The organism is Sulfuriflexus sp. (assembly GCF_032250955.1).
GTDB lineage: Bacteria > Pseudomonadota > Gammaproteobacteria > AKS1 > AKS1 > Sulfuriflexus.
On the sequence record NZ_JAVVES010000005.1, the window covers coordinates 1 to 57,671 of the forward strand.

Annotated in this window: 46 protein-coding genes and 1 riboswitch (1 of these 47 running past the window's edge); of the genes, 33 read left to right on the forward strand and 13 right to left on the reverse strand. The window is 52.2% G+C overall.

The window, feature by feature from the left end; genetic code table 11:
- Window positions 1–205 precede the first annotated feature (205 nt).
- Window positions 206–423: riboswitch (cobalamin riboswitch) on the forward strand.
- A 70-nt stretch (window positions 424–493) separates the two neighbouring features.
- The 5 genes from RQ738_RS01355 to RQ738_RS01375 all read left to right on the forward strand — a co-directional run bounded on the left by RQ738_RS01355 (window position 494) and on the right by RQ738_RS01375 (window position 7,787).
- Window positions 494–3,367 (forward strand): ribonucleoside-diphosphate reductase subunit alpha, encoded by a 2,874-nt coding sequence (locus tag RQ738_RS01355; protein ID WP_409929510.1) that lies wholly within the window; start codon window positions 494–496, stop codon window positions 3,365–3,367.
- A gap of 15 nt (window positions 3,368–3,382) precedes the next feature.
- Window positions 3,383–4,501: a ribonucleotide-diphosphate reductase subunit beta gene (locus RQ738_RS01360; RefSeq protein ID WP_314161583.1), complete on the forward strand. Its 1,119-nt coding sequence runs from the start codon at window positions 3,383–3,385 to the stop codon at window positions 4,499–4,501.
- Window positions 4,502–4,751: 250 nt separating this feature from the next.
- Entirely contained in the window at window positions 4,752–6,203 is a 1,452-nt protein-coding gene (locus RQ738_RS01365) for a TrkH family potassium uptake protein (protein WP_314161584.1), read from the forward strand.
- A gap of 136 nt (window positions 6,204–6,339) precedes the next feature.
- Window positions 6,340–7,113: a zinc-dependent peptidase gene (locus RQ738_RS01370; RefSeq protein WP_314161585.1), complete on the forward strand. Its 774-nt coding sequence runs from the start codon at window positions 6,340–6,342 to the stop codon at window positions 7,111–7,113.
- Window positions 7,110–7,787, forward strand: coding sequence for a hypothetical protein (locus tag RQ738_RS01375; protein WP_314161586.1), 678 nt, complete (start codon window positions 7,110–7,112; stop codon window positions 7,785–7,787). The genes RQ738_RS01370 and RQ738_RS01375 overlap by 4 nt, the downstream gene beginning before the upstream one ends.
- A 255-nt stretch (window positions 7,788–8,042) precedes the next feature.
- Here RQ738_RS01375 and RQ738_RS01380 read toward each other — a convergent pair whose 3' ends face one another.
- Window positions 8,043–8,237 (reverse strand): hypothetical protein, encoded by a 195-nt coding sequence (locus tag RQ738_RS01380; protein WP_314161587.1) that lies wholly within the window; start codon window positions 8,235–8,237, stop codon window positions 8,043–8,045.
- Window positions 8,238–8,559: 322 nt separating this feature from the next.
- Here RQ738_RS01380 and RQ738_RS01385 point away from each other — a divergent pair, with 322 nt between their 5' ends.
- Window positions 8,560–9,867, forward strand: a complete 1,308-nt coding sequence (locus tag RQ738_RS01385; RefSeq protein ID WP_314161588.1) for a putative PEP-binding protein — start codon at window positions 8,560–8,562, stop codon at window positions 9,865–9,867.
- Between the two features lie 8 nt (window positions 9,868–9,875).
- Here the strand turns inward: RQ738_RS01385 and RQ738_RS01390 are convergent, their stop codons facing one another.
- The 3 genes from RQ738_RS01390 to RQ738_RS01400 form a co-directional block, all read right to left on the reverse strand.
- On the reverse strand, window positions 9,876–10,454 hold the full coding sequence (locus tag RQ738_RS01390; RefSeq protein ID WP_314161589.1) for a CDP-alcohol phosphatidyltransferase family protein: 579 nt from the start codon (window positions 10,452–10,454) through the stop codon (window positions 9,876–9,878).
- A 127-nt stretch (window positions 10,455–10,581) separates the two neighbouring features.
- Window positions 10,582–11,289 carry a DUF3581 domain-containing protein gene (locus RQ738_RS01395; protein WP_314161590.1) on the reverse strand — a complete coding sequence of 236 codons (708 nt, stop codon included), beginning with the start codon at window positions 11,287–11,289 and terminating at the stop codon, window positions 10,582–10,584.
- Window positions 11,290–11,395: 106 nt separating this feature from the next.
- Window positions 11,396–12,064, reverse strand: coding sequence for a VTT domain-containing protein (locus tag RQ738_RS01400; protein WP_314161591.1), 669 nt, complete (start codon window positions 12,062–12,064; stop codon window positions 11,396–11,398).
- A gap of 328 nt (window positions 12,065–12,392) precedes the next feature.
- Here RQ738_RS01400 and gnd point away from each other — a divergent pair, with 328 nt between their 5' ends.
- The 4 genes from gnd to RQ738_RS01420 all read left to right on the forward strand — a co-directional run bounded on the left by gnd (window position 12,393) and on the right by RQ738_RS01420 (window position 15,866).
- Complete coding sequence (gene gnd, locus RQ738_RS01405; protein WP_314161592.1) at window positions 12,393–13,307, forward strand: phosphogluconate dehydrogenase (NAD(+)-dependent, decarboxylating); 915 nt, start codon at window positions 12,393–12,395, stop codon at window positions 13,305–13,307.
- Between the two features lie 14 nt (window positions 13,308–13,321).
- On the forward strand, window positions 13,322–14,821 hold the full coding sequence (gene zwf, locus RQ738_RS01410; RefSeq protein WP_314161593.1) for a glucose-6-phosphate dehydrogenase: 1,500 nt from the start codon (window positions 13,322–13,324) through the stop codon (window positions 14,819–14,821).
- 1 nt (window position 14,822) lies between these two features.
- Window positions 14,823–15,482: a 6-phosphogluconolactonase gene (gene pgl, locus RQ738_RS01415; protein ID WP_314161594.1), complete on the forward strand. Its 660-nt coding sequence runs from the start codon at window positions 14,823–14,825 to the stop codon at window positions 15,480–15,482.
- Window positions 15,483–15,662: 180 nt separating this feature from the next.
- On the forward strand, window positions 15,663–15,866 hold the full coding sequence (locus RQ738_RS01420; RefSeq protein WP_314161595.1) for an SAP domain-containing protein: 204 nt from the start codon (window positions 15,663–15,665) through the stop codon (window positions 15,864–15,866).
- Here RQ738_RS01420 and glgA read toward each other — a convergent pair.
- Both glgA and glgB read right to left on the reverse strand, forming a co-directional pair.
- Entirely contained in the window at window positions 15,863–17,326 is a 1,464-nt protein-coding gene (gene glgA / locus RQ738_RS01425) for a glycogen synthase GlgA (RefSeq protein ID WP_314161596.1), read from the reverse strand. The genes RQ738_RS01420 and glgA overlap by 4 nt on opposite strands.
- Complete coding sequence (glgB, locus tag RQ738_RS01430; protein WP_314161597.1) at window positions 17,323–19,536, reverse strand: 1,4-alpha-glucan branching protein GlgB; 2,214 nt, start codon at window positions 19,534–19,536, stop codon at window positions 17,323–17,325. Before glgB ends, glgA begins: the two co-directional genes overlap by 4 nt.
- A 497-nt stretch (window positions 19,537–20,033) precedes the next feature.
- Between glgB and glgC the strand changes: the two genes are divergently transcribed.
- The 4 genes from glgC to RQ738_RS01450 are packed head-to-tail and all read left to right on the forward strand — an operon-like array spanning window position 20,034 to window position 26,970.
- Window positions 20,034–21,302, forward strand: coding sequence for a glucose-1-phosphate adenylyltransferase (gene glgC / locus RQ738_RS01435; protein WP_314161598.1), 1,269 nt, complete (start codon window positions 20,034–20,036; stop codon window positions 21,300–21,302).
- Entirely contained in the window at window positions 21,292–23,001 is a 1,710-nt protein-coding gene (locus tag RQ738_RS01440) for a glycoside hydrolase family 57 protein (protein WP_314161599.1), read from the forward strand. Before glgC ends, RQ738_RS01440 begins: the two co-directional genes overlap by 11 nt.
- Before the next feature lie 2 nt (window positions 23,002–23,003).
- Window positions 23,004–24,497, forward strand: a complete 1,494-nt coding sequence (gene malQ / locus RQ738_RS01445; RefSeq protein ID WP_314161600.1) for a 4-alpha-glucanotransferase — start codon at window positions 23,004–23,006, stop codon at window positions 24,495–24,497.
- Window positions 24,498–24,543: 46 nt separating this feature from the next.
- Window positions 24,544–26,970, forward strand: a complete 2,427-nt coding sequence (locus tag RQ738_RS01450) for a glycogen/starch/alpha-glucan phosphorylase (protein WP_314161601.1) — start codon at window positions 24,544–24,546, stop codon at window positions 26,968–26,970.
- 12 nt (window positions 26,971–26,982) lie between these two features.
- Here RQ738_RS01450 and RQ738_RS01455 read toward each other — a convergent pair whose 3' ends face one another.
- On the reverse strand, window positions 26,983–28,620 hold the full coding sequence (locus RQ738_RS01455) for an alpha-D-glucose phosphate-specific phosphoglucomutase (protein ID WP_314161602.1): 1,638 nt from the start codon (window positions 28,618–28,620) through the stop codon (window positions 26,983–26,985).
- Between the two features lie 303 nt (window positions 28,621–28,923).
- On the opposite strand from RQ738_RS01455, the gene pgi reads away from it, so the two are divergent.
- The 3 genes from pgi (at window position 28,924) to RQ738_RS01470 (ending at window position 32,463) form a co-directional block, all read left to right on the forward strand.
- A complete protein-coding gene (gene pgi / locus RQ738_RS01460) occupies window positions 28,924–30,585 on the forward strand; it encodes a glucose-6-phosphate isomerase (protein ID WP_314161603.1) in 1,662 nt (553 codons plus the stop codon).
- A gap of 9 nt (window positions 30,586–30,594) precedes the next feature.
- Complete coding sequence (gene glk, locus RQ738_RS01465) at window positions 30,595–31,602, forward strand: glucokinase (protein WP_314161604.1); 1,008 nt, start codon at window positions 30,595–30,597, stop codon at window positions 31,600–31,602.
- A 333-nt stretch (window positions 31,603–31,935) separates the two neighbouring features.
- A complete protein-coding gene (locus RQ738_RS01470) occupies window positions 31,936–32,463 on the forward strand; it encodes an Hsp20/alpha crystallin family protein (RefSeq protein ID WP_314161605.1) in 528 nt (175 codons plus the stop codon).
- 51 nt (window positions 32,464–32,514) lie between these two features.
- Here the strand turns inward: RQ738_RS01470 and RQ738_RS01475 are convergent, their stop codons facing one another.
- The 3 genes from RQ738_RS01475 to RQ738_RS01485 form a co-directional block, all read right to left on the reverse strand.
- On the reverse strand, window positions 32,515–32,877 hold the full coding sequence (locus RQ738_RS01475) for a TusE/DsrC/DsvC family sulfur relay protein (protein WP_314161606.1): 363 nt from the start codon (window positions 32,875–32,877) through the stop codon (window positions 32,515–32,517).
- 407 nt (window positions 32,878–33,284) lie between these two features.
- Complete coding sequence (locus RQ738_RS01480) at window positions 33,285–33,875, reverse strand: MarR family transcriptional regulator (RefSeq protein ID WP_314161607.1); 591 nt, start codon at window positions 33,873–33,875, stop codon at window positions 33,285–33,287.
- Window positions 33,872–34,309, reverse strand: coding sequence for a chemotaxis protein CheW (locus RQ738_RS01485; RefSeq protein WP_314161608.1), 438 nt, complete (start codon window positions 34,307–34,309; stop codon window positions 33,872–33,874). Before RQ738_RS01485 ends, RQ738_RS01480 begins: the two co-directional genes overlap by 4 nt.
- A 199-nt stretch (window positions 34,310–34,508) precedes the next feature.
- On the opposite strand from RQ738_RS01485, the gene ectA reads away from it, so the two are divergent.
- The 5 genes from ectA to RQ738_RS01510 all read left to right on the forward strand — a co-directional run bounded on the left by ectA (window position 34,509) and on the right by RQ738_RS01510 (window position 38,670).
- Window positions 34,509–34,997 (forward strand): diaminobutyrate acetyltransferase, encoded by a 489-nt coding sequence (gene ectA, locus RQ738_RS01490; protein WP_314161609.1) that lies wholly within the window; start codon window positions 34,509–34,511, stop codon window positions 34,995–34,997.
- 60 nt (window positions 34,998–35,057) lie between these two features.
- Window positions 35,058–36,365 carry a diaminobutyrate--2-oxoglutarate transaminase gene (gene ectB / locus RQ738_RS01495; RefSeq protein ID WP_314161610.1) on the forward strand — a complete coding sequence of 436 codons (1,308 nt, stop codon included), beginning with the start codon at window positions 35,058–35,060 and terminating at the stop codon, window positions 36,363–36,365.
- A 52-nt stretch (window positions 36,366–36,417) separates the two neighbouring features.
- Window positions 36,418–36,822, forward strand: coding sequence for an ectoine synthase (locus tag RQ738_RS01500; protein WP_314161611.1), 405 nt, complete (start codon window positions 36,418–36,420; stop codon window positions 36,820–36,822).
- 81 nt (window positions 36,823–36,903) lie between these two features.
- Window positions 36,904–37,227 (forward strand): TraR/DksA family transcriptional regulator, encoded by a 324-nt coding sequence (locus tag RQ738_RS01505; protein ID WP_314161612.1) that lies wholly within the window; start codon window positions 36,904–36,906, stop codon window positions 37,225–37,227.
- Window positions 37,228–38,670, forward strand: a complete 1,443-nt coding sequence (locus RQ738_RS01510; RefSeq protein ID WP_314161613.1) for an aspartate kinase — start codon at window positions 37,228–37,230, stop codon at window positions 38,668–38,670.
- Window positions 38,671–38,674: 4 nt separating this feature from the next.
- Here RQ738_RS01510 and RQ738_RS01515 read toward each other — a convergent pair whose 3' ends face one another.
- Entirely contained in the window at window positions 38,675–39,196 is a 522-nt protein-coding gene (locus tag RQ738_RS01515) for a GNAT family N-acetyltransferase (protein ID WP_314161614.1), read from the reverse strand.
- Between the two features lie 190 nt (window positions 39,197–39,386).
- On the opposite strand from RQ738_RS01515, the gene RQ738_RS01520 reads away from it, so the two are divergent.
- The 5 genes from RQ738_RS01520 to RQ738_RS01540 all read left to right on the forward strand — a co-directional run bounded on the left by RQ738_RS01520 (window position 39,387) and on the right by RQ738_RS01540 (window position 47,575).
- Window positions 39,387–41,162 (forward strand): SulP family inorganic anion transporter, encoded by a 1,776-nt coding sequence (locus tag RQ738_RS01520; protein WP_314161615.1) that lies wholly within the window; start codon window positions 39,387–39,389, stop codon window positions 41,160–41,162.
- Between the two features lie 15 nt (window positions 41,163–41,177).
- Window positions 41,178–41,864: a response regulator transcription factor gene (locus tag RQ738_RS01525; protein ID WP_314161616.1), complete on the forward strand. Its 687-nt coding sequence runs from the start codon at window positions 41,178–41,180 to the stop codon at window positions 41,862–41,864.
- On the forward strand, window positions 41,848–43,110 hold the full coding sequence (locus RQ738_RS01530; RefSeq protein WP_314161617.1) for a HAMP domain-containing sensor histidine kinase: 1,263 nt from the start codon (window positions 41,848–41,850) through the stop codon (window positions 43,108–43,110). The genes RQ738_RS01525 and RQ738_RS01530 overlap by 17 nt, the downstream gene beginning before the upstream one ends.
- 275 nt (window positions 43,111–43,385) lie before the next feature.
- Window positions 43,386–46,286, forward strand: coding sequence for a PEP/pyruvate-binding domain-containing protein (locus RQ738_RS01535; RefSeq protein ID WP_314161618.1), 2,901 nt, complete (start codon window positions 43,386–43,388; stop codon window positions 46,284–46,286).
- Between the two features lie 5 nt (window positions 46,287–46,291).
- Window positions 46,292–47,575 carry a serine hydrolase gene (locus RQ738_RS01540; protein ID WP_314161619.1) on the forward strand — a complete coding sequence of 428 codons (1,284 nt, stop codon included), beginning with the start codon at window positions 46,292–46,294 and terminating at the stop codon, window positions 47,573–47,575.
- On the opposite strand, the gene RQ738_RS01545 is transcribed toward RQ738_RS01540, so the two are convergent.
- Window positions 47,507–48,442: a serine hydrolase gene (locus RQ738_RS01545; protein ID WP_314161620.1), complete on the reverse strand. Its 936-nt coding sequence runs from the start codon at window positions 48,440–48,442 to the stop codon at window positions 47,507–47,509. The genes RQ738_RS01540 and RQ738_RS01545 overlap by 69 nt on opposite strands.
- A gap of 72 nt (window positions 48,443–48,514) precedes the next feature.
- On the opposite strand from RQ738_RS01545, the gene RQ738_RS01550 reads away from it, so the two are divergent.
- Both RQ738_RS01550 and RQ738_RS01555 read left to right on the forward strand, forming a co-directional pair.
- Entirely contained in the window at window positions 48,515–49,801 is a 1,287-nt protein-coding gene (locus tag RQ738_RS01550; RefSeq protein ID WP_314161621.1) for an Npt1/Npt2 family nucleotide transporter, read from the forward strand.
- 149 nt (window positions 49,802–49,950) lie between these two features.
- The gene (locus tag RQ738_RS01555) at window positions 49,951–50,952 is read left to right on the forward strand and encodes an Lpg1974 family pore-forming outer membrane protein (RefSeq protein ID WP_314161622.1); all 1,002 of its coding nucleotides are present in this window, start codon (window positions 49,951–49,953) and stop codon (window positions 50,950–50,952) included.
- 9 nt (window positions 50,953–50,961) lie between these two features.
- Here the strand turns inward: RQ738_RS01555 and RQ738_RS01560 are convergent, their stop codons facing one another.
- A complete protein-coding gene (locus tag RQ738_RS01560; protein ID WP_314161623.1) occupies window positions 50,962–51,933 on the reverse strand; it encodes a calcium/sodium antiporter in 972 nt (323 codons plus the stop codon).
- 443 nt (window positions 51,934–52,376) lie between these two features.
- On the opposite strand from RQ738_RS01560, the gene RQ738_RS01565 reads away from it, so the two are divergent.
- From RQ738_RS01565 to cas3f, 4 genes are all read left to right on the forward strand, one after another.
- Window positions 52,377–53,375: a helix-turn-helix transcriptional regulator gene (locus RQ738_RS01565; protein ID WP_314161624.1), complete on the forward strand. Its 999-nt coding sequence runs from the start codon at window positions 52,377–52,379 to the stop codon at window positions 53,373–53,375.
- 133 nt (window positions 53,376–53,508) lie between these two features.
- Window positions 53,509–53,655, forward strand: coding sequence for a hypothetical protein (locus RQ738_RS01570; RefSeq protein ID WP_314161625.1), 147 nt, complete (start codon window positions 53,509–53,511; stop codon window positions 53,653–53,655).
- 24 nt (window positions 53,656–53,679) lie between these two features.
- A complete protein-coding gene (gene cas1f / locus RQ738_RS01575; RefSeq protein ID WP_314161626.1) occupies window positions 53,680–54,642 on the forward strand; it encodes a type I-F CRISPR-associated endonuclease Cas1f in 963 nt (320 codons plus the stop codon).
- A gap of 103 nt (window positions 54,643–54,745) precedes the next feature.
- Window positions 54,746–57,671 carry the 5' portion of a type I-F CRISPR-associated helicase Cas3f gene (cas3f, locus tag RQ738_RS01580; protein ID WP_314161627.1) on the forward strand. The gene runs 395 nt beyond the window's last position, so 2,926 of the gene's 3,321 nt are visible here — the first part of the coding sequence; it begins with the start codon at window positions 54,746–54,748; its stop codon lies off the right edge, out of view.

Consider the following 57,671-nt stretch of genomic DNA (forward strand, 5'->3'; position numbering starts at 1 on the left):
CTTCTCCCAACGGGAGAAGGGATAACGCCGATTAGAGGGGGATGATATTTCATGTGTTCATGCGCATCTATCAACCTGTTTACCCTATTTATCCGAAACTTACCGATTGTCAGGCTTATGTTAACGGGACAGCAGTGACACCAGGTATAAAATCACAGCCCATCGAATCACATCAACACAGTTGCCATTTTGTAATGCCTGGGATATGTTGTGCCTTACTTCCGGTACAAGCACTAGATATAGTGGTTGTGGAAACAGGGAACCCGGTGTGAATCCGGGACTGTCGCGCAGCGGTATTGGGGAACGAAAGCTACAGCGCATTGCGCAGGCACTGCTCAAACGAGTGGGAAGCCGTAGCCGTAGACTGGTCAATCTTGACCATGCCCCTGAGTCCGAATACCTGCCGGAGTGGTGAATCTGCCGCGGTTAGCCGTGCGGATTCGTTAACCGGGCCTCGCGTAAGGTCACAGGTTGAGCGCGCTGTTCCGGGCGAATGCCCACCGTTACTGCCCTCAATCCCTGTCCGCCCGCTGGCCCCTGGAATGATCAAACCACGAGGGCCAACATGCATACTAACGCGCCATTAGCAGCCACTTCGCAGACCACGACGCAAGTCGCCTGCCACCATCAATATGACGTGATCCGCCGTAACGGCGAGTTAACCCGCTTTGATGCGGGCAAGATCCACGTTGCTATCAGCAAGGCCTTTTTGGCCGTCGAGGGCAGCGCCGCCACCGATTCACGCCGTATCCGCGAAACGGCGGAACAACTCACTGATCAGGTGGCCGAGGGCCTGTTCCGTCGCTTGCCCGCGGGCGGTACGGTGCACATTGAAGATATCCAGGATCAGGTGGAACTGGCCCTGATGCGTAATGGTCAGCACAAGATTGCCCGCGCCTACGTGCTGTATCGTGAAGAGCACGCCCGCCAACGCCAGACTGATGAAGGTGATGCGGGAGAAGCGGCCCGTAGTCGTATCAACATCACCCTGACGGATGGCCGACAGCAAGCACTTGACGAAGCACAACTCAAAACCATCATCGCGGAGGCCTGTGCCGGCCTGGACGATGTGATGGGTGACATCATTTTGCATGAGACACTGCGCAATCTGTTTGACGGTATTTCGGAGCAGGATGTCGCCAGCGCCCTGGTGATGAGCGCGCGGACTCTAATTGAGCACGAACCCAACTATTCCTACGTATCGGCACGCTTGCTGTTAGACAGCTTGCGCCAGGAGGTGACTGCGTTTTTACACAATGGGCCACAGGGGCATGTGAACCAGAATGACATGGCGCAACGTTACCCGGAGTACTTTGCTGATTACATCAAGCGTGGGGTGGCGTTGGAGTTAATTGATCCCGAATTGTCACGCTACGACCTGAACCGGCTGGGGCAGGCCATCAAGCCGGAACAGGATTTGCAGTTCACCTACCTGGGTCTGCAAACATTGTATGATCGTTATTTTATTCACAGCGATAACCAGCGCCTTGAGTTGCCACAGGCCTTTTTCATGCGTGTTGCCATGGGTCTGGCGATCAACGAGGTTGACCGCGAGAGCCGCGCAATAGAGTTTTACGAATTGTTATCGTCGTTCGATTTCATGAGTTCCACACCGACGCTATTCAATTCCGGGACGTTGCGTCCACAGCTTTCATCCTGTTATCTCACCACTGTACCCGATGACCTGGATGGTATCTATAGCGCCATCAAGAACAACGCCTTGCTGTCCAAGTTTGCCGGCGGACTGGGCAATGACTGGACCCCGGTGCGAGGACTTGGCGCCCATATAAAGGGAACCAATGGGAAATCGCAAGGTGTAGTGCCATTTTTGAAAGTAGCTAACGATACTGCAGTGGCAGTCAACCAGGGCGGCAAGCGCAAAGGGGCAGTGTGCGCCTACCTGGAAACCTGGCATATCGATATCGAGGAATTCCTGGAACTGCGCAAGAATACGGGTGACGAACGGCGTCGCACCCATGATATGAACACGGCCAATTGGATACCCGACCTGTTTATGGAGCGCGTTGCGGAACAACAGCAGTGGACGCTGTTTTCTCCTAACGACACACCGGACCTGCACGAGTTGACAGGAGAAGCCTTCCGCCACCGATACGAGGCATATGAGGCTATGGCCGATTGTGGTGAAATCACGATATTCAAACGTCTTGATGCCGAAAAACTGTGGCGCAAGATGCTGGGGCAATTGTTTGAGACCGGTCATCCGTGGATCACCTTCAAGGATCCCTGCAACATTCGTTACACCAATCAACATATGGGCGTCGTGCACAGTTCAAATCTGTGTACGGAAATTACCCTGCACACTTCGGAAAAGGAAATCGCCGTGTGTAATCTAGGCTCGGTGAATCTGGCGGCCCATGTGTCGGCAGATGGCCTGGATATGGAAAAACTGGAACGCACCATCAGTACTGCCATGCGCATGTTAGATAACGTTATTGAATACAACTATTACGCCGTGCCAGAGGCGCGTAATGCCAATCTTCGTCATCGCCCGGTGGGGCTGGGGATAATGGGCTTTCAGGATGCCCTGTACAAACAGCAGCTTGCCTATGCCTCGGTAGAGGCGGTCGAGTTTGCCGACCGATCCATGGAGGCGGTTTCCTATTACAGCATTGCCGCTTCTTGTGACCTGGCGCAGGAGCGTGGTCGTTACTCCTGTTTTGACGGTTCGCTATGGAGTCAGGGAGTGTTGCCCCATGACTCGCTCGACAGGCTCAAGCAGGCACGCGGACGCTTTCTGGAAGTGGATGAAACCACCAGCCAGGATTGGGATACGTTGCGCAAGCGCGTGCAGCAGACAGGCATGCGTAACTCGAATTGCATGGCCATTGCACCGACCGCGACTATCTCCAATATCTGTGGTGTTTCACAGTCTATTGAGCCGACCTATCAAAACCTGTTCGTAAAATCCAACCTGTCCGGTGAGTTTACCGTGGTCAACACGTATCTGGTGGACGATCTGAAAAACGAGGGCCTGTGGGATGAGGTTATGGTCAATGACCTGAAATATTTTGACGGCTCGGTGCAGGCCATCGATCGTATTCCCGAAGTCATTAAGCAAAAATACGCGACAGCCTTCGAGATCGATTCACGTTGGCTGATCGAAGCGGCGTCACGGCGACAGAAATGGCTGGACCAGGCACAGTCTTTGAACCTCTACCTGGCCGAGGCCAATGGTAAGGCTCTGGACAATCTATATAAACTGGCCTGGTTGCGTGGTCTGAAAACCACTTATTACCTGCGCACCCTTGGCGCGACCCATATGGAGAAGACTTCTGCAAGTGCTGTTACCGCTGAGGCACCCATGGTCTGCTCCATTGATAATCCTGACTGCGAAGCCTGTCAATAATAAAAGGATTTCATCATGTTGAATTGGGATGACCCTTTAAAGAGCAACACGTTCGTCACGCAGCAAGACATCAAGCAGCCAGCGGTGCAGCAGCGGCTTGCTGAACCGGGGCAGGCTGACGACAACCGACTGGAGCCAATATGCGCAGATGACAAGCGCGTGGTTAATGGTATGGCGGATATCAACCAGCTGGCACCGTTCAAGTATCCGTGGGCATGGAAATATTTTCTCAATGCCAACAAAAATCACTGGACGCCACTGGATATCAATATGGCACAGGATGTCCAGGATTATCACCACAAACTGAACGAGGCCGAGCGTCATGTGTATGAAAATGTGCTTTCCTATCTGACCACTTCAGATATTCTGGCTATGCGCAATGTGGGACTGGCAGTGATGGACAAGATGAGTGCCCCGGAATTGCAGATATACCAGGCGCGACAGGTCTATGAAGAAGCCTTGCATACCTGGACTTACCAGCACTGTATTGAAACCATCGGTCTGGAACAGGGCGAAATCTATAACCGTTACCGCGTGGTGCCGGCGATCTATCAAAAAATCAAGATTGCCAATCAGCGCCTGAACTCTGTATTACGTCATGATATTGATCTGAATAATCGCGATGACCTGGGACAGTTTCTGATGTCCTATATATTTTTTGCGGCTGTCTTTGAGGGATGTTGGTTCTTCAATGGCTTCAGTCCGATATTCGCCCTGCAGCGTCGTGGCCTGATGAAAGGCACAGCAGAACAATTGCAATATATTATGCGTGATGAAGTCATGCATTGTGGTTTTGGTATACGCACTGTCAAACAGCTGATGATGGAAGAAGATATTTCGCCGGACGCCAATGACCTGCGTCAGATGTGGGATGAGGCAGAGGCCGCCGAACAGGCCTATGCCGATTATATCCTGCGAGAACCGATCCTTGGCTATAATGCTCAACATCATATTGAACAGTTCCGCTACATTGCCAATCGGCGTGCGCGCCAGCTGAATTTTGAAGAGCCTTTTCCCGGGGCACAGTGTGCGTTGACATGGCTGGATGAGCAGTCCAACATCCGTAAGGAGAAAAATTTTTTTGAAACGCGTGTTACCGAATATCAAACAGGGGGCGGTTTGAGCTGGGATTAACAGACGGCTAAGGAATAGCAAGTTTGTCAGCATAACCAGATGGCCTGGGCCGGACCGGTTTGTTACTGGCGGGATCCTGCCACGCATACCATATCTCGCGGCGTGGCAATCCTTGCGTATAGCAAAAGTCTATTTGTTGATGTGGCATGGCTGGTAGCCAGCATGAAGACGTGAAAAAGCCGCCTTAGTCATTCCTTTTTCCATACTAAAATTGTATGATTGGACGCAGTCTGCGGACCACCCATAAAAAATGCTTATTAAGAAATCGAACTTGTACCTTCTGGCTTTCCCAATTGCCCTGATGGGCGCCGTAGACATGTTGTTTGCCGGTATAGCCAGAGGATATGGTGATGAGCAGGTGCTTGCATTTTTTGAGCCGGGCCTGGCCTATTTAATCATCGCATCATTCTTTTTGCTGGCAGGCAAGGGCTTTGACCCTTCAAAAATAAGATATCGGGATACATTGTTTTTTGCCGTCATTACCTGGGTATTGATGGGATTGTTAGGGGCGGTTCCGGTGGCCTTTGTTACGCATGTCAGTGTAACCGATGCTGTATTCGAGTCCATCAGCGGACTGACAACGACTGGCGCAACAATCCTGACCGGGCTCGACCTGATGCCTGCATCCTTTCTCTTGTATCGACAATTTCTGCAATGGCTGGGCGGCCTGGGCATCGTTATCTTTGTGGTCGCTATCCTGCCGATGCTAAACGTGGGTGGAATGAAGCTCTTAAGGGCGGAGACACCGGGGCCGATGAAAGATGAAAAGCTTTCGCCCAGGATTGCGCATACAGCACATTACCTCTGGATCGTTTATGTATTGTTAACGATTATTTGCGCGCTCAGTTACTATCTTGCTGGCATGACGGCGTTCGACGCAATCGCTCATTCACTTACAACTATTTCCACTGGCGGGTTCTCGACGCATGATGCGAGTATGGGCTATTTTGACAGCTTCCTGGTGCTGCTGGTTGCCGATATATTCATGATCCTCGGCGCCATCAGTTTTGCCTTGCATTTCAAGGTATGGTCCAGGTTTCATCCTGCGGCTTACCTTCGAGATGAAGAGACCCGGGTTTTTATCATTATCATTGCCGTATTTTCCATAATAATATCAATTTCGTTAATAAATGCTTACCCGGAGATGGGAACATTATCCGCAGTCAGCAATGCCGTCTTTCACTTGATTTCATTCATAACCAGTACCGGCTATGGCGCTTCCGGCTTTACTGAATGGCCTGTTGCGCTAACCTTGTTGCTGGTTATTGCGGCCTATTTTGGAGGCTGTGCAGGCTCAACAGCCGGTGGCAACAAGATAATACGTAACATCATTACCGGAAAGTTGATCGGGCGTGAGATAAGACGTCTTATACACCCATCCGGTGTCTTTCATATAAAAATGAATAACCGATCGATGTCCAATGACATTATTGGCGCTACACTGGCATTTATGTTTATCTCGGCATTAACAACTGTGGTGTTCACTATTTTATTGATGTTTACGGGTCTCGATTTCTGGTCATCGTTAACCGCTGTAGCAGCCTGCATTAACGTATTAGGCCCTGCATTTGGAGAACTAGGGAGTAACTTTCAACCCGTTTCAGATGCCGGCACATGGATGCTTTCATTTGCAATGATCCTGGGAAGGCTTGAGTATTTCACACTACTGGCGCTGGTTCTTCCCGCCTTCTGGCGGAGATGACACCGGTCAGGAATTCCCGGTATTCTTCCCCGGACGCATCAATGATCAATACTGGTACAGAGTGTCGACAGTAATATTCCATACTGTAATGACCCCGTCTGGCGCAGGCTTGCCCGTAATCAATCCTGGTAACTGAATGTTTCAACTTATCCGTAACTGGCTGGACCGGCGCATTATCAAGCGTTCAACAATCACCCCTGCACAGTGGGCGGAGGCATTTGCCAACCTGCCATTGCTGGGCGGACTGACGAGGGCGGAGAGACAGCGTCTGCAGGAACTGGCTATTTTGTTTCTGCATCACAAGGTCTTCGAGGGCGCGCACGGTCTTGTGGTTAGCCAGGCAATGGCCTTAATCATTGCCCTGCAGGCCTGCCTGCCGGTATTAAAGCTGGGACTTGATGGCTATGATGGTTGGCGCGCGGTGATTGTTTACCCGGCCGGCTTTGCGCCACAACGCGTCGTGACGGATGAGTATGGCGTTGAGCATTTTGTGCAGTCCAGCCTGGCGGGCGAGTCCTGGTTGCGCGGGCCACTGGTACTGGCGTGGGATGAAAGCGAACGTGCCGGTATCATTGACGGTCATAACCTGGTCATTCATGAGTTCGCGCACAAACTCGATATGCAGAACGGGGTCGCCAATGGTTATCCGCCCCTGCATGCCGACATGGACTCAAGCGCCTGGGTCGAGGCCTTCAGCGCCGGTTTTGCCGACATCCAGCATAAATGCAGCCACGGCAAGGCCGTCGGTATCGATTGTTATGCCGCGACATCCCCGGCAGAATGCTTCGCAGTGTTGAGCGAGGTGTTCTTTGAAAAGCCTGCTGTCCTCCAGCGACACTATGCCGCGATCTATGAGCAAATGCGCCTGTATTATCGACAGGACCCGTTACTGAGACTGAGCCGTTTATGAGGCCCTGGATTTTACTCGATAGTGCCACTGTCCCCGGTGGCGGCGGGGAACTGCGCCTGTATCAACGTGGTGAAGAATTCTCGATCAAGATCGTTGGCCGCGGTGAATTGATGAACAGTCGCATGCACGGCTCCGAGGACGCACTTGCCGAACTGACCTGCGCCCGACTGGCGGCATGCCCGGCGCCGCGACTACTCATCGGTGGCCTGGGCATGGGCTTTACGCTGGCGGCGGCGCTGCAATATTTTCCTGAACAGACGGAGATTGTCGTCGCGGAACTGGTGCCGGCCGTGGTGACGTGGAACAAGGGCCCGCTGGGCACGCTTTCCGGTCAACCGCTCGCCAACCCACGGGTGAGCGTGCGCGCAATGGATGTTGCACGCATCCTTGAGACAGAAGAACAGGCCTTTGATGCTATCCTGCTGGACGTGGATAACGGCCCGGAGGGCCTGACGCGCAAGGAAAACGACTGGCTCTATAGCATGAACGGTTTGAATGCCGCTTATGCGGCATTGCGCCCGCAGGGGATCCTGGCGGTGTGGTCGGCGGGCCCGGATCAGAATTTCCAGCAGCGCCTGCACAAGGTCGGTTTTGCGGTCGAGGAGGTGCGCGTGCGTGCCCATGGCAAGAAGGGGGCGCGGCATATTATCTGGTTCGCCCGGCGTCCCGCCTAACCTGGTTACCCTTATATTTACTCCTTATATATAGACTAGACGTTTTCCCCAGCCGAAGCACCGGCTGTATCGTGAGCCGGCGTCTGACCGATATTGAAAGCTTTGCTACCGTGCTCCATGAAACGACAGCACGCACTTACACATCTAAAGGCAGCAGTGAGCAAACTTCGCGATAATATCAAATGACGATTTTGTGGCGTCAGCCATAATCATTTGATGCTCACGCTTGCGGGTATGATGATGTGCAGAGGTCCATCAGTGATGGGTTTTCATCCTCGCGGCTAACTGCTCCCTTATCTCGCGCAAACGTTTGCGGTAGGTCTCGTAATAACTCCTCGGCGTGGATGCGCTGTACGCACCATAATCGAAACCGTTTTTATGCACATAGTCCAGGAATTCTTTTTGCAGTTTTATCTGTACCTGAATGAGTTCGTTCGCCGGGTTATCCATGATCTTGTTCTCCTGTGATTGGCATCTGCAAAAGGCGGCCGGGCTGACTAAAGCGTTAACAGTCGGCAGGTCTGATATAAGACTTAATCTATACAATGAGTCGCAAAATGTCTGCCAGGTAGTATTACTATGATCAAAGGCTTTAAAGGAAATTTGTGCAGTCGGTAATACGGGGTAACGCCTATATTCATTATAAAACTGGTGGCTAAAGATTGAGTGCACTGGGCCCCTGTACGTGTTCGCAGATTTTTTTATGTTGACTTTACCGGCATGGGCACTGTCAAGCACGTTTTGCGGAGTCCTGGATAAATGGAATCAATCAATGGCATTACATGAGAACGATATCCGTGGTGTACCGTATTTCCCAGGGGTAGCAAGCGGCCGTCTGCAAAAGGGCGCGAGTGGTATGAATACGCAGAGCATTGTGCTGCTCTCGCAAGACGAGATAACCGCATACCCTGTCCTCCCGGCGGGCTTTATTGTTACTGAAGCCGCACCCTTTTCGCATACATTGATCGCCTTGCTTGGCCTCGGTGTGCCGACCGTATTGATCACTGCTCGACAGGCTGCAAGCCTCAAGCAAGGTGCGTTACTACAGATCGATGGTGCCAGCGGGAAGATCAGCGAAGGTATCGCTGAAGCCTCGCCGCCAGCTCCGCCTCGCCACCGAGATAACCGGCAGGACAAGACCGGCTCGCCGTTTCTGATGGCTGATGGTGTGGCAGTTAATTTGTGTGCCAGTGTGCGGCGGTTGACAGCTGTGAACCAGGCGGTAGCACAGGGGGCGACTTGCATCGGCCTGGTGCGCTCAGAATTCTTGTTGCCGATGAATGGCCGGCAGCCGAATCAGCCATTCTACCGCGAGACCTGCCGTGAGCTATGCGAGGCGGCCGCACCCTTGACGGTGACATTCCGGTTACTGGATCTGGCGACTGACAAAGTTCCCGGATGGGTGTCAAAATCAGCCATGACGAGCCAGGCTGTGGGCCTGCAGGGTGTGCGCCTCTACCATATAGATCCTGTCCGCACCGTGGTCGATGCACAGCTTGCCGCGCTCGCTGATTTGTCCGGTGAGTTTGTCTTCCGCTTGCTGGTGCCTTTTCTCGTCAGGCCGGAAGAGTACGCGTACTGGTTATCGGTTATCCGGCAACACTTACCCGATACTGTAGCGGTCGGCGCCATGGCCGAAACGCCTGCCGCTGTACTGGATATCGGGAGCTTACTCGAACAGGCGGATTTTGTCGCCATAGGCTGTAATGACCTGATGCAGGGTTTATTTTCCGCGGACCGGGACCAGCCTGCCTTACGGCACTATCTCGATCCGTATGCCCCTGTCCTGTACCGGCTTCTCCGCCAGGCAGCGGAACAGGCAGGTCGGTCATTGCCGCTTGTGCAGCTGTGCGGGGTGTTGTCGCAACTGCAGGGTGTCCTGCCTGTGTTGCTGGGCCTGGGATACCGTACATTTTCGGTAGATGCGCCGTTTATTCCCTATCTTGAGCAGGTTGTTGCAGCTAGCTCGCAGGCCGGGTGCGAGGCACTTGCTGGGCAGGTCTGTGCCGCAGCAAGCACGTACGAGGTGCTGGAGATACTGCAGCTACCGACGGACAGGCATCCACCATACCTGTCCTGAATGCGCATTTAGTCCTCTCGATGGTGCTTGAATGCATGCCAGACAGACTGCACATTGGCATGCGCATGTCGCATCACGAGTGTGATCGCGATTTCTTCAATGGCCGCGAGTGTCGCCACTATTGCCGCCACGTATAGCGGCCAGCGTGCCCAGTCAGAAAAGACGACAATATAAGCCAGTATGGATATAAACACGGCGGCCTTGACCGACCAGGTGTGATAGCTGGTCAGGGTTCTGAACTTGAGCAGGCCGACAATCACCGGCGCCGTAAAACTTGCGATAATGACCAGTATCGTTATTATTTCGTCGATTATAATGTCAGGCCAGAGCCACCAGGCAGCCACGATCAGTGTGCTGTAGATGATAAAATCACCAACACTGTCCAGCAGGGCACCAACATCTGTAAGCTGGTTTAACAGGCGCGCCAGAAAGCCATCGACTACATCGGTAAACAGGGTAAAAAGAACAGCCAGCATGTATAAAACGGGTTTCTGCTGCCAGGCCAGCCAGAGCAGGACCGGCGCCATCAATATGCGGATGAGGCTGATAAGGTTGGGCAGGGTGAGAAGGTCTTTTTTGTTAACCATAAAGCTCCTCGTCGATCATCCGGTAAGGCAGGGGGAGTCAAGAGTAAGGATTATCTTCCTGCGGCCTGGTCCGGCGTTGCCCTTTGGACTCTCTGCAGCTTGCGACGGCGGCTATGCAAGGAGGCTATCATAACCGATAGCCTTCTTTTCGCATACCGTAGGCTTCGACAAGTTGGTCAATAGCTGCCTGGTCGTAGGCACGCAAGCCACTTAAGACCATTGTCTTTTTTCCACTACCGACTATTTCATCGTCGGCATTGATGCAGAATTCCAGGCAGACACTGCCACGCTTGCCCTCGACGCTGAGGCTGGAGCGGCACAGTTCCAGTTGCGGGTCATTGATATCAAGACGCTGCATGTCGATGGTCATACTTTCATAGATGACCAGCGGTCGCTCGGGGTTGATCATGACCCCCTGTTCGGCCATGAGCGGGACCAGGATGAGGGGGAAGGTCTGGCCTGAAAATTCGACATAGCGACGGGTCAGGTTCTGGAGCAGTACCGGCTCACTCGAGCTTGCACCTTCTCGCTTGATGTCCAGGTAGTCTTTGCCCTCGCTGTCACGGATAGTGATCGATTCGGCATTGGCGTCGGGGAAGATCAGCTTAACCCCGTCACTGACCATGCCGAGGAAAGTAAAGTGCATATGCTGGCTGAGGCCGTACTGTTTCAGTACAAGGGCAAACAGCAGGTCACCGGGCACACAAAAGCGCTTTGCATCTTCATCGTGAATCGGGTTGAAATCGCCGGCGATGTACTTGGCGAAATGGCTGGCCTGCTGACGTGAAATGTGGATGGTTCCACTATTGTTTTGATAGTAATCGTCCAGAAACATGGTCCGTTCTCGGCTGTTTGTTTAGTAAAAAGGCAGATGACGTATTCTAAACCATGCCGGGGCCGGATGGGGGAAAATATGCCGGTTTATGTGCCCGGCAAGCTGTTCAGGAGCGGCTTTTGTCGAGGTAATATTTTATAAAGAGCCCGGTAATGACAATGGCGGAAATCAGCAGCGGTGGGCCATAGACCGAGATATCCAGCAGTTCACCAAGTGCACTATAGCTGGTGGCGGTGTAGATGACACCGGCATAGAAATAGGTCTTGATGCTGATACCGATGATCGTTGCGGGAATGAAGAGCAGCCACTTGATCCGCAGCATGCCGGCACTGTAATTAATCAGCGCATGTGGAAAGCCTGGCATGATGCGCATGGCGAGTACGGTAAAAAACTGGTCCTGTTTTTCCAGCAGTCGATATATATGCGAGTTCTGTACCTTATCGGACCACTCCTGGGTAAGTCTTGCGGAAAACAGGTACGCCGTCAGAGCCCCGAGCGTGGTACCCACGGTAAGAATCAAGGTAGCGGTGCCCGGCGGGTAAAGGGTGGCTGCCACCCACAGGAGTTGTGAGCCGGCAAGTGCGAAGGTAAACAACAGGACCTGCAATAGTATAATGACCAGGAACAGCCACCACTGATCAGCGAACCCACGGCCGATACGAATCAGTTCCTGCGGGTCGAGCAGGTCGAAGGCCTGCATGGTGACGCCGGCCGCTACCAGCAGCAAAAGGATAAGTAGTCTATACAGGTTCCTGTGCAATATCGGGCTCTCCATGAGGGTCAATGCCAGCATAGCATGCCGTGAACGGTGAGTTTAATCCTTCAGTGTGATCAAAACATGGTGATTCCCTGACGCGCAGCGCCATCGGCACGTCTCTATTGGACAATATTGGTGCGTTCTTTACTTTGTGTGCACCGTTATAAAATGATATGAATACATTGCCCTCTGGGTTTAGAATGTCCGCTTATGCATATTGTACTACTGGCACGCATAAATACGGGTTAATCAGTAAGCTGGTATAAACATTGCAGCTACCAACATAATAGGTGTGGGCAAACCAGGGTACGATTGGTCTGCCCGACACTGTCCTGGCAGGTGAGATATGAAACTAGCAATGGTAGGTTTGGGAAAGATGGGTGCAAACATGGTGCGTCGCCTGGTCGCAGATGGTCATGAGCTGGTTGTCTATAACCGGAGCATCGATACGGCACATGCCCTGGCTGCGGAATTCGAGCATGTGACCGCTGTGAGTAGCCTTGACGAACTGGTGGCCGCGCTGCCCGCGCCACGTGCCATCTGGTTAATGGTGCCACACCAGGCGGTGGATGAAAGCATTCATGAGTTGTTGGCAGCCGGTATCGAGAGAGGTGACTTGCTGGTCGATGGCGGCAATTCCAATTTCAATCTCAGCAAGCAACGCGCCGCGCATCTCGCTGCCTCGGGGATAGAGTTTGTTGACTCGGGCACCTCCGGTGGTGTTTGGGGACTCGAGAACGGCTACAGCATCATGGTCGGTGGCACGGATGCGGCGGTGGCCATGATCCGTCCTGCACTGGAATCCCTGGCACCGGCGAAAGACAGGGGCTGGGGCCACGTCGGTCCGAGTGGTGCGGGCCATTATGTGAAAATGGTCCATAACGGTATTGAATACGGCATGATGCAGGCCTTTGCCGAGGGCTTTGAATTACTCGAGGCCAAGAGCGAGATGGATCTCGACCTGCAGCAGGTTGCCGAGATCTGGCAGCATGGCAGTGTCGTCCGTTCCTGGTTACTGGACTTGATCGCTGATGCCTTTGCCCAGGACCAGGCACTTGAGTCGCTGAGTGATTATGTGGACGATTCGGGTGAAGGACGCTGGACGGTGCAGGATTCCATTGACCTCGCCGTGCCGACACCGGTACTGACCCTGGCCTTGCAAATGCGTTTTCGTAGTCGACAGCAGTCATCGTTTTCCGGCAAGGTATTAAATGCAATGCGTGCGGGCTTCGGTGGACATGCAATTAAACCGCCTGACTGAGCCAGGGGAGCGGCATGAACGAACGAGTAACCAGACAATGCCTCGGGGAACCGACCGAACCGACGAATATTGTCATTTTCGGTGCCGGTGGTGACCTGACCAAACGCAAGCTGATCCCGGCATTGGTCGAGATGCTGCACTGCGGCCTGTTACATCCGACGAGCTATATCATAGGTGTGTTGAAAGGCCGTACCTATAATGAATGGCTGGACTCGCTATATCGGGGCATACATAAGTATGCACCTGAAATCGACATGGAAGATCAGGAATGGCAGGACTTCATTGCCATGTTCAAGATGGTGCCTGGTGACCTGCAAGATGATACCACCTATGCGGAACTGGCAGACGCGCTGGAAACTATAAATGGCCATAGCAATGCACTGTTCTACTGTGCTGTCCCCCCGGAATGGTATACCACCATTGCCACTGGACTGCACAAGGCGGGACTTGCCGATGAGGATGCCGGTTATCGACGTATCGTGATCGAAAAGCCTTTTGGTATGGATCTCGATAGTGCCAGAAAGCTGAACGGCGAATTACAGAGAGTGCTTGATGAATCACAGATCTATCGCATTGATCATTATCTCGGTAAGGAAAGCGTCCAGAACCTGCTCATATACCGTTTTGCCAATAGTATTCTCGAACCATTATGGAATCGAAACTATATCGACCATATCCAGATCTCGGCTGCTGAATCAATTGGTATTGAATATCGTGCCAATTATTACGAAAAATCAGGTGCCTTACGTGACATGATGCAAAGCCACCTGATGCAGGTGATGACGCTGGTGGCAATGGAACCGCCGGTGGAGTTTACAGCTGACGCGGTGCGAGATGAAAAAATCAAGGTACTGCGCGCAGTGCGGTCATTCGCGCCGGAGAACATCAAGAAGCAGACTGTTGCCGCACAGTACAGTGCCGGCACAATAGATAATAATAGCGTCAATTCTTATGTGGCAGAGGATGGCGTGTCAGCGGATTCGGCTACCGAGACCTTTGCCGCGGCAAAATTCTATATTGATAACTGGCGCTGGCAAGGTGTGCCGTTTGTACTCTGGACCGGTAAGCGTCTACCGAGGCGGGTGTCCGAAATTGTGATCCGGTTTCGTACGCCGCCATTTAACATGTTTGATCCTGAGGGCAAGCCACCCCTGGCGAACGCACTCGTATTTCGTGTGCACCCCGATGAGGGGATTGCGTTGCGCATGAATGCCAAGGTCCCGGGCCTGACCACCGAGATGCGACGGAGTGTGATGCGCGCACCCTATGCTGAAGAGTGGGGTGATGTCTCTGATGCCTACGAGGTCTTGCTGCACGATGTCCTCATCGGCGATGCGACCCTGTTCTCACGTGCTGATGAGGTCGAGGAGTCCTGGTCGATCCTTGAGCCGATTCTGGAAGCCTGGAAAGATCGCATCGCTATTAACCGTTACCACGCCGGCACCTGGGATATCGAGGGTATGGATGAACTCTTTGCAGACTGTGTCCTGGGCTGGCACAAACCCATGTACTGATATGCACCACTGGTCTGTTTATAAAGAGATGGAAGACGCTTCGTGTGCTGCCGCGGAATTCCTGGCCGACAATATCCTGGCCGCCGTTACCGCCCGGGGTGTTTGCCATGTGATCGTTCCTGGCGGCACAACGCCAGCGCGCTGTTTTGACTTGCTCGTACAAAAGCCGCTGCCGTGGCAGCACATCTACTGGTACCCCGGTGATGAGCGCTGTTACCCGGTCGGCCATCCTGAACGTAACGATGTGATGCTGCAGCAACACCTGCTTGCGAATGTACCGGACGGCCATTTTTATGCCATGCCTGCCGAGTCAGGCCCGGAGCAGGCCGCGCGGGCCTATCGTGAACGGATTGCCGACGTTGACGTATTCGATATTGCCTTTCTTGGCCTGGGCGAGGATGGGCATACGGCAAGTCTTTTTCCGGGTGACGCGGCTTTGCAGGACAGGAATTCCGTCGTGGCCGTCCATCATGCCCCGAAACCACCTGCCGAACGTGTCAGTATGGGCCTTAATACCCTGCGCCAGGCAGGCCTGCGCATGGTATTGGCCGGGGGTGACGGCAAGGCTGCAATTGTTCAGCGTATCCGGGCAGGCGACCCGCTGCCGGTAAACAGCATCGGCGACATCCACTGGTTTCTTGACGAGCGATGCATGGCCTAGCCGATTACAGAGTGGCTCAGGCAGGTACATATTCTGCCTACCGCGCACGGGATTAATGCCTGGTGATGATATAAGGCTCGGTGTAACGTGACACGCGCCTGGCACGGAAGACACGGAGTTGGCGTGATATTTGTTTTTTTAAGCGGGTTTTCTTTTTAATACCAACGAGGAGAAGACGAAATGAAAATGCCGGTAATTCGTGACAAGGCCAGGGAACTCGGGATCAAAACGGCTCGATTGAGAAAAACGGAGCTGATTCACCGCATCCAGCTGAGTGAAGGAAACTTTAGTTGCTTCGCCTCGGCGGTAGCGGGTGATTGTGATCAATGGCAATGCCTGTGGCGTGATGACTGTTTCGTTGCGGCGAAAAAAGCGCCTGGCTAATGAATGGCCGCATCCCTGTCTGCCAGGGCTGATTTATACAGATCGATGTAGTGTCGGGCACTGTTCTGCCAGGAGAAATCACTGCTCATGGCGGTAACCTGTAATCGGCGCCACAGACGGGTCTGTTGATACAGCTGCAGTGCGCGTTTCAGCGTGGCCAGCAATTCATCTGAGCTGTTTGGCTTAAACACAAATCCATTGGCCGTGGCATTTTCAATATTTGCAGGACTGGCATCGACGACAGTATCTGCCAGGCCGCCGACGTTTGTGACAATCGGTAACGTACCATAGCGCAGGCTGTATAGCTGGTTGAGCCCGCAGGGTTCAAATAAAGAAGGCATCAGAAACATATCACTGCCGGCTTCAATCTGATGCGAGAGGGCCTCGTTGTAACCAATGATGACCTTGAGCTGTTCGGGGTGTTCCTGCGCCCATTCGGCGAGCTGCATTTCATAATGAACTTCACCTGTACCGAGTATGACCATTTGTATCGGCAGCGCCAGGATATCGAGCATGCCCTGCAAAATGATGTCCAGGCCTTTTTGCTCCACCATGCGGCTGATAAAACCAATGACCGGAATCTTGGCATTAACAGGCAAGCCGAGTTTCTCCTGCAGGGCGGCTTTATTCTGGATTTTTTTAGCAAGGGTTTTACGTGTATAGGTGACGGCCAGGTGAGGATCGGTTCCTGGGTCCCATACTTTCTGGTCAATACCATTTATGATGCCGGAGAGCCGATCCCGCCGATGCTGTAACAGACCCTCCAGTCCGCAGCCATATGCTGGCAGAAGGATCTCCATGGCATAGGTTGGACTGACGGTGTTGATCCGGTCAGCGAAGACCAGTCCACCCTTGATGAAAGAGAGTTGTCCATAAAATTCCAGGCCCTGCATGCTCCAGAGGCTATCGGCCAGTTTCAGGTCACGAAACGTCGGGTAATCAAACAGCCCCTGGTAGGCAAGATTATGCACAGTGAAAACGGTCGCGGGACGGGAAGGGTGTTGGCTCAGCAAAGCCATGGTCAGCCCGGACTGCCAGTCATTGCCATGTACAATGTCTGGTTGCCAGTCCAGGGCCAGGTTGTCGAGGGCAATATCAACGGCAACTTTGCAGAAGATGGCAAAGCGCAGGGCATTATCATGCCAGGGCTGGCCGTCACTGTTCATATATGGACCGCCCGGGCGGTCAAACACGGCCGGGCAATGCACCAGCCAGGTGAGGACATTACTGTCAGGCAGGCGGGTTTCAAGCAGTTCAACATCGAGGTTGTAATAGCTGGCAGTGGCCAGTCGCCGGGGAGCTTTTACCTTTTCAAGCACTTCCGGATAGGCCGGCAGCAAAATGCGGACATCCTGTTCCAGTTCAAGCAGGGCCGCCGGTAAACTGCTTGCAACATCGGCAAGTCCACCGGTCTTGATCAGTGGAAAAACCTCGCTGGTCATATAAAGGATATTACTCATTCGCTCTTGATAAGTACCAGTCCCGCCAGTGGCGGCAAGTCAAGTTGCAGTGATGCAGGTCGATTCATCCAGGCCAGCTCTTCGGAAGCTATCACCGGGTAAGTACCGACATTGCTGCCGGCATAGAACCCGGAATCAGAATTAAAAATAACCGTGTAATTTCCATGCAGCGGTACACCAATCCTGTAATTATGCCTGACTATCGGGGTAAAGTTGAGAATGACAATAATGGTTTCGTCATCAGATTTTCGCATATACGAGAGTATTGATTGATCAGTGTCGTGGCAATCTATCCAGTCAAATCCATCATAGTCAAAGTCGTAAGTATGCAGGGCCGGGCGAGTCCTGTACAGACTGTTCAGGTCTGCGACCAGCTTCTGTACCCCTGCATGCAAGGGGTATTGCAGGACATACCAATCGAGTGCCTTGTCGTGGTTCCATTCATCACCCTGACCGAACTCGCAGCCCATGAATAAAAGCTTTTTCCCCGGGTAGGTAAACATATAGGTATAAAGCAGGCGCAGGTTTGCAAAACGCTGCCATTCATCGCCCGGCATCTTGTAGAGCAGGGAACTCTTGCCATGGACGACTTCATCATGTGAAAACGGCAGGATAAAATTTTCCGTGAAGAGATATAAGAGACCGAAGGTGAGTTGATCATGGTGGAAGTGGCGATGCACGGGATCCTTGCTCATATAGTCAAGCGTGTCATGCATCCAGCCCATATTCCATTTCATGCTGAAGCCCAGCCCGCCAAGACTGACCGGCCGCGTGACTTGTGGCCAGGCGGTGGATTCCTCTGCCATTATGACGGTGCCCGGGTGTAGCTCATGGGTGAGGGTATTCAGTTCGCGCATGAACTCGATGGCTTCGAGATTTTCATTGCCGCCATGCTGGTTCGGTAGCCAGTCGCCGGCCTCGCGAGAATAATCAAGGTATAGCATGGAGGCAACAGCATCGACACGCAGACCGTCGATATGATATTCCTTCAGCCAGAAGAGGGCACTGGCGATCAGAAAATTTCTGACTTCATTGCGCCCGTAGTTATAAATAAGCGTGCCCCAGTCACGGTGCTCACCACGCCGGGGATCCTCGTGTTCATAGAGAAAGGTGCCATCAAAGCGGGCCAGTCCGTGTACATCCTTGGGGAAGTGCGCCGGTACCCAGTCCAGCAAGACACCGATGTCATGTGCATGGCAGTAGTCGATGAAATACCGGCAGTCATCAGCCGAGCCAAAACGGCTGGTGGCGGCAAAATAGCCGGTTGTCTGGTAGCCCCATGAGGCATCCAACGGATGCTCGGTGATAGGTAGCAATTCAATATGCGTGAAGCCGGTCTCCTTGACGTGTTCGACCAGCCGGTGGGCAAGTTCACGATAGTTGAGAAACTGCCCATTCTCGTCACGTTGCCATGAACCAAGGTGGCATTCGTAAATCGACATCGGTTCATGCAACCAGTTTTTTTCCTTACGCGTGGCGAGCCACTCGTGATCCTGCCACTCGAATATGGAGGTAGCACAGGTAACAGAGGCCGTTTGCGGCCGGATTTCAAGTTGTTGGGCATACGGGTCACTCTTCGTGAGGATTTCCCCGCTATAGCGATTCCTGATTTCAAATTTATACAGCGTGCCAGCGTCCAGACCCGGTATAAACAGTTCCCAGACACCGTTGTCGCCGCGCGAGCACATCGGGTGACGGCGTCCATCCCAGTTATTGAAGTCACCAATTACGCTGACCCGACCGGCATTGGGTGCCCAGACCGCAAAGTGCGTGCCGCTGATGCCGTCAACGGTTTTGGGATGCGCACCGAGAATATCGTAGATATTAAAATGCCGACCCTCACCAAATAAATACAGATCGTAATCCGATATCAGTGGGGCGAAACTATAAGGGTCATAGAAATAACTGATGTGGTTCTGCCTGTCTATGCGGGTCAGTTGATAATGCCTGGGCAGGCTATCGCACCTACCGGTGTATATAAAGAAATCCGTATCAGCGATGCGCCGGCAAGGAACATCGGCTTCCGTCATGCGCAGTTCGAGTGTGTCAGGCGCATAAAAGACAATGGGCTTATCAGGGGCATTTTCCTGTATCCCCAGTATCTGTCGCGGGTCATAATGCGTGGCGCTGGCGATCTTGCCGAGATCTTTTTCAAGGTCATGGATATAGGCAATGGTCTGGCTATCCAGGTCCGTCGTGTTAGTTGGCATCTATTTATCATCCCTGTCGGAAAAATTCTTTCGCATATCTAATAGGCACTGCAAGTTTTGTGCAAATCCGTGCCAACATCAAGCATATAGAAGTATGAGGCTGGCTTTTTGGTTATTTAAGCAAACAGACTTGATGCGTAAGCCGGTTATCGAATATGTTTATACGCACCATATTGATACAGTCGGCTCGGTCTTGCACAATAATAAGACATTCTGTATGGAATCACAGGCGGTTTTATATGAGGGGAACTGCTGATGTATTTCACCACCACCACCATCACCAGAACCAGGCAAACGTAAAACATTGATGCCGTCTGACATAATTCTGTTACTTTATAACATGGTAGTGGCTGGCATGTCTGCTTAAGCAGAGAAGCACCGGATTAGGCGCTTTTATATGGCTTGTTTCTTGCAGTTACCGTAATAACACATATAAGAATCAGGCCTTAATTGATTCAGAATGGTTCGATCCATACTCGATGGCAGGAAGAGAATTAATGAAGCCGCATAGATCACAGCGTTTTATCAGTAACCTGACAAGGAATACCCTTGCCTTGATCATGGCCGGGGGACGCGGCGCGCGTTTAAAGGACCTGACGCAATGGCGGGCCAAGCCGGCCGTGCCATTCGCCGGCAAGTTCCGGATCATTGATTTCCCCTTATCAAATTGTATTAATTCAGGTATCCGGCGCATTGGTGTGCTGACGCAATACAAGGCACATTCACTGATTTTACACATCCAGCGAGGCTGGGGGCATTTACGTGGCGAGTTTGGTGAATTTGTGGAATTGTTGCCGGCTCAGCAACGAATCGAGGCCTCCTGGTATGCCGGTACTGCCGATTCGATCTACCAGAACCTGGACATTATCCGTGCCCATTCCCCGGAATACGTACTAATACTTGCTGGTGACCACATATACAAGATGGATTATGGTGCGATGCTGGCCAAGCATGTCGAGAAAAAGGCCGATGTAACGGTGGGCTGTATCGAGGTGCCTATAAAAGGGGCTTCCGCCTTTGGCATAATCGGCATTGCCGAGGATATGCGTGTCCTGAGTTTTGATGAAAAGCCGGCTTCTCCGGAGCCGATGCCGGGTAAAGATGATCAGGCATTATGCTCAATGGGTATTTATATTTTCAATACCGACTTCCTTTTTGAACAATTGATTCGCGATGCCGACACGCCGGAGTCCAGTCATGACTTCGGCCACGACATCATCCCGGAAGCGATAAAAAATTACCGGGTTTATGCCTATCCGTTCACGAATTCACAAACAGGCATTCAGGAATACTGGCGGGATGTGGGCACCGTAGATTCATTCTGGGAAGCGAACCTTGAGCTGATTGGCGTGACCCCGGAGTTGAATCTGTATGATGATCAGTGGCCGATCTGGACCAGCCAGGAACAATTGCCGCCAGCAAAATTCATCTTTGACGATGACGACCGTCGTGGCATGGCCGTCGATTCCATGGTTTCCGGCGGCTGTATCATCTCCGGGGCCAGAATCACGCACTCACTGCTGTTCTCAAATGTCAGTGTAAATGAATATACCCAGGTAGATTCCTCTGTCATATTGCCCGATGTTGTCATTGGCAAGAATTGTAGAATTTCCCATGCCGTGCTCGATAAAGGCTGTGAAATCAAGGATGGTATGGTGATTGGGGAAAATGAAGCTGAAGACAGAAAAAATTACTATGTATCTCCAAATGGTGTTGTGCTGGTAACACCGGACATGCTCGGGCAGGCCCTGCACCATGTCCGTTGAAACACCTGGGAAACAGCCTTTGAATGTTGTTATCTATTGGCATATGCACCAGCCGGACTACCGCGACCTTCGCAACGGCGAGTATCATTTACCATGGACATATCTGCATACCATCAAGGATTATGTCGATATGGCGGCGCACCTGGAAAATAATGACAGCGCCAGGGCAGTGGTCAACTTTGCGCCGATCCTGCTGGAGCAAATCGATGATTATGCCAGCCAGCTGGAGAACTACCTGCATCATGGCAAGGCCCTGCGCGATCCGCTCCTCTCGGCCCTCGCCGATCCGGTATTGCAGCTGGACCCGGATGAACGTCTGAAATTAGTCAAGGCCTGCCTGCGCGCCAACAAGGAACGCCTGATCCAGCGCTTCGATGTCTTTAACACCCTGGCCGAAATGGCTGAGGTGGCAATTGAGAATCCGGATAAACTGGCCTATTTCTCGGAACAGTACTTTTCCGACATCCTTGTCTGGTATCACCTGGTGTGGGTGGCGGAGACCGTCCGCAAGAATGATGAGCGGGTAAAGGCCCTTATGCATCACGCCCGGCACTTCAGTATTCACGACCGGCATACGTTGATTGAATTGATACATGAATTGATTAGCGGCGTAATCGGGCGTTATCGCCGGCTGGCGGAAAGCGGTCGCATCGAGCTTTCCATGACGCCCTATGCGCACCCGATTATACCGCTGCTGATAGACATCAAGAGTGCCGAAGAGGCCATGCCGGACGTCGATCTGCCACTGGCTGCAGCCTATCCTGGCGGACTGGAAAGGAGCCGTTGGCACATGCAACAAGGCCTGGCGGTATTTGAGAAACATTTCGGTGTTGCACCGACAGGTTGCTGGCCATCCGAGGGTTGTATCAGTGCTGAAACAATCGAGCTGATTGCCGGGATGGGAATGAAATGGCTGGCAAGCGGTGAAACCGTGCTCAGAAACTCACTGCAAAAATCAAATCTTGACGCCAATGGCTGTATCCATGATGTATACCGCTTCAGGGACAAGGAAACAGCCTGTTTTTTCCGTGATGATGGTCTTTCCGATCTGATTGGTTTCAAGTATTCAGACTGGCATGCAGACGATGCTGTGGCTAACCTGATCCACCATCTGGAGGACATTGCCGAAAACTGTGCCGATAAACCTGATGCAGTGGTATCCATTATCCTCGATGGTGAAAATGCCTGGGAATATTATCCCGAGAACGGCTATTACTTTCTGTCGGCGCTGTACGCAAAGCTTTCCCAGCACCCGGGCCTGAAGCTCACCACTTATAGCGAATATCTCTCCACCTGCAAGAAAAAGGTAGTCTTGCCCGAGATCGTCGCGGGAAGCTGGGTTTACGGCACCTTTTCGACCTGGATAGGCGAAAAGGACAAGAATCGTGCATGGGACATGCTGGTAGAGGCAAAAAAGCATTATGACCGGGTAGTCAAGGAGGGCAAGATGGACGATGAAAAGTTACATGCGGCGATGATGCAACTGGCTACCTGTGAAAGCTCTGACTGGTTCTGGTGGTTAGGTGAATACAACTCTCCGGAAGCTGTTGCGGCATTTGATGAACAGTTCAGGCTGCATCTGAGTAATCTTTACCAGTTGCTGGAGGTTGAAGTTCCTGAATATCTTACCCGGCCGTTTTCATTTGGTAGCGGCACCCCGGCAATGGGCGGTGCAATGCTACCCGGAAAACACGAATAATCATGGTTGTCAGTGGCGAACATGCATCGATAGCCACAAGCCGTTCTGCAGGCATATTACTGCATCCGACCTCCTTGCCTGGCCCGTACCTGAATGGTGATATAGGCCATGAGGCCTACCGGTTTATTGAGTTCCTTCATGCTAACGGTCTCAAGGTCTGGCAGATGCTGCCGCTTGGGCCAACCCATGAGGACAGGTCACCCTATCAGTGCCTGTCGGCACATGCCGGTAATCCTGAGCTTATCAGCCTGGACTGGCTGGTTGATCGTCGCTGGCTGAACATGGAATGCCTGGGGCTGGCAGCCACCGACGAGCACTATCGACCATTATGCCTGAAGCAGGCAGGACTCAAGTTTAACAAGGATGCCGGCCAGAAGTGGCAAGACAGGCTGGCTGCATTCAAGCTTGAGCATGTCGCCTGGCTAAACGACTATGCGCTGTTCGTGGCGCTGAAGAAAAAATATCAATCCAGACCCTGGTATCTGTGGCCAGAGTCAGTCCGCCAGCGTCGGCCGCAAGCCATGCAATCAGCCGCTACCGAGCTGGCAGATGAGACAGAACAGGTCATATTCGAGCAGTTTATATTCTTTACCCAATGGCACGAGGTGCGTGATTATGCGGCGCGGCATAATGTAAAGCTGTTTGGTGACATGCCCATCTTCGTGGCCCATGACAGTGCGGATGTCTGGGCGAAGCGACGCAATTTTCTGGTTAACAATGATGGTGAAATGGAGTTTGTTGCCGGTGTGCCCCCTGATGCCTTCTCCGCGACCGGGCAACGCTGGGGTAACCCGCTTTATGACTGGTCGTTCATGCAGCAAGACGGTTTCGACTGGTGGAAAAGCCGCTTTGCCACCCAACTGGAGCTATTCGACCTGGTTCGACTGGACCACTTTCGGGGGCTCGATGCCTGCTGGGAGATTCCTGTGGAGGACGACACCGCAGAAAACGGGCAATGGCAGGATGTGCCAGGCAGTGAATTATTAACTTCCCTGTATGAGCAGTTTCAACCATTGCCACTCGTTGCCGAGGATCTCGGTGTCATCACTGATCGAGTGATTGAGCTTAAAAATGCATTCCGTCTGCCGGGCATGAAAGTCTTGCAATTCGCCTTTGATGGCAGCACCGACAATCCACATTTGCCGCACCTGCATCGCCAGGAGGATGTGATCTATACCGGCACGCACGATAATACGACGACACTCGCCTGGATAAAGGACGAGACGAATTATAATAATGAATTTTTCATGGCTTACTCCGGCTGCCGTAGCGACTCTGTCGAAGACAGGTTCGCGGCTATGTTACGCATGGCGCTTTCGTCGGTGTCCTTTCTCTGCATTATTCCCATGCAGGATCTGCTTATGCTTGATGCCGAAGCGCGCATGAACAGGCCGGGAACAATAGGTGATAACTGGCGCTGGCGTTTTAACTGGAAACAGGTGAAACCCGAGACCATCGACAAGACAACCAGTTTAATAAGCTTGTACCAAAGGTGAGTGTATGCCGAGTGACAAAATAATATGCGGTGAAAAACCATACGTAATGAAAAAACTGCCAAGTGACAGCGAATCAATCGCGGCGGATTTTGAGCGTTATCTTACCCGTCATCTTGGACGCTTTGTGGGCTGCCAGCCGATCTATTTGTATGAAGCCTTGTCACTAACCGTTCGCGACAGGCTCATGACTGACTGGCGTAACACCTGGAAGGTCTATGAAAAAAAAGGCGTGCGCAAGGCTTATTACATGTCTCTCGAATTTCTGATTGGCCGCTCGCTGGGAAATCATATTTTAAATCTCGGTCTCGATACCGAGTCCGAAAAGGCCATGAACAAGTTCGCATTGAACCTGGAAGAATTGATGACCGAAGAGGTAGATGCCGGGCTCGGCAATGGCGGTCTCGGCCGACTTGCCGCCTGCTTTATGGACAGTTGCGCCAATCTCGAATTGCCGGTGATCGGTTACGGCATCCGTTACGAATACGGCATGTTCAGGCAAAATATAGAAAATGGCTACCAGGTAGAGGAGCCTGATCACTGGTTGCGTGATGGCTATCCGTGGGAACTGGAAAGACCTGAATTTACGCAGACGATAAAATTTGGCGGACGAGTCGAGAATCTCCCCGATGCCCAGGGTAAGAGTCGGTATGTCTGGCTTGATACTGAAGATGTCCTGGCGATCCCCTATGATCTACCTGTTTCCGGGCATAAAAACGAAACGGTTAACACCTTACGTCTATGGTCAGCGACGGCAACCAATGTCTTCAGCCTCGAAGACTTTAACGCTGGCAGCTATTCCGAAGCGGTCGAAGCCAAGAATGATGCTGAGCACATTACCATGGTACTGTACCCGAATGATGCCAGTGAAAGCGGCAAAGAGTTACGGCTGAAACAGCAGTACTTTCTTGCCTCGGCGAGTCTGCAGGATGTACTGCGGATGTGGGAAAACAGCGAGGACAATGATTATAGTCAGTTCGCCCGGCAAAATGTCTTTCAGATGAACGACACCCATCCAACCATTGCCGTCGCCGAACTAATGCGTTTGCTGATGGACGAAAAAAATATGTCATGGGATGATGCCTGGTCGATAACCAGTCAAACCATGGCTTATACAAACCACACCCTCCTGCCGGAAGCCCTCGAAAAGTGGTCGGTTGGCCTGTTTGAAAAATTATTGCCCCGCTTGCTGCAGATAATTTACGAAATCAATGCACATTTTCTCAAGATCGTGGCCGGCAACTGGCCGGGTGACACAGCACGTCTGGCAAGGATGTCAATCATTGAAGAGGGCGAGGTCAAGCAGGTACGCATGGCTTACCTCGCGATTGTCGGTAGTTTCTCGGTAAATGGTGTCGCCGCATTGCATTCAAGGCTGCTGACGGCCGGTCTTTTCAAGGACTTTTATGAGTTATGGCCTGAAAAATTCAACAATAAAACCAACGGGGTAACGCCGCGGCGCTGGGTTGCGCATGCGAACCACGGTATGAGCGCGCTCATCTCCGAGAAGATTGGCCCTGATTGGGTGCATGACTATGGCAACATCTCCCGACTCCAGGACTTTGTTACAGATAAGGTCTTCGCCGCCCGCTGGCGCGCCGTCAAGCAGGAGAATAAAGGACGTCTCGCTGAGCTGGTAAAGGCGTCTTGTAACGTCGACTTTGATACACGTTCCCTGTTCGATGTGCAGGTAAAGCGCATACATGAATACAAGCGTCAATTATTGAACATCTTGCATGTTATCCATCTTTACGACCGTATAAAACGCGGTGACACCGAACACTGGACTAACCGCTGCGTCCTCATCGGTGGCAAGGCGGCACCAGGCTATGTGCTGGCAAAGAACATCATAAAGCTGGCGAATAATGTTGCTGATATGGTCAATAGTGACCCGCAGGTGGCTAATCTTCTGAAGTTTGCCTTTATTCCAAATTACGGGGTTTCCAAAATGGAGGTGATCTGTCCGGGTACCGACCTGTCAGAGCAGATATCCACGGCCGGCAAGGAGGCATCAGGAACCGGGAATATGAAATTTATGATGAATGGCGCCGTGACCATCGGCACTTATGATGGCGCCAATATCGAGATACTTGACGCGGTGGGGGAATCCAGCTTTTTCCTGTTTGGCCTCAAGGCCGAAGAAGTCATTGCAGAACGTGCGGTTTATGACCCGAGGCACCTGGTAGAGCATGATGAAGAGCTGAAGCGCGTTATGCATCTGCTGCAGTGCGGGCATTTTAATCCTTTCGAGGCCGGGATATTTGATGGGCTTATTGATTCCTTGCTCAATCCTCATGACCCCTGGCTGACACTGGCTGACTTCAGGAGCTATGTGGATGCCCAGGAGCGGGTCTCGCATGCCTACCAGGACCAGGACGCCTGGACAGCTATGAGTATTCACAATACTGCCAGCAGCGGGTTTTTCTCTACCGACAGAACGATTCAGGAATATAATGACGATATATGGAAACTGTAAAGCTGATGAGCATCAGGTAACCAGGTCAGGCTGCTTGCGCCCGCAGCGCTGTTCGACTTTGGCGATGTCTCTGGCTATAGCAATGACCTCTGCTAATGCCTGTTGTGTATCAAGATCGTGCAATAGTGGATCAGTCTCGTAACGTTCCATATATATGCGCAGCGTACTGCCTTCAGTGCCGGTGCCAGAGAGGCGATAAACGATACGTGAGCCATTACTGAAAATGAGTCTTATGCCCTGTCGGGTGGCGACGGTTTTATCAACCGGATCAGTGTAACTAAAGTCATCGCAATAGGTGATCTCGTGCCCCAGGTAGCCTGTAGCCGCCGCGCTTTTGACGAATTCACGTAAATATTCCATCAATTTCTCTGCGAGGTCACTGTCAATGCCTGCATAATCATGGCGGGTGTAATAATGCCGGCCAAATCGGGCCCAATGCGTACGGGTGATTGTCTCGACTGATTGCTGTTTGATAGCCACCAGGTTCAGCCAGAATAATACTGCCCAAATACCGTCTTTTTCGCGTATGTGATCAGATCCTGTGCCGAAGCTTTCCTCGCCGCAGAGGGTAATGCGCCGGCCATCCAGCAGGTTTCCAAAGTACTTCCAGCCCGTCGGGGTTTCATAACACTCCAGCCCCAGGGTTTCGGCGACCGTGTCGATAGCGCGACTGGTCGGCAGCGAGCGGGCCACGCCATTCAGACCATTCTTGTAGCCGGACAGCAGGTGGGCATTGGCTGCCATAATAGCCAGGCTGTCACTCGGATTGACGAAGAAATGCTGTGCCAGGATCATGTAACGATCACCATCACCGTCGGAGGCAGCCCCTATGTCCGGTGCGGTGCCACTGGCATTGAGACGCGCCAGAAGGTCATCGGCATGGGCCAGGTTCGGGTCAGGATGGCCGCCACCAAAGTCTTCCTGCGGGATATTGTTTATGACCGAGCCGGTGCCGGCTGAGAGTCGGGTTTCGAAAATCTCGCTGGCATAGGGGCCGGTGACGGCATGCATGGCATCAAAGCACATACTGAACATTCCGGATGTGAGCAGAGCCCTGATTTTGCCAAAATCGAATATCTTTTCCATCAGATCCGCATAATCTCTAACCGGGTCAATTACCTCAATCAGGGTCTCACCGAACTGCAGGCGGGTCTGTTCGGTAAGGCAGATATCATCCATAGAGGCAATCTGATAATGGTCAATGCGCAGGGTTTGTGCATAAATGGCATCTGTGAGTGTGGTTGGCGCCGGACCGCCATTGGCAATATTGAACTTGATGCCAAAGTCACCGTCGATTCCCGCTGGATTATGACTCGCGGAGAGTATGATACCGCCTGCAGCATGGTATTTGCGTATCAGGTGAGAGGTGGCCGGGGTAGATAACAGGCCAGATTGTCCGACCTTTATGTGTTTGATTCCATGGGCAATGGCCATTTTCAGGATGGTTTGAATGGCATGCGAGTTGTAGTAGCGCCCGTCCCCGCCCACGATGAGGAGTGCGCCTTTCAAGCCATCCGCACAATCAAAAATGGACTGGACGAAATTCTCCAGGTAGTGCTCTTTTTGAAATACGTGGACCTTTTTTCGCAGGCCAGACGTACCTGGTTTCTGATCGTCAAATGGCTCGGTTGTTACAGAATGGATATTCATTTTATTTCCAGGCGCCTCGGATAAATACTTATTGAAGAATACGCATAAGACAGGCCAACTTACTATCACATATTTTACAATTATTCACGACTCAGGATTATAACGCATGTGTACCATGCCTTGTTTCAGGGCATGGTTGTCATCGGCGAACAAAAAATGTGCATAAAGCCTGTTATTCATCGCCTGTGCTTTCCAGAGTAATCAATTATACTGAGCAAAGGGGCGCAGTTCAGCTCGGTGCCTGTTATGGAATGAAAATTGCTAACAGGTAGTCGACAGGGCCGGAAATGGAAGAGGTAGACGATGTCTAAATTAACGCAGACTAAGGCGTGGTCACAACTAAAAGACCATTATGTCAGCATCAAGGATGTGCACATGCGTGACCTGTTTGACGCCGATCAGAGCAGGTTCGAAAGGTTCTCTTTACAGATCAATGATATTCTTTATGATTATTCTAAAAATCGCATTACAGATGAGACAGTCAGTCTGCTATTGAAGCTTGCCGAAGAACGGGACTTGCCGGACTGGATTGAGCGACTGTTTTCTGGCGACAAGATCAACAATACCGAGAATCGTGCCGCACTGCACACAGCATTAAGATCGTGTGGTAATGGCCCTATTATGATTGACGGTATTGATGTCAGTGATGAAGTCTACAACGAACGACAGAAAGTGAAAATACTGGCTGAAGAGATACGCACCAGGAAGTGGCGGGGTGTTACCGGTCAACCGATAACAGATGTTGTCAATATCGGCATCGGCGGCTCCTATCTTGGCCCGCTGATGGTTAATGAGGCCTTAAGGCCTTATGCGCTGCATGATCTTAATGTCCATTTTGTGTCAAACCTGGATGAGAACCATATTAATGACATACTCGAATTCCTGAACCCGGAAACAACCTTTTTTATCATTGCATCCAAAAGCTTCAAGACCCAGGACACGATGATGAACGCTGAAACTGCCCGGCAGTGGTATGTTAACGATATTGGCAGTGATGAGGATATCCACCGACATTTCTGCGCGGTAACATCGAATGTAGGCTTGGCCAGGGAGTTTGGCATTGCTGCCGGGAACATCTTCAAGATGTGGGACTGGGTAGGCGGACGATACTCGCTCTGGTCTGCAATTGGATTGTCTATTGTCATCGCCATCGGTTCAGAAAAATTTGATGAGCTTCTGGATGGTGCCTGTGATGTTGATAAGCACTTCAGGCATACTCCGCCAGACAAGAACATCCCGGTCATGATGGCCTTGCTCGGGGTCTGGTATAACAACTTCTTTGATGCCCAGACCATGGCAATCCTGCCCTATGATCAACACCTGCATCGCCTCCCGGCCTATTTGCAACAGGCAGATATGGAGAGTAATGGCAAGTATGTCGACCGGGATGCTGAAGAAGTTGATTACACAACCGGTCCTGTATTGTTTGGCGAGATTGGTATCGCTGCCCAGCATGCCTTTTTTCAACTGCTTCACCAGGGCACCAAGCTGGTACCAGCCGATATCCTTGCGCCAATTACGAGTTTCCATTGTATCGCACGTCATCATCGTGCCCTGATGTCGAATGTATTTGCGCAAACGGAGGCGCTTATGCGCGGCAAGACGGAACACGAGGCGCGCCAGGAACTGGAAGCTGCCGGTATGCCTGATGAAGATATTCGCAAATTGCTGCCATATAAAATATTTCCGGGTAATCGGCCCACCAGCACGATTTTATTCACTACGCTGACGCCAAGGACACTGGGATCGCTTATTGCACTCTATGAGCATAAAATCTTCGTGCAGGGGATTATCTGGAACATCAATTCATTTGATCAATGGGGTGTCGAGCTAGGCAAGCAACTGGCAACAACTATCTTAAGCGAGCTGGATGATACTGAACAGGTAGACACGCATGACTGCTCCACGAATGGCCTGATCAATTATTACAAGCAGCACCGCCCTGTAAAACAGATGCAAAAGTAGAGAAAATCATTGCGTATCCTGGCAGGTGACATAGGTGGCACAAATACACGTCTGGCCTTCATACAAGATGATACCTCAGCACATCTCCGGTATGAAAAGATATACGCCAGTGCTGATTATTCCAGTCTCATCAGTATCATTGAGGACTTCCTGTCCTTATACGAGATCCAGGAACCGCTGGATGCATGTTGCCTGGCCGTCGCCGGGCCGGTTATCTCGGGCTGTGCCGCACTCACAAACCTGCCCTGGAAGGTCTGTGAGCAGGAACTGGCTACACTCTTGCAAACCCAACGTGTCACCCTGATTAATGATCTGGTTGCCGCCGCCTATGCCATACCCGATCTAAAGGCCGATGAACTCCTCGTTCTCCAGGAGGGCAACAACAAGCCTGCTCTGGATGCCAGGCGTGATGCCGTCATCGTTGCCGCCGGCACGGGACTGGGCGCCTCACACCTTGTGTGGCAGGGCGATCATTACCAGGCATTCAGTAGCGAAGCCGGGCATGCCGGGTTTGCACCACAAACAAAAGTACAGAGGCAGCTGCTTGCCTGGATGCAGCCGCAGCACGGGCATGTAAGCGCTGAAATGCTCTTGTCCGGGACGGGTCTGCACACGATTTACCGGTTCCATGTAGAGGTCATGGGTTTGCCTGAATCTGAAGGCGTCCGCGCATTCATGCGCACTACAGACCCGGCCAGCGTCATCACCCGTCACGCCCTCGCGGCATCAGATGAACTCTGTGTGCAGACAGTGAACTGTTTTATTGAAATTTACGGCTCGGTTACAGCTGATATCACCCTGCATTATTATCCCGTCAATGCGGTCTACCTGGCAGGTGGTATCGCCCAGAAGATAAAGACAGCACTGGCATGCCCGGCATTTATACATGCTTTCACTAATAAGGGGCCGATGCATGATAACCTGCAAGGTCTGCCGGTTTACCTTGTTCTGGCTGCGCACCCCGGGCTCGAAGGGGCCATCGTCCATGCTCGCCAATTTTACCTGCAGGTCAGGTGACTGTTCAGACGCGAGATACTGACTGTGCTGCATTCAGTGCATCTGGATATTCCTTTACCCCTCCTTACTTTCAGAATACGTAAACATCGCTATATAGCTGTATTTGTCCAGCGGTTATTATAAGTAATTGCACTGCTATCCCGTTAATACCCTCTCCCTTCGGGATAACCTGCGCCTTGGCTGTCGTCGTATGACAGCTTAAGCGAATGGTTAGTAGTTTTATCAGAGGGTTAGGGTGAGGGGATTTAGATTCAATAACACATGGTTTTATTTACTCCCTGTGCCGGGTATGAACAATGCTGATGTTAATCAACTTTAGGAAGGAGAACTGTTATGGACAAAGAAGTCAGAAAGCGCACTCAAGAATCGCAGACCGGGAAGGAAATACAGTCTGTGACGCCAACGCATGCTATCAGCCCCTTTGAGGATATGGATCGAATGTTTGATACCATGTTCGAGGGGTTTATGCCGCGTGGCTGGATGCGACCCTTTCGCCGGGAATGGCCGATGTGGGGTGAGAATGCCATGCCACTCCGAGCACGTATTCCGAAAGTGGATATAATCGATCGCGATGATGAGGTCGTCGTGCGCGCCGAGGTTCCGGGGATTGATAAAGATGATCTTGATGTCACTGTATCTGATAACCGGGTGACCATTAAAGGCGAGACAAAGCGTGAGGAGAAAAAGGAAAAGGGCGACTATCTGTGTTGTGAAATCTCACGGGGTGAATTTTCTCGTACGGTAGCGCTCCCGCATTACGTGGATTCAGATGCAGTCAAGGCCAGATTCAGTGATGGCGTGCTGGAATTGACAATGCCAAAAGTCGAAAAAGCCAAAAGACATAGCATCAAGATCGAGTAAGGTAGACAGCCTCATATGCGCTACTGGTCATTAAGACCAGTAGCAGCTTTGTTATCCTTCAAATTCATTAGTTGGTTTGGGCAGGTCGGCGAGCTTGCAGAGTTCTGGTACAGGACCCTTCGGAAACAGTTTATACAGATAGTCTTCATAGGCCTTGCGCTCATGAAATTCCTTGCCGTGCTGTTTTCCCAGCGTCATAACGAGCTTATGCATACTGGGATGGGTTTTTTCCGCAGCATAGTAATCGCGGAAATACTCGATAAGCCCCCAGTGATCTTCAGTTAATGGCAGATGCTCGTCTTCCAGGTGCTTGAGTGCCAGTTCTTCAGCGACTTCTTCGCTCCAGTCTTCACGGTTGACTAAATATCCTTCCTCATCTGTTTTAATGATTTTGTCGCCTACTGTAATACTCATGTATGTTTCTCCTGTAACAGTCATCGTCGTTGCCTTATCCGATCCTGAAAAATTTATACAGCAAGCTGTGGGCATGTAAAGATAGCAATAATGCCTATGCGTTCTTAATTTTTATGAGGGAGAGAAGGGGGCTGGTCGAAATAATGTTGTCAACACCGAGGGCGTGCCTGGGCCATCAATGCAAGGCGCGTTTCGCAGGTAATGGCAGGGTCCTTGCCAGGAAACGCAACACAGCAGTGATGGGCCAGGCGCGGCCGAATGTAAATATTATTTTGACCAGCCCCCTAAGGCGAATGTGTATCAGTTACAGACAGGCTTGTGCAAATCGCTGCCCGATTAAGGCCACGTTGCTCCAGGTATCCGTGCCGGATGATGCGTCGGGACAGGACCTTCGGCCTAGAGAGAGGTTACTTCGTATCAGCGTATGCTTCCGGATCGGCAATAGCAGTGCTCTGTCTATCCAATGTGCCTACATCAAGCACGGGCGAAGCATCAATGTGTTGTGCATCCATCATTTGTGCGACGCGCTGTAGAGATGAAATGATCATGGTCTGTTCCCATTCCTGCAATTCACTAAACTGGCGGGTGAACTGTTCCTGCAAGGGGATAGGCGCATTCTTTAAGGTCTCGTAGGCTTCATCGGTCAGATAAGCATGAACTTTTCGCTTATCCTCTTTTGACCGTTCACGATAAACAAGATGCCGCTTTTCGAGGCGGTCGAGGATTGTCGTTACCGTTGCCTGGCTCAGGCTAATGTCGCTGGCCAGCTCGCCGATAGTCACTTCACCCTTGTTGCGAATCGTCTGCAACAGCAAAATTTGGGGTGCAGTCAGCCCGGTCGTTTTAGCCAGATGTTTTGAATGCAAATCGGTTGCCCTGATAACGCGACGCAGCGCCACGAGTACTTCCTCAATACGATTCAAAATAATACCCTTTTCATGCCTTGTAGCCTTGAGATTATATAACGGGTCTTGTAATAAACCTATAATTTCATTCATATTTCATGACTCTCCTGGCGGTAATCGGACAGGTCAATGAGGATAAACAGGCCATCGTTATGGCGCACCGTTCCCTTGATGAAGTTGCTCCCGGTTGCCTCCTGCCTGGTATCTACCTGCGTTGATTCGAGAGTAATAATTTCATCAACGGCATTAACACTAAGACCGATCTGCCCGGCCGTGGTATCCAGAATAATGATATTGCCGTCCTTGTCGGGGACCGTGTCTTCGATATCGAGCAGCACCTGGCCGGAGATCACGGTGATAACCTCGCCACGCACATTCAAGATACCTTCTACTTCCCGGTCTGCTCCGGGCACCGGAACAGGGGACTCGTAGTTGATTATTTCTCTAATAGAATCAACAGGATGAACATACATTTCTGTTCCCAGGCGAAAGCTGATCCATTTGTCTTCTGAAGCTGAGTTACTCATCTATGTACACGCATACATTTCTTCTGAACTGGACATTAAGGGTAGTTAGTGTACAATACTTACAACACTAAACAAAATAACATTAAGCCACGAAGAAATACGTACATATATGAGTTTATCCTTGAAATATGGGTAAATATCCCCACCTTTTTTGTTTAGTCAACTAAAGTTACTTATTTATAGCAGGTAGTATATTTATATGCCCCAAACAATTGAGCTGCGCCCCCCCGCGCCTGAAGATGGAATTTCAGTATTTCGACTGGTCGAACAATGCCCGCCACTGGACCAGAATTCTGTCTACTGCAATCTTCTGCAGTGCACGCATTTCGCCACGACCTCGGTAGCGGCCGTAATGGAAGATGAGCTGGTTGGCTTTATTTCCGGCTATCGGCTGCCGGAACGCCCGGAGACGTTGTTTATCTGGCAGGTTGCCGTCGGCGAAAAGGCACGCGGCCAGGGCCTCGCGACCAGAATGTTGCAAGACATTCTTGAGCGCGCAGACAACGCTGATGTTGCATACATCGAGACCACGATCACCGAATCAAACAAGGCTTCATGGGCGCTGTTTGAAAAACTGGCGCAAAAGCTTGATACCGGGCTCACAAGCTCTCTGCTGTTTGACCGGCAAAGGCATTTCGACGGCAAGCACGATTCCGAAATGCTGGTCAGGATCGGCCCCTTTAAGTAACCCCGGAACATACAGAATTTAGATATTTCTGCCTTAACAGGTCAGAACAGGAGAAAAGTAATGAAAATTTTTGACGAGATCGAATCGGAAGTACAGAGTTATGCGCGTTCATTTCCGCGTATTTTCAACAAGGCACAAGGCGAGTTTCTCTATGACGAGGAAGGCAATCAATACCTCGATTTCCTTGCCGGTGCCGGGACGCTGAACTACGGGCATAACAACCCGATATTCAAGGAAAAGCTGCTGGAATACATCCATGCAGACGGGATTACGCACGGTCTTGATTTGCATACAAAGGCCAAAGGTGAATTTCTTGAAGCCTTTAGTGAAAAAATACTGAAGCCCCGCAACCTGGATTACGTGATGCAGTTTACCGGTCCTACCGGGACGAATGCGGTCGAGGCTGCACTGAAGCTGGCCAGGAATATTACCGGACGAGAGAATGTCGTCTCCTTTACGAACGGTTTCCATGGCGTCAGCCTCGGCTCATTGGCCGCGACAGGTAATTCACATCACCGTGGGGCTGCTGGCGTTAGCCTCAACGGTACCAGTCGGATGCCATTCGATGGCTATCTGGGTGATGATATTGACACTACCGCTTATCTGGACAAGGTATTATCAGATTCGAGTAGCGGTATAGATTTGCCTGCCGCCGTGATCGTCGAAACCGTCCAGGGTGAAGGCGGGATTAATGCCGCGAGTATCGAGTGGATAAAGAACCTGCATCAGGTTTGTAAAAAACATGATGTCTTGCTGATTGTTGACGATATTCAGGCGGGCTGTGGCCGCACGGGTACTTACTTCAGTTTTGAAGAAGCCGGTATTTATCCTGATATCGTTACACTGTCCAAATCACTGGGTGGTTATGGTCTGCCATTTGCGGTGGTTCTGTTTCGTCCGGAGCTGGATTACTGGAAGCCCGGTGAGCATAACGGCACCTTCCGGGGAAACAACTTTGCATTTGTTACGGCCAAGGCCGCGATTGATCATTACTGGTCAGACGACAAGTTCTCGAAAGAGATCAAGCGCAAAGGCGAATATGTCTCCGGGCGTCTCGAGGCCATTATCGAAAAGTATGGAGAAGGTAATTTCTCTTCTCGCGGACGCGGTATGTTCCAGGGCATTAATTGCGTAAACGGTGATCTGGCCGGGCGAATTACGCACAAGTGCTTCCAGCAGGGATTGATTATCGAAACCAGTGGTGCTGAAGACCATGTGGTTAAATTCCTCTGCCCACTTGTGATTAGTGATGAGAACCTGAAAAGAGGTCTTGATATTGTCGAGCAGGCGATTAAGGAAGTTTGCGCCAGGGAAGACTCCATCCCGGAAGAAAAGGATTACTTCGACCAGGAGCAGGCAATAAGCTAATCGCTTGTTTTCAAGGAAAATGGATTACTCGTTATAAAAGAAGGTCAGTATCATGATAGTTAGACAGTTACAGGAAGCAGAGAAAGGCGCGCGGCGTGTTGTCTCCCCGGAGAAAAACTGGGAAAGTACCCGTCTCTTGTTAAAGGATGACAATATGGGTTTTTCCTTCCATATAACAACGATATATGAAGGTGCAGACTTCCGGATGCATTATCAAAACCATCTCGAGTCAGTTTACTGCATGTCCGGCGAAGGTGAGGTGGAAACCATAGAAGATGGCAAAAAGTATCCTGTTACACCGGGCACACTGTATATCCTTGATAAGCACGACAAACATATTTTGCGTGCCTTTAAGGAAATGAAAATGGCATGTGTGTTCAATCCGCCACTTAGCGGCAAGGAAGTGCACAATGCCGAAGGAGCTTATGAGCTCGATGCGGAAGCTGTAACGGATTGATTTTTTTGAATGGTAAAGACCCGGGATGTTTGTCAAGGGTCTGTTGGGTTTCAAGGTATGAAGGATAAGGACATTAAATCGTTGAAAGAACAAATCCGGAATCGTATTACGGTTTTGGAGACTCAGCTGCAAGAACACAATCCGGTTTCAGAAAACATACAGGAACAGGCCGGTGATCAGGCCGCAAGCCTGGATATAACGATCTCGGCTGCGGTAGAAACCACCGTCATCCAGAGCGCCCGTGCCGAAAAGAAACGTCTTGAGCATAACCTTGGCTGGCTTGACAGTGAAGACGCCGGTTATTGTGAGCATTGTGGCTGCGAAATAGCCCTGCCCAGACTCAAGGCCGTACCGGAAACCCGCCTGTGCGTGACTTGTGCTGAAGCAAAACAAGAGGAATTCTGAATGAGCTCTCATAGTGTAGAAAAAATTGGTGGCACATCAATGAGTGACTACGCTGCTGTGCGCGACAACATTATATTCAAGCCAGCGCATGATGACGGTCTCTACCAAAGGGTATTCGTTGTTTCCGCTTATGGCGGTATTACCGATCAATTGTTAGAGCACAAAAAAACAGGTCGGCCTGGCGCCTTCGCCTTGTTTGCGAATAGCGTTAATGATGACAGCTGGAAGAAAATGCTGTTGTCGACAAGGCAGTCTATGCAAAGCATAAATGAAGCGCTCTTTATAAAAGGCGATTTGCTTGAAAAGGCAAACGTCTTTATTGGCGAGCGGCTGGATGATGCGGAAAGATGCCTGACCGATCTCCAGCACCTTTGTCAGCATGGACATTTCTCCCTGGAGTCCCATCTGGAGACTGTCAGGGAAATGCTGGCCAGTATTGGTGAAGCACACAGTGCGTGGAATACCGCGGAATTACTCAAGCGTGACGGCGTTAATGCCTGCTTCATTGACTTGACAGGCTGGCGCTCTGCCCAGCATATCACCCTCGATGAACGCATCCAGTCTGCTTTCAAGGATATTGACCTGAGCAGCGAGCTGCCGATTGTTACTGGTTATGCACATAGTGAAGAGGGCCTGATGTCGCGTTTTGACCGCGGTTACAGCGAGATGACATTCAGTCGAATTGCGGTATTAAGTGAGGCCAGGGAAGCGGTCATCCACAAGGAATTCCATTTAAGTAGTGCGGATCCCAGGATAGTCGGTGAAGACAATGCAGTGCCTATCGGGCGCACCAACTATGATGTCGCAGATCAGCTCGCTAATCTTGGTATGGAAGCGATACATCCGAAGGCCGCCAAGGGCCTGCGCCGCAATAACATACATTTGCGGGTGAAGAACACGTTTGAGCCAGAGCATAGCGGCACATTGATTACCCGTGATTATGTCAGTAACACTCCCTGCGTAGAGATCATTGCCGGCAGTAAGGGCGAATATGCCCTGGAGCTGTTTGACCAGGACATGGCCGGTAATATCGACCAGTATGACCGGGAGATTCTCGCGGTGATAAGACGCTTCAAGGCGAATATTATTGCCAAGGATATCAATGCCAATACGATCACGCATTACTTGTCCACCAGTCTCAAAACCGTTAAGCGGATCCGGCGTGCGCTTGAGGAAACTTTTCCCGAGGCCGAGCTCAATCAGCAAAAAGTGGCGATTGTTTCAGCGATTGGCAGTGACATGCAAGTGCCAGGCATTCTCGCCAAGGCGGTGGGTGCGCTGGCCGGTAGCAAGATAAGCGTTCTGGCCATGCATCAGTCGATGCGCCAGGTAGATATGCAATTCATTATCAATGAAGATGATTATGAGGAGTCTATTAGAAGCCTGCATAGCTGTCTGGTAGAGGTTCATGACCATGGGAAGGCAATATGCGCCGCCTCATAGCCAGTTAATTACCTGGCCGGGATGATCGTCGAGAATCATGCTGCTCGAGTTTCTTCCAGAAACGATTGGCGTAGTCGCGGCCGCTATCTGCAGGTGCCAACCTGCTCATGCCCTGCGAAATGAAAAAACCGTTGGCTCCTGACTGCGCCCTGACCAGCAAGCCGCTACAGCCGTGGCGGCGGGCGGCGACTGCAAACTCACTGAATAGCTGTCGGCCGATGCCCCACCTCTTGAAGGCCGGGTCTACATAGAGACCATGCAAAAGTAATGCAGTCTGCCCGGCCGGGGTATCGCTGCTATTCGCCTGCTCCCAGGCGGCCACGCCCAGAATCCCTTGTTGCTGGCTCTCTGCAACGACTACCTCAAGGTGTTCAAGGTCCATATCGGTATACAGGTAACTGGATAGCGACAGTCGCTTGACCCGCTCGGGCAGTTCCCATGTGAACACTGCCGCCTCGATAATGCGATTGATCGCTTCAAGGTCAGCATGGCCGGCGGGGCGGATGTGAATATTCAGTGACGTCATTGCAGTAATCTTAACAAAATCACCCAGTCTCTGATGGTGCAAAACCATAGACAAACTGTGCCTATCGCGCATAGAGAAAAATCATGTCGCCTTAACGAAGTCTTGACATATATAAAGGTAGGCTACTGCCGAAATATCATGCCGTTTGGCGTGGTGATGTTGAAAAATGTGTGTTCTTTACAGGTTACTTATGATTAAAAATGTCATGCACGGTCGTTTTATGAAGTTGTTTCCTTTTTTGCTTTGGTGGCCGCGGGTGAATCCCGGCACGTTACGCAGTGATTTCCTGGCCGGACTGAGCGGCGCTATTGTGGTGCTGCCACAAGGTGTGGCCTTCGCCACGATTGCAGGTATGCCGCCGGAATATGGCCTGTATGCAGGCATGGTGCCGGCCGTGATTGCGGCGCTGTTCGGCTCCTCATGGCACCTGGTCTCCGGCCCGACAACGGCGGCATCCATCGTGTTGTTTTCGGCACTGAGTATGTATGCCGAACCGGGCACGGCCGGTTACGTCACCCTGGCGCTGACCCTGACCTTCATGGTGGGTATCATCGAGGTCATCCTGGGGGCAGTTCGCCTGGGGGCGTTGGTTAATTTTATCTCCCATTCGGTTATTGTAGGCTTCACCGCCGGTGCCGCAATACTGATCGCCAGCAAGCAAATCAATAACTTTTTTGGCGTCCCGATTCCACGTGGTGGTCACGTGCATGACATTCTGATCGAGTTTGTGCAACAAATTCCAAACATCAATCCTTATGTGACAACCGTAGCGTTGCTCACATTACTATCTGGCATCGCGATCAAACGCTGGTATCCGAGACTGCCATATCTGATTATTGCGATGCTGGTGGGCAGCCTGACGGCGATGCTGCTCAATACGATATGGGGTGCGGAGACGACGGCCATTGCCACGGTCGGCACGTTACCGAGCACCTTGCCGCCATTATCGTCGCCGGACTTTTCGCTGGAGACCATCAGGAACCTGGCGCCCACGGCCCTGGCCGTGACCCTGTTTGCCCTGACCGAGGCCGTATCCATAGGCCGTTCTCTGGGGGCTCGTAGTGGGCAGCGTATCAATGGTAACCAGGAGTTCATCGGTCAGGGCTTATCTAACATCGCAGGCAGTTTTTTTTCCGGCTATGTCGCGACCGGTTCATTCAACCGCAGCGGCCTGAATTACCAGGCCGGGGCGAAGACACCGCTGGCAGCCGTATTTGCCGGCCTTCTGCTGATGATGGTAGTTCTGCTGGTCGCCCCCCTGGCAGCCTGGCTTCCGGATGCGGCCATGGCCGGGATCCTGTTTCTGGTCGCATGGGGGCTTATTGATTTCAAGGAGATTTGCCACATCCTCAAGGGTAGCCGTCGCGAGACGTCGATCATGGCAATTACCTTATTCGGGGCACTGTTTCTGGAACTGGAGTTCGCTATCTTTGCCGGCGTTATTCTTTCCCTGATCCTGTATCTTGAGCGGGTCTCCAAACCGCGCATCGTGACCCGCGTCCCTGACCCACGACTACCAAAACACGCCTTTTCCAGCGCCTCGGATATACCTCAGTGTCCGCAATTGCGCTTCCTGCGTATCGATGGCTCATTATTTTTCGGTTCGGTCAATCATGTTGAAGATGCCTTCGCCCGTTTCGCTGCCAATTACCCTGAGCAGAAGCACCTGGCGGTTGTTGCCGAGGGGATTAACTTCGCCGACCTGGTTGGTGGCGAGGCGCTGGTCAAGGAAGCAAAGCGACGTAAGGCCCTTGGCGGTGACCTCTACCTGGTCGGTGTCAAACAGGGCTTGTGGGATTCACTGGAACAATGCGAGTGTATAGACAATATCGGGGATAGAAATGTCTTCCACTCCAAGAAGGTAGCGATTACAGCGATCTTTCAGAAACTGGATAAATCCATCTGCAGTACCTGCTCGGCACGGATTTTCCGGGAGTGCGCAACTATCAGGAAAGTGGAGAACTAATGGTAGACTGCGAGCATGTATATTCTGGTTATTGAGGATAATCCTGATCTGGTGGCCAATCTCTATGATTGTCTCGAGCCGCGTGGCTATGTGGTGGATGCCGCTTACGATGCCCGTAGCGGATTGCGTTTCGCGCATGACAACGATTACGACGCCATCGTCCTGGATTTGATGTTACCTGATATGGACGGCGGTGAAGTGTGCAGCCGTTTACGCGATGCCGGGCTTGATACTCCCGTATTAATGCTCACTGCCCGTGACACGCTGGATGACAAGCTGGAGGGATTCGCAAGGGGCACCGATGACTACCTGGTGAAGCCCTTCGCCATGCAGGAACTCGATGTTCGTCTGCAGGCCCTGGTGAAACGGGCGCGAGGTGAACATTCCCACGAATCGCTACGGGTCGGAGACCTGGTCTATGACCCCCGCACCTTGCGGGTCGAAAGGGGCGGCACAGTAATATCATTGCCGCCGATCCCGCTGAAAATTCTGGCGCTGTTGATGCGCCAGTCTCCGCGCGTCGTCCCACGGCGTGAAATTGAACGGCGTATCTGGGGTAACATCCGTCCCGAGAGCGATGTCTTGCGTGCACACATCTCTGTCTTGCGTGCAGCCATCGACAGACCTTTTAACAATGCCCTGTTGCGCACGGTGCACGGTATTGGTTATCAAATAGTGGCAGTCGATGAGATTCAGGACTAGCCTTTATTATCGCATTACCCTGGCATTTTCCCTGTTAGGCATGGTGGTGAGCCTGGGACTGGCTGCAGTCCTGTATGTGCTGACGATTGATCTGGAAGAGCATCTCATCGCTGAAACACTGTCGACGGAACTCGAAGATTACATTATGCGCTATGAAATCGATTCGAGTACGCTTCCACCAGCCAGTACCACGATCAAAACCCATGTGATTCTGCCTGAGACAACAAACATACCTCCCGAACTACGGGAACTACAACCCGGCCTCCAGCAAGTGCAATTGGCGGACAAGGATTATTATGCCGAAGTTCGAGTAAGCGATGAACGGCGTTTCATCATTTTGTACGACGCCAGACAGATTCAGAAGCGCGAAAGCCAGTTTAAATTTTTCCTTGGTATCGGCGTACTGATAATGACCCTGTTATCGGCATTACTCGGTCTCTGGCTGGCAGGACGGGTCATCGCCCCGGTAGGGGCATTGGCCACGCGTGTCGCCGGGTTGCGTCCTGAGGATCATCATGCGCCTTTGGCTGGAGATTTCCCCAGTGACGAGGTAGGCACTCTGGCATGTGAGTTCGATGCCTATCTAGAGCGACTGGCTGCTTTTATTGAACGTGAACAGGCCTTCACGGCCGATGTCAGTCATGAGTTACGTACTCCCCTGGCGGTGATCGAGGGTGCTACCGAAACATTGCTGGATGACCCTGAGCTGGATGAAGCCCGGCGTGTACGGCTCGAACGGATTGCTCGCGCTGCACGCGAGATGGCTGAACTGGTCACGGCACTGTTGCTGTTAGCCCGTGAAGGCAATGACGAGGTTTCGGGTCCGGGTTGTTCGGTGGCAGAAGTCCTGCAACAGGTAGTGGAAAGTCACCAGTACTTGCTGCGCCATAAAGACGTTGTTCTCGAGCTTGATATCCAGGCACAAACCATTTTGCCGGTTGAATGTGTCTTGCTGCGAGTGGTTCTTGCCAATCTTGTTCGAAATGCCATTGCCTTCACTGATCAGGGGCGGGTGCAGATCTGTCTGGAAGCAAAAGGGGTCTCGATAAAGGACACCGGCATCGGTATATCCAGGGAACATATCCAGAGAGTTTTCGATCGTTATTATACAGGTGCGACCGGCAACGAAGGTATTGGGCTGTCGCTGGTGAAGCGCATCTGCCAGCGCTTTGGCTGGCGTATCGACATAGATAGCCGTGAGGGCTATGGCACACAGATTCTGTTATCGTTTCCGACCCTCAGGTGAATGCTGACGGTGGGTTTGGAACGCTGTGCCTGCATCGGCCACTACACTGCGTATAATAGAAAAAAAGACCTTTAACGTCTTCAGAGTCGCGGCGCTGGTAATTTCCCGTAGATTCCCTGTCTAAAATATATGCTAATTATAAGCAGGCATGCTGTCCTGATGCCATGTGGCTCAAGCCCTGGCTGTAAATACCAGGCAGCGTTAAAAATCCGTCCCGATGTCAAATCAGCCCGGCCAAAGTTGCTATATACATGCTTCGATACGTAAGCGCATTAATGAGTCTTCCTGCATTCCTGTTGTTGTTATTCGTGCCACTGACAGTAAATGCAGCTGAACCGGCCGCACCGACTGAGAATCCCGAATTTTCGCAATGGATTAAAGCCTTCAAGACCTCACCAAAGGGCCCCTTCAAGCGGATTCGCTGGTATTGCAAGGATGGTTCAATACTGCCCCCGGTGGCGGGTGCCTGTGCCGGGCACGGTGGCGGCATCCAGCATGGTGAATGGAATGAACAGACACGCGTGCTGCGCGATGCCGGTTTTTATGTCGGTAACGTGTTGGCGGCACTGGATATCAATGAACTGGTCGCTTCGGCCAGCGGCCACGTACAGTTACGCCAGGTCTTGCTGGAACGCTATCTCATGGCTGCTGACGATGGCTGGATCTTCCGTGGTGCACGGTATTATCGCGGCGCGCTGCAAGTGGAAGATGAAGTTGCCGCCGCGCGGCGCTTGCTAACGGCGCTCGCCCGGGCTGGCCAGACTCGTCAGCGTGACTTTTTGCTATTGCGCGTGGCCGCCAAACTGCTCGTGCACAATGAAGCCGATACGGATATCGCCAGGGTCCGGCATTTGTCCACGCGTCTGGGCGAGCAGGACCCCGGCTTTGAAAAACTGCGCAATAAACTGCACGCGCAACCCGATGCCGCTGATGCCGAACGCATACGTCAGTACCTGCAAAACGCCCCTCGCAGATTTCGACCGGACTATGAGCGACTGGCCGCTGCTATTGATAACGCATATCGGCATGAACTGCTCGAAGCCCGGCTGGCCGCTGTTGCACAGTCGTTATCCGATCGACCTGTCGCTGGTGCGTTGCGCCGCGCGAACGCTGTCTTCAATCAGGCCACCCCATCAGTACGTTTGCAGACAGCGGCCCGGCTATTACGCTTGCTACGGGAAGAGACAGGTCACCTGAGCACGTCAGGGCAGTGGCTGGATCTGCTGGATGCAAGCCTTGCCCTCGAGCAGCAGGTGTTTACGGCAGGCTCCGAGTTGCGCACCCAGCTTGGGGCAATGTCGCGCCGGCAACGCCTGGACAGCCTCGGGCACCTTGCCATGGCCATGTACGGTACGGGTGAACTGAGTCAGCGCCAATGGCAGGAGATGCGCTCGGCACTGGAAGGCATGGCGGCCGATGAGGTAGGCCTGGCCGAACTGCGCCAGAATTTGCGTTACCTGGCCCGTGCGCCCCAATGGGTGGAAGGCGGCTACCAGTTTCATTTTTCTCTGGCGGTTCAGCGGCTGGCGGTTATCGAAACGAAGGTAAAACACTTTATCCCCGATCAGTTACGCAGCGGTCCGGTACTGCATTATTCCGCCATTCTTGATGGTCTCCTGATCGATGCCGACAGGCTTGCCGGCCTGGCGCACCGGATCTTCAATACCACCACCGGTAGCGGCGTACGCATGCTGAATCCCGGTCTTGCCCGCGGTCTTCTGCGAATTGCAGATACCACCGGAGCGCAGCTGCCGCTGCTAGAAGATGGCATTTATGTATTACCCGAGACCACGGCGGAATTGCCGCCGGTGGCCGGCATCCTGACCCTGGGTGAGGGCAATGCCCTGTCACATGTGCAAATCCTGGCGCGTAACCTGGGGATACCGAATGTCCTTATTCAACAGCACTTATTGCCGGTGCTGCAGGCGCAGGCCAACCGTAATATCGTCATGGCGGTGAGTCCAGGGGGGCGCGTGGTCCTCGCCGAGGATGGCCCGCAGTGGCAAGCGATTCTGGGTGAGTCAAGGCCGGCGGCAGACGACAAATTAGTGCCTGAACTGAGCAGGCTGGATTTGTCATTCACGGCGTTGCTGAGCCTTGACCAGCTGCGTGCCCGGGATGCCGGCCGGCTCGCCGGGCCGAAGGCGGCCAACCTCGGCGAACTGCGGCAGCATTTCCCCGAGAATGTGCCCGCCGGCATTGTGCTTCCCTTTGGTGTGTTCCATGCTTTCTTGCAGCAGCCTGTATCAGAGGGTCAGCAAAGTGCGTTCAACTGGATACAGAACCGCTATCGACAACTGCGTAGTCTCTCGGGTGTCGAGCTTGAACGTGAACGTGATATTTTCCTGCAGCAGGTGCAGGCATGGATCATGGCGCAGGAGCCTGGCGGGGAGTTTCGTCGTCAACTGCGCGCGGCTTTGCGGCAGCAACTGGGTAGCGATACGGATTTCACGCTGTTTGTCCGCAGTGATACCAATATGGAAGACTTGCCGGGTTTTAGCGGGGCGGGCCTGAATCGCACTGTACCCAATGTAAAAGGTTTTGAAGAACTGCTAACCGCGATAAAGCAGGTATGGGCATCCGCCTTTACGAAACGCGCCTTTGCCTGGCGGCAACAGCGAATGTTACAACCAGAACATATCTATGTCTCCGTGTTGTTAATGCCGAGTGTGGCGGTGGAGAAATCCGGCGTCATGGTAACAACAGATGCCAGCAATAATGAGCCGGGCTGGGTAACGATCGCGGTCAGCGAAGGCGTGGGCGGTGCAGTGCAGGGCGAGGCGGCCGAGGAGTTGCGGCTGCACCTCGCCAGTGGTGACGTGCAGCTACTGGCAGAGGCGACGGCACCACTGCGCCGGGTCCTCAGTGACAGCGGTGGCGTGAGCTATGTGCCGGTGTCCGCTAACCCACAGGTGTTATCAAAGGATAACCTTCAGCGCCTGCGCGAGCTGGCTGAAACCCTGCCAGCGCGTTACCCCATGCCGGATGCAGCGGGTGAGCCCGCCGCGCTGGATATTGAGTTTGGGTTTCATGATGATCAATTGGTCCTGTTCCAGGCGCGGCCTTACCTTGCGAATCGTCGTGCCAGACAAAACCGCTATTTGCACGCCCTGGACAGCGGGTTGCGAGCAACGGCCGGCCAGCAGGTCAGACTTGATGGGATTCCACGGGAGTGAGAAACATGAAGAGGTTTTCGCAAATTGCCTTGTGCCTGTCAGTGTTCGTTAGCCACAATATGGCGCAGGCCTATCCGCTTGATGCAGCAGCAGAGACCGGTATTCAGCGTCTGGAAGGTTACCGCCAGGCACAGCTGAACAAGGTCTACGGCCGGTTGCTGCCGCAAGGGGCGCAACTGGCGAGCGCGCAGATCAAGTTACGCCTGCTCGCCCGACCGGCACTGCAACTACCGCCAGCTGACGAGGACTTTAGCCGCGAGCTGGTGACCATGTTGCAGGATGTGTCGAACCAACAAGCGGATGCCTTTGGCATAGCCGTGCTGGATTTGTCCAACCCGGAGCGGTCCGTCTATGCCGAGCATCATGGCGAGGCCTATTTCAATCCGGGCAGTGTCGGTAAGGTCGCCGTGGTCATGGGCGTTTTTCAGGCGTTGGCCAATGCCTGGCCGGATGATATTGAGGCACGTCGCAAGGTCTTACGGGAATCAATCATAACCGCCGATGACTTTATCGGAAATGACCACCATAAAGTACCAATCTGGGATGGCCAGCGCCTCACCTCGCGCAAGATCCAGGTGGGCGATACGAACAATCTCTGGAGCTATCTCGACTGGATGTTGTCCGCCAGTTCCAATGCGGCGGCCTCCATGGTGGTCAAGCACATGATGCTACTTTCACATTTCGGGCGCGAATATCCGCTGCCAGCAGCCGCGGAACGGCGTTTTTTTGCAGACACACCACGTGCGGAACTCAGTCGCTTGCTAGCCGGGGCTTTTCAGGCTGGCCTTGAGGGCAGCGGCCTTGATAGTCGCCGTTTTCGACAGGGAAAATTCTTCTCGGGTACCGGCAAGCGCCGCGTCTCCGGCCAGACAAGTCACGCCACCCCGCGCGAGTTGTTGCGTTTCCTGCTGCACCTGGAGCAGGGCAAGGTGGTTGACAGATTTTCCAGCCTGGAAATCAAGCGCCTGCTATACATAACACAGCGGCGCATACGCTATGCCTCGTCGCCGGCGCTGAACGATGCCGCAGTCTATTTCAAATCCGGCTCGTATTATCGTTGTCGGCATGAACCCGGTTTTAGTTGTGGTAAATACCGGGGTAATGTCACCAACCTGCTTAACTCGGTGGCGATTATTGAAGCCCCGGCCGGTGCAGGGGAAGGGGAAGGCTTGTTTTATATGGTTGTGCTGACGTCGAATGTGCTCAAACACAACGCGGCATTATTGCATCAGGGGATTGGCACGCGCCTGCATCGCCTTATCGAAAAACGTAATTCGGCGCGGCAATGATTTGATGACGAGGTCATCCATGGCCACGATAATCTTTTCCAGCCACTTGCTGCCCTGTTGGTCATGGGCGAGGGCGACAGCAATATAGCGATGCCCGTCATGCTCGACGATGGCGCTGTCTGCATGCCATTGCCGCCAGCTGCCGGATTTGCGGTACAGTAGTGCACCGGGGCGCACACTGCTCAGGCCCTTGACGAATTTGTGCCGGATGGCAGGTTGGCCAAGAATGGCCTTCATTTCCTTGCTATATGCCGGCGACACAAGTTGCCCGGTTTCCAGCATGTAGTAGAAACGTGCTACCTGGAAGACATTGGCACCATGCGAGAGGTTGCGCAGGGGGTCGCGCTTGAAGGCCGGTGACTTGCCGTACTCCTTGCCTACCCACAGGCCACCGTCATGCTTGCTATCGTACAATGCATAGCGGGGCGACTGCAGCAAGTTGACGAGAAACTCTTTACCCACGCGGTTCAGCATTTCGGTGGCGGCCGTGTTGGAAGAGAAACGGATCATTTTCACCAGGGTCTGGCGAGTTTCGGCATCCAGTTGCATGTCACCGGACTCGATACGGGCAAAGGCCCCGAGCAGGATGGCGATCTTCGGCAGACTGGCGGCATACATCATCTCGCGACCATTGATGCTCGCGAAGCGAGGCTGGCGTGCGTCGGTGATATCAACCAGGGCTACCGCCAGCTTGCCTTGCCGGGCGGGGGTGTCGAGTCCCATCTTCGCGAGGGCCTTTTCCAGGCCTTGTTGCAAGCGCGTATTGTGGCTGTCGGTAAGTTTGGGTATAGATGGAGTTGCGGCGTTGATGGCGGTGGTGATAAACGCCGCCAGAAGGGCAGCGAAAAAGCGTTTTTTTATCTGCATGATGGAGCGAATTATAATTTATCTTCGATTATTCACAAGGGACTGGCTCACAAATTTGCCCACGTTTTTTTCATGAGTATCCTCTCCCCGAAGCCCTCAGCAGGCGAGCGACTGGTTCACCCGAGTCTGCGCAGCACGGTCCTGTTCGCCAATTTCTTCTTGATTATCACGGCTCTGTACCATTTGAAGCCGGCCAGTCGCTCGCTGGTGCTGGAATCGCTGGGGACCCAGTCGCTGCCCTATATATGGATAGCCTCGGCAGTGACGCTGTTTTTGCTGATCAGCCTGTACCACCGTATTCTCAGTCGCTACAGCCGTTTGCAGGTGGTGCTGGGGACCTGCGTGGTGTTTATTCTGTGCCTGCTGCTGCTGCGCCTGCTCTTGCTGACTTCGTACAATATCGTGCCGGCGGTGTTCTATATTTTTGTCGATATTTTCGGCGTGGTGCTGGTGGAGCAGTTCTGGAGTCTGACCAACAGTATCTACAGTACCGAAGAGGGCAAACGCTGGTATGGCATTGTCGGCACGGGTGGCCTGGCCGGCGGGGTGGTCGGCGGGGGCGTGGCGGCACTGGTGATTAGCTATACGCCCTTACAGACACCGGACCTGCTGCTGGTGGCCGCGTTTATTGTGGGGCTTATCTACGGGCTGACATGCATGATGGCCCACTTTCGCATGTACGTAGAGGTAAACCCCTCTCTACCGGGTGATGGCAGCAAAGGTGGCCTGCGCACGCTTCTCCACAACCGTTATTTGTTATTGATTGCGGCGGCCCTGTTGCTGGCGCAGTTGGTCTCGCCGCTGGTGGAATACCAGTTTCTGCGGATTATCGAAATCCGCTTCCCGGAACGCGAAGCCCGCACCGCGATTTTGTCCCTGCTGTTCAGTTTGCTTAATGCCGTATCCATTGCGGTGAACATATTCATTACGCCGTTGGTGTTACGTTACCTGGGTGTGTTGGCCGGCCTGCTCGTACAGCCCGTGGTGCTGGCAACATCCAGTTATGGTTTTTCCCTGCACCCGAGCCTGTGGCCGGCCGCGACCATGAAGATCAGTGATCGCGGATTATCCTATTCGATCAATCGCGCCTCCAGGGAATTGCTGTATATCCCTGTTGAACGCGTGCTCATGTACCGCGCCAAGGCATGGATTGATATGTTCGGTTATCGGCTGTTCAAGATACTCGGTGCGATGCTGATTCTGCTACTCACCCAATGGACGACGATTGTCACCGGCTATGTGGATCTAAGCTGGTTTATTATCAGCGGCTGTTTTGTGTGGGTGTTGATCCTGCTGGTATTGCACCGTGAATACAGCAGCCTTGCCATGCCGGTTCTGTTGCCAAACTCCCGGGACTAGGCTTCTCAACATTTTCTTTCGCCACAGCTGCGTCGGCTTACCTCGCGCCCGTATTTACCCGTATTAAAGGCCTATCTGAAATACCGTAAGGTATTTTTCTGTGTTAGAGGGACATTACGGATCATCATCTTCATTGAGGGGAGTACTACATGAATACGGATATACGCGCACGCTGCCCTGGCCCCATCGTTGCCAGCAATTCAATCCTTACCGCCATGTTGGCACTGGCTTTGTGTTTGACACCGTTTGGCGTCTCAGCCGATGCACCACCAGACACCCCCAGCAATGAAGAACTGTATCAAATGATCCAGCGACTCGAAGACGAGGCAGCGAAGGCGAAAAGGGAAGCCGAACTGGCCAGACAGGAACTCGCCGACAGACAAATACCGGCAGCCGTCTCAGCCGGCATCACTGAGGCACGTGATCCCGCCTACTTCGCCCGGCTGGAAAATACCTTCATGTCCTATGGACAGGAGGGCGGTGCCTCGGATGCGGCTGGCAATGGTGCAGATTTTGGCAACGACTACACACCGAGACTGGAGTTCGGCTATGTCGGCAGCCAGGGGATGGGTATACGCGGCCGCTACTGGAGCTTTGATGACACCGACAGTTCTGATTCCGCCTTCAATGACAAGGTGAAGGTAGACACGGACTCCATTGACCTGGAGCTCTTCCAGCAGTGGCAATGGACAGAGAAGACCGAAGTCGAAGCGTCTATTGGTGTGCGCGTACTGGACTTCGAGCAGACGGCAACAGATTTTGGAAACAACAGGATAGTCGATAGTGATTTCAGCGGTTACGGGGCCACCCTTGGCCTGCAAACCAAACGTAAATGGGGTATCGGCAAGGTCTACGGCCGCAGTCGTCTGTCGGTATTACTTGGCGAACAGGACCTCCAGGTAACAGAAGCGGGTACCTCAACGAAGGTTGATGCGGAAGATAACCCCATTAGCCAGCTGGAACTGGGCTTTGGTTATGAAGTCGCGCGCGAACTCAGATGGGGCAGCGTGAATGCCAACCTGGGTTACGAGTGGCAGTACTGGACCAACACGGCGCCGGCGAATGATACCTTTGGCGGCATTGGTGATGGCGATAACCTTGAGGATGTCAGCTTCAGGGGCTTCGTGCTGGGTGTCGGTGCCGAGTTCTGATGAAGGCGCTTACTGGCCAAACACCATACTTATCAGGTACGCACTATAGCCCAGGTAGCAGGCCAGCAAAGCGCCACCTTCAAAGTGGTTGATGCGGCCGGGGCCGCGGAAGCCATAGCCGAGGATAAACAGCGAAACAGTCAACGCCGCCATGATCAGTATGTCGCGGGAAAAGACCTCGGGCCCCACCGTTAATGGTTCGATTACCCCGGCGATCCCGACCACGGCCAGGGTATTGAACAGGTTGGAACCAATGATGTTTCCCAGGGCGATATCGTGCTCGCCCTTGCGCGCGGCGATGATCGACGAGGCCAGCTCCGGCAGCGATGTGCCAATGGCGACAATGGTCAGGCCGATAACCAGATCACTGATACCGAAGCCATTCGCGAGCTCCACCGCGCCCCAGACCAGAATGCGGGAGCTGATAATCAGCAGGACCAGCCCGACAACCAGCCAGAATGCCGCCCGCCGTACTGGCATGGCATGAACCTCCAGCTCCTGTCCTATTTCGGTGCCGAAGGCATCGGTCTTCTTCTGTAGCCCCTGCCAGATCATCCACATCATCAAGCCAGCGAACACCCCCAGCAGCACGAGGGCGTCGACGCGGCTGATGTGCCCGTCCCATACCTGCCAGGCGGCCAGGGCGGTAATCGCAGTAAGGATCGGCAATTCCTTGCGCAGTATCTGCGAATGCACGGCAATGGGACTGATGAGCGCGGTTATGCCGAGAATCAGCGCAATGTTGGCGATGTTCGAACCGTAGGCATTTCCCAGCGCAATGCCGGGGTTCCCCTGGGAGGCCGAGATGGCCGACACCACCATTTCCGGTGCGGAGGTGCCAAAGCCGACGATCACCATGCCGATCAGAAGCGGCGGCACGCTGAAGTGCCGGGCGGTGGCGGCCGAACCCACCACAAAGCGATCCGCGCTCCATAAAAGGAGTGCAAGACCGAAGATAATGGCGAGAAATGCAATAATCATACAGCTCCAGATTTTAATACATATTCAAAGACATTGCTGTCCCGTTAATCCCCTCTCCCTTCGGGATAACCAGCGCCCTGGCTGTCGTCGTTTGACAGCTTAGGCGAATGGCTAGTTGTTCCACCAGAAGGTCAGGATGAGGGAGTAAATAAAACGATGTGTCATCGAATCTAAATCCCCTAACCCTCTGTATGCAGAAGAATCTTTCAAGGTGACCTGCAGCGGCTGGCATGTTATCTTGAAAACTATCCATCTTTTTCCCTGGGGTTGAATGGATGTAGTCAATCAAGCATAACCGGTATAAAAATCATCGTCACCGGGCCGGCTGAGTGAAGCTAAAACAGGCACAATCAAAATAAGCTTCGGCCTGCATGAGGGGGTATTCCTGAACAACAATTCTGCTCGTGCAGAATGGCTCAGGACTGCACTGTAACAGTGGCAGGATGCAACTGAATAAGGACAAGAACAGGCAAGCAATGGAACGGACCGAGCGCTTTTATAAAATCTGCAAGGAACTGGATAAAAAAAGACCAGTCACAACGGCAAAGCTCCTGCCCATATTGGGGGAGATCTCCCGCTACACCCTGCGGCGGGACATCAACTATCTCATCGACCATTTCAATGCACCCATCGAATATGACCGCGCCAGCAAAGGGTGGCGTTATATCCCAGGCAGCGAGCAGTTCGAACTGCCCGGGCTTTGGTTTTCGCCAAGTGAAGCGCAGGCGCTGGTGACATTGCAACACTTGCTCCAGGATCTCCAGCCCGGTCTGCTTGAGCCTTATCTGCGCCCGGTGCAAACACGCATTGGTAAATTACTGCAGCAGAGTGAGCAGACCCTTGACGAAGTCGGGCGTCGCATTCGCATTTTGTCGCAAAACGCCAGAATCGTGCCCTCACAGTATTTTGAACTGAGCAGCTATGCCGTTCTGGCCCGCAAACGCCTGTCCATCAGCCACTACCATCGCGAACGCGACGAGACCACAGTACGTGAGATATCACCACAACGGCTCGTGCATTACCGTGACAACTGGTATCTGGACGCCTATGACCACCTGCGCAGCAGTTTGCGCACCTTCTCGCTGGCCACCCTGACAAAGGTAACCGCGCTGGATAAAGCCGCGCGGAACATTGCAGATAACAAGCTCAACCAGGAACTGGCCGATAGCTATGGCATCTTTGCCGGCAAGCAAACCCAAACCGCGATATTACGCTTCACCCCCTATCGGGCGCGCTGGGTCTCACAAGAACAGTGGCATCCCAGGCAGAAATCCCGGTTTGAAGGCGAATATTACCTCCTGGAAATACCTTATGCGGACGATCGGGAATTGCTCATGGATATTCTCAAACATGGCTCGGAAGTCGAGGTTTTAGCACCAAAAAACCTCCGCGCCAGAGTGCGTGAAACGCTCAAAGAGGCGCATAAAAACTACACAAAATAATTCACAGACAGGCATGGGGTGCAACAGCAGCAATGGTAAAAAGGTAACCTGAATTAATTCGCTTATAAGGGCGACAAGGCATCACGACCATTGCCATCATATTGTTGCAAGATAATTCTCACTGTGGAACGAAATGAATAATATTTATCGGGCGCACGTCAAACAGAATGCCAACAGTGAGTGGCTAGCGCATCACCTCGAAGACCATTTACGTGAAATGGGGCAGTTGGCGGCTGAAAAGGCAGTTGAGCAGTCGCCGTGTATAACGGATATACGTTAGTTCGAGATAAACAGGGGAACATCTGTGGACCAACTCACTGATCTGAAAGCCATATTGCATTCCAAGCGCGCCAATATTTATTACCTGGAAATGTGCCGGGTGATGCAAAAGGACGGGCGGGTGCTTTATTTGACCGAGGCGAAAGACGAGAACCAGTACTGGAATATCCCCATTGCCAACACAACCGTCATTCTATTAGGTACCGGCACGTCGATTACCCAGGCTGCAATGCGCATGTTGGCCAGCGCGGGTGTATTAGTTGGTTTTAGTGGGGGCGGTGCCACACCCCTCATCGCGGCGACAGAAATAGAATGGCTAACGCCCCAAAGCGAATACCGGCCTACCGAATACCTGCAAGGCTGGATGCAATTCTGGTTTGATGATGAAAAACGCCTGCAAGCCGCCAGATTCTTTCAGCAGCAGCGCATCGGGTTTTTGGAAAAAGTGTGGAGCAAAGACCGCGACCTGAAATCGGACGGCTTCACGATTGAAAACACCGCTATCCAGCAGGCACTGGATAGCAGCCGCAACAAAATCGACGCAGCCAAACAGGTAGGACACCTGCTGCAAGGGGAGGCGGAACTCACCAAAAAACTCTACAAAATCGCCGCCCAAAGCACTAAGCACGGTGAATTCGTGCGAGAGCGTGACGCCGTCGACACCGCCAATGCCTTTCTAAACCACGGCAACTATCTCGCCTACGGCCTGGCCGCCACCACCCTATGGGTGCTCGGCATCCCCCACGGCTTCGCTGTCATGCACGGCAAAACCCGCCGTGGCGCACTGGTGTTCGACGTGGCGGATCTGATCAAGGACGCGCTGATCCTGCCCTGGGCCTTCATCTGTGCCAAAGAAAACGCCACTGAACAGGAATTCCGCCAGCAATGCCTGCAGGCCTTTACCGACCACAAGGCGCTGGATTTCATGTTTGAGCAGGTCAAGGCCATAGCCCTCAGGCATCATGAAACTAAAGCTGATGCTGTATGAGCAATCTCAATACCTTATATCATCTTCATCGATTCTGTCTCGAGTTCCCCCTCTCCCTCAGGGAGAGGGTTGGGGTGAGGGGATCGGGGTTGGATAACTCATTATGATGGTCACCTTCGTCTCCCAGTGCGAAAAGAAGGCACTCAACCGCACCCGCCGGGTGCTGGATGCTTTCGCCGACCGGATTGGTGATAACACCTGGCAGACGGTGATAACCCAGGAAGGGCTACTGGCTGTGAAAAAACTATTGCGTAAAACGGCAAGTAAAAATACCGCCGTGAGTTGTCATTGGATACGCAGTCGGTCTAGGACGGAGTTGGTTTGGGTGGTGGGGAATAGAAACAAGTTCAATGAGCGCGGTATAGTACCTGTAAATCACACAGAAAATGAGATTGAACAATTCATGGATAGCGCGCATTGGAATACTCTGGAAATTATCAAATTTGCTGCCGCCATCGCCGGGCTGTTTCATGATTTTGGTAAGGCCATTATTTTGTTTCAGAAAAAGCTGAGTAAAGGCACAAAATCCTACGAACCTTACCGTCATGAGTGGGTGTCATTACGCCTTTTTCAGGCATTTGTTGATGCAAAATCAGATGGAGAGTGGCTTGAAGCATTGAGTCAGGTTGAAAAAGATCAAAGCATTTCATGTTTTAGGGATGGAATAGATACGCAAGATAAAAGTGATTTTGACAAACACCCATTACAGAATTTGCCGCCTTTTGCCCAGTTGGTTGCCTGGTTAATCCTGACTCACCATAAGTTACCTTTAACACCCAGCTGGAAGGTCGGAATTAACAATGCTCCGCTAGAACATATTGAGCATTGGTTCACGAACGGTTTTGACGCTATCTGGAACTCATACAACTGTAAAGACGATGACATTAAAAGCCTGATAGATGACAACTGGAAGTTTACTGATAACGGCTTGCCCTATCAAAGTAAGAAATGGAGATCGCACGCTTGTGTGATTGCATCAGAAGCAATAACTGTCCTTAAGCATCTGGATGGAACAAGATTTCTGCAAGATAATATTTTCACTTCACATCTGGCACGTTTAAGCCTAATGCTGGCTGATCACAATTATTCGGCTCAGGACAAAACCGAAGAATGGCAAAGCCCGAATTACAAGGTTTATGCAAATACTGATAGAGAAACCAAAGCAATAAAACAGCAATTGGATGAGCATCTGATCGGTGTCGCTTATCACGCCAAAGATATTGTTAAGGCCCTGCCGAAATTGAATGCCAGTAGTAAATGCTTAAGATCACTTCCAGAAAATGCCTTTCTTGAAGGCGGTACGCCAAAAGCTTTTAAAGAACAATTTGGCTGGCAGGATGATGCGAAGAACCTTGCTCTAAAACTGAGCGAAACAAGTTCACAGCAGGGATTTTTCGGTATCAACATGGCATCCACTGGCAAAGGCAAAACTCTGGCCAATGCCAAGATCATGTATGCCCTGGGCGAGAAAACAGGCAGGCGGCGCTTTTGCGTGGCATTAGGGTTACGTGCGCTTACGCTGCAAACCGGTAGAGAGTACCGCACAGAGCTGGACTTGAACGACGAGCAATTAGCGATTGCAGTGGGTGGAACGGCAGTTAAACAACTATTCGAAACCGCACATGAAAATAAAAACGAGGTCAATCTGGAAGTAGATACTGGCAGCGAATCGCAGAACGATTATCTCGATCCAGATTTGTATGTCGATTATCAGGGAAGCATCCAGGAGCATAGCCTGTCGAAATGGACCAAAGATAATCCGCGTATCGAAAAGCTGATCCAGGCGCCGGTATTGGTCTGCACCATTGATCATCTTGTCCCGGCCACCGATGGCACCAAAGGCGGCAAACAGATTGCCCCTATGCTGAGGCTGCTTACTTCAGATTTGGTGATTGACGAACCAGATGATTTTGGTCTGGACGATTTGCCAGCTTTATGTCGTCTGGTGCATTGGGCAGGAATGTTAGGCAGCCGGGTTTTGTTGTCCACCGCCACCATGCCGCCGGCATTAGCCTATGCGGCTTTTGAAGCCTATCAGGCGGGGTGGTCGCAATATGCTAAGGCCAATCTATCGGGTTGGAATGGCTGGATAAACTGCGTTTGGTTCGATGAAGAAAACGCCACGGATTGCAGCTCGAACGATATTGAATCGTTTATAAAAGCGCACAAAAGATTTGTTGCTTATCGAATAAAACATTTGAAGGATAAAGCTAAAGCAAAACATAAAGCCGAAATATTGCCTATAGATAGAGTCGATCAGGAAACGGTTTATCAAACGGCTGCCAGCGTCATACAGCAAGGTGCGTTGCAATTACATCAATATCATGGAAAAGAAATCGAGCAAAAGCATGTCTCCATCGGGTTGGTGCGAATGGCCAACATTAATCCATTGGTGGCGGTTGCCAAAGAACTGTTAAATCTTAAGATTACTCAACCGAACACTCGTATTCATTTATGCGTCTATCACAGCCGATACCCGCTGGCGATCCGCTCCTATATCGAAAACAAACTGGATCTGATGCTCAAACGCAACTCAAAACAGAATGACTGGCCACCGCAAGAGCTAAAAGACAAAGTAGCCGCCTTTCCGGAAAAGCATCAGATTTTTATTGTGCTGGCTTCACCTGTCGCCGAAGTCGGCCGAGATCATGACTATGACTGGGCTATAATCGAACCCAGCTCCATGCGCTCCATTATCCAGATAGCAGGAAGAGTATTGAGACACCGGGAGAGTGAACCGGAACATGCCAATATTCTGCTACTGGATAAGAACATCAAATGCCTTAGAGGTGAAAAGCCCTGTTTTGAAAGGCCAGGTTTTGAACTGAGTAAATTAAAACTAAAAATGGAGCAAAATGACCTAACGCATGTTTTGTATAAAGAGCAATATCAAACCATTAACTCCATTCAGCGAATAACAACACCTGAGAAATATGACGAAACCGCGACAAAAAACCTGGTCTCACTCGAACATAAGGCGCTTCGAGAAACATTGCTGACGTCACCGATGTCGGCTAAATTGTGGTGGG

What these genes read in the sequence shown, in the direction of transcription:
- RQ738_RS01510 (WP_314161613.1), top strand. Translation starts at nt 37,228, where the DNA reads ATGAGCTCTCATAGTGTAGAAAAAATTGGTGGCACATCAATGAGTGAC.
- RQ738_RS01455 (WP_314161602.1), bottom strand. Translation starts at nt 28,620, where the DNA reads ATGAATATCCATTCTGTAACAACCGAGCCATTTGACGATCAGAAACCA.
- RQ738_RS01390 (WP_314161589.1), bottom strand. Translation starts at nt 10,454, where the DNA reads ATGGTTAACAAAAAAGACCTTCTCACCCTGCCCAACCTTATCAGCCTC.
- RQ738_RS01485 (WP_314161608.1), bottom strand. Translation starts at nt 34,309, where the DNA reads ATGAGTAACTCAGCTTCAGAAGACAAATGGATCAGCTTTCGCCTGGGA.
- RQ738_RS01520 (WP_314161615.1), top strand. Translation starts at nt 39,387, where the DNA reads ATGATTAAAAATGTCATGCACGGTCGTTTTATGAAGTTGTTTCCTTTT.
- RQ738_RS01450 (WP_314161601.1), top strand. Translation starts at nt 24,544, where the DNA reads ATGAAAAAACTGCCAAGTGACAGCGAATCAATCGCGGCGGATTTTGAG.
- RQ738_RS01470 (WP_314161605.1), top strand. Translation starts at nt 31,936, where the DNA reads ATGGACAAAGAAGTCAGAAAGCGCACTCAAGAATCGCAGACCGGGAAG.
- RQ738_RS01545 (WP_314161620.1), bottom strand. Translation starts at nt 48,442, where the DNA reads ATGCAGATAAAAAAACGCTTTTTCGCTGCCCTTCTGGCGGCGTTTATC.
- glgB (WP_314161597.1), bottom strand. Translation starts at nt 19,536, where the DNA reads ATGCCAACTAACACGACGGACCTGGATAGCCAGACCATTGCCTATATC.
- RQ738_RS01550 (WP_314161621.1), top strand. Translation starts at nt 48,515, where the DNA reads ATGAGTATCCTCTCCCCGAAGCCCTCAGCAGGCGAGCGACTGGTTCAC.
- ectB (WP_314161610.1), top strand. Translation starts at nt 35,058, where the DNA reads ATGAAAATTTTTGACGAGATCGAATCGGAAGTACAGAGTTATGCGCGT.
- RQ738_RS01395 (WP_314161590.1), bottom strand. Translation starts at nt 11,289, where the DNA reads ATGTTTCTGGACGATTACTATCAAAACAATAGTGGAACCATCCACATT.
- glgC (WP_314161598.1), top strand. Translation starts at nt 20,034, where the DNA reads ATGAAGCCGCATAGATCACAGCGTTTTATCAGTAACCTGACAAGGAAT.
- RQ738_RS01500 (WP_314161611.1), top strand. Translation starts at nt 36,418, where the DNA reads ATGATAGTTAGACAGTTACAGGAAGCAGAGAAAGGCGCGCGGCGTGTT.
- pgl (WP_314161594.1), top strand. Translation starts at nt 14,823, where the DNA reads ATGCACCACTGGTCTGTTTATAAAGAGATGGAAGACGCTTCGTGTGCT.
- RQ738_RS01570 (WP_314161625.1), top strand. Translation starts at nt 53,509, where the DNA reads ATGAATAATATTTATCGGGCGCACGTCAAACAGAATGCCAACAGTGAG.
- RQ738_RS01370 (WP_314161585.1), top strand. Translation starts at nt 6,340, where the DNA reads ATGTTTCAACTTATCCGTAACTGGCTGGACCGGCGCATTATCAAGCGT.
- RQ738_RS01555 (WP_314161622.1), top strand. Translation starts at nt 49,951, where the DNA reads ATGAATACGGATATACGCGCACGCTGCCCTGGCCCCATCGTTGCCAGC.
- ectA (WP_314161609.1), top strand. Translation starts at nt 34,509, where the DNA reads ATGCCCCAAACAATTGAGCTGCGCCCCCCCGCGCCTGAAGATGGAATT.
- RQ738_RS01560 (WP_314161623.1), bottom strand. Translation starts at nt 51,933, where the DNA reads ATGATTATTGCATTTCTCGCCATTATCTTCGGTCTTGCACTCCTTTTA.
- RQ738_RS01565 (WP_314161624.1), top strand. Translation starts at nt 52,377, where the DNA reads ATGCAACTGAATAAGGACAAGAACAGGCAAGCAATGGAACGGACCGAG.
- malQ (WP_314161600.1), top strand. Translation starts at nt 23,004, where the DNA reads ATGGTTGTCAGTGGCGAACATGCATCGATAGCCACAAGCCGTTCTGCA.
- zwf (WP_314161593.1), top strand. Translation starts at nt 13,322, where the DNA reads ATGAACGAACGAGTAACCAGACAATGCCTCGGGGAACCGACCGAACCG.
- RQ738_RS01400 (WP_314161591.1), bottom strand. Translation starts at nt 12,064, where the DNA reads ATGGAGAGCCCGATATTGCACAGGAACCTGTATAGACTACTTATCCTT.
- RQ738_RS01375 (WP_314161586.1), top strand. Translation starts at nt 7,110, where the DNA reads ATGAGGCCCTGGATTTTACTCGATAGTGCCACTGTCCCCGGTGGCGGC.
- RQ738_RS01525 (WP_314161616.1), top strand. Translation starts at nt 41,178, where the DNA reads ATGTATATTCTGGTTATTGAGGATAATCCTGATCTGGTGGCCAATCTC.
- RQ738_RS01380 (WP_314161587.1), bottom strand. Translation starts at nt 8,237, where the DNA reads ATGGATAACCCGGCGAACGAACTCATTCAGGTACAGATAAAACTGCAA.
- glgA (WP_314161596.1), bottom strand. Translation starts at nt 17,326, where the DNA reads ATGAGTAATATCCTTTATATGACCAGCGAGGTTTTTCCACTGATCAAG.
- RQ738_RS01475 (WP_314161606.1), bottom strand. Translation starts at nt 32,877, where the DNA reads ATGAGTATTACAGTAGGCGACAAAATCATTAAAACAGATGAGGAAGGA.
- pgi (WP_314161603.1), top strand. Translation starts at nt 28,924, where the DNA reads ATGTCTAAATTAACGCAGACTAAGGCGTGGTCACAACTAAAAGACCAT.
- RQ738_RS01540 (WP_314161619.1), top strand. Translation starts at nt 46,292, where the DNA reads ATGAAGAGGTTTTCGCAAATTGCCTTGTGCCTGTCAGTGTTCGTTAGC.
- RQ738_RS01535 (WP_314161618.1), top strand. Translation starts at nt 43,386, where the DNA reads ATGAGTCTTCCTGCATTCCTGTTGTTGTTATTCGTGCCACTGACAGTA.
- RQ738_RS01365 (WP_314161584.1), top strand. Translation starts at nt 4,752, where the DNA reads ATGCTTATTAAGAAATCGAACTTGTACCTTCTGGCTTTCCCAATTGCC.
- RQ738_RS01355 (WP_409929510.1), top strand. Translation starts at nt 494, where the DNA reads ATGCCCACCGTTACTGCCCTCAATCCCTGTCCGCCCGCTGGCCCCTGG.
- RQ738_RS01530 (WP_314161617.1), top strand. Translation starts at nt 41,848, where the DNA reads ATGAGATTCAGGACTAGCCTTTATTATCGCATTACCCTGGCATTTTCC.
- gnd (WP_314161592.1), top strand. Translation starts at nt 12,393, where the DNA reads ATGAAACTAGCAATGGTAGGTTTGGGAAAGATGGGTGCAAACATGGTG.
- RQ738_RS01440 (WP_314161599.1), top strand. Translation starts at nt 21,292, where the DNA reads ATGTCCGTTGAAACACCTGGGAAACAGCCTTTGAATGTTGTTATCTAT.
- RQ738_RS01515 (WP_314161614.1), bottom strand. Translation starts at nt 39,196, where the DNA reads ATGACGTCACTGAATATTCACATCCGCCCCGCCGGCCATGCTGACCTT.
- RQ738_RS01480 (WP_314161607.1), bottom strand. Translation starts at nt 33,875, where the DNA reads ATGAATGAAATTATAGGTTTATTACAAGACCCGTTATATAATCTCAAG.
- RQ738_RS01360 (WP_314161583.1), top strand. Translation starts at nt 3,383, where the DNA reads ATGTTGAATTGGGATGACCCTTTAAAGAGCAACACGTTCGTCACGCAG.
- RQ738_RS01420 (WP_314161595.1), top strand. Translation starts at nt 15,663, where the DNA reads ATGAAAATGCCGGTAATTCGTGACAAGGCCAGGGAACTCGGGATCAAA.
- RQ738_RS01385 (WP_314161588.1), top strand. Translation starts at nt 8,560, where the DNA reads ATGGCATTACATGAGAACGATATCCGTGGTGTACCGTATTTCCCAGGG.